The organism is Gordonia sp. IEGM753 (genome assembly GCF_050321825.1).
Taxonomy (GTDB): domain Bacteria; phylum Pseudomonadota; class Gammaproteobacteria; order Pseudomonadales; family Pseudomonadaceae; genus Aquipseudomonas.
The window spans coordinates 915,556-971,604 of sequence record NZ_JBNQGB010000001.1; the positions used below are offsets into that span (position 1 = coordinate 915,556).

General features: G+C 58.9%; 54 protein-coding genes (1 of these 54 only partly in view). 14 read left to right on the top strand and 40 right to left on the bottom strand.

Annotated features, from left to right (window positions below; translation table 11 throughout):
• Nucleotides 1-167: 167 nt before the first annotated feature.
• The 6 genes from ACQR3R_RS04195 to ACQR3R_RS04220 form a co-directional block, all read right to left on the bottom strand.
• The gene (locus tag ACQR3R_RS04195; protein WP_428270749.1) at nt 168-1,253 is read right to left on the bottom strand and encodes an LLM class flavin-dependent oxidoreductase; all 1,086 of its coding nucleotides are present in this window, start codon (nt 1,251-1,253) and stop codon (nt 168-170) included.
• Between the two features lie 40 nt (nt 1,254-1,293).
• Nucleotides 1,294-3,876 carry a TonB-dependent receptor plug domain-containing protein gene (locus tag ACQR3R_RS04200; RefSeq protein WP_428270750.1) on the bottom strand — a complete coding sequence of 861 codons (2,583 nt, stop codon included), beginning with the start codon at nt 3,874-3,876 and terminating at the stop codon, nt 1,294-1,296.
• 83 nt (nt 3,877-3,959) lie between these two features.
• On the bottom strand, nt 3,960-5,549 hold the full coding sequence (locus tag ACQR3R_RS04205; RefSeq protein ID WP_428270751.1) for an ABC transporter substrate-binding protein: 1,590 nt from the start codon (nt 5,547-5,549) through the stop codon (nt 3,960-3,962).
• Between the two features lie 4 nt (nt 5,550-5,553).
• On the bottom strand, nt 5,554-6,762 hold the full coding sequence (locus ACQR3R_RS04210) for an LLM class flavin-dependent oxidoreductase (RefSeq protein WP_428270752.1): 1,209 nt from the start codon (nt 6,760-6,762) through the stop codon (nt 5,554-5,556).
• 15 nt (nt 6,763-6,777) lie between these two features.
• Entirely contained in the window at nt 6,778-8,001 is a 1,224-nt protein-coding gene (locus tag ACQR3R_RS04215; RefSeq protein ID WP_428270753.1) for a lipase family protein, read from the bottom strand.
• Between the two features lie 14 nt (nt 8,002-8,015).
• Nucleotides 8,016-9,089: an ABC transporter substrate-binding protein gene (locus tag ACQR3R_RS04220; RefSeq protein WP_428270754.1), complete on the bottom strand. Its 1,074-nt coding sequence runs from the start codon at nt 9,087-9,089 to the stop codon at nt 8,016-8,018.
• Nucleotides 9,090-9,404: 315 nt separating this feature from the next.
• Here ACQR3R_RS04220 and ACQR3R_RS04225 point away from each other — a divergent pair, with 315 nt between their 5' ends.
• The gene (locus ACQR3R_RS04225; protein ID WP_428270755.1) at nt 9,405-10,484 is read left to right on the top strand and encodes a sigma 54-interacting transcriptional regulator; all 1,080 of its coding nucleotides are present in this window, start codon (nt 9,405-9,407) and stop codon (nt 10,482-10,484) included.
• An 18-nt stretch (nt 10,485-10,502) separates the two neighbouring features.
• On the opposite strand, the gene ACQR3R_RS04230 is transcribed toward ACQR3R_RS04225, so the two are convergent.
• The 10 genes from ACQR3R_RS04230 to ACQR3R_RS04275 all read right to left on the bottom strand — a co-directional run bounded on the left by ACQR3R_RS04230 (nt 10,503) and on the right by ACQR3R_RS04275 (nt 20,898).
• Nucleotides 10,503-11,075, bottom strand: a complete 573-nt coding sequence (locus tag ACQR3R_RS04230) for a sarcosine oxidase subunit gamma (protein ID WP_428270756.1) — start codon at nt 11,073-11,075, stop codon at nt 10,503-10,505.
• A gap of 3 nt (nt 11,076-11,078) precedes the next feature.
• On the bottom strand, nt 11,079-13,976 hold the full coding sequence (locus tag ACQR3R_RS04235; RefSeq protein WP_428270757.1) for a 2Fe-2S iron-sulfur cluster-binding protein: 2,898 nt from the start codon (nt 13,974-13,976) through the stop codon (nt 11,079-11,081).
• Nucleotides 13,973-14,272 (bottom strand): sarcosine oxidase subunit delta, encoded by a 300-nt coding sequence (locus ACQR3R_RS04240; RefSeq protein ID WP_428270758.1) that lies wholly within the window; start codon nt 14,270-14,272, stop codon nt 13,973-13,975. Before ACQR3R_RS04240 ends, ACQR3R_RS04235 begins: the two co-directional genes overlap by 4 nt.
• A 13-nt stretch (nt 14,273-14,285) precedes the next feature.
• Nucleotides 14,286-15,527, bottom strand: coding sequence for an FAD-dependent oxidoreductase (locus ACQR3R_RS04245; RefSeq protein ID WP_428270759.1), 1,242 nt, complete (start codon nt 15,525-15,527; stop codon nt 14,286-14,288).
• Nucleotides 15,509-16,414 carry a bifunctional methylenetetrahydrofolate dehydrogenase/methenyltetrahydrofolate cyclohydrolase FolD gene (gene folD, locus ACQR3R_RS04250; RefSeq protein ID WP_428270760.1) on the bottom strand — a complete coding sequence of 302 codons (906 nt, stop codon included), beginning with the start codon at nt 16,412-16,414 and terminating at the stop codon, nt 15,509-15,511. The genes ACQR3R_RS04245 and folD overlap by 19 nt, the downstream gene beginning before the upstream one ends.
• Nucleotides 16,411-17,277, bottom strand: a complete 867-nt coding sequence (gene purU, locus ACQR3R_RS04255; protein ID WP_428270761.1) for a formyltetrahydrofolate deformylase — start codon at nt 17,275-17,277, stop codon at nt 16,411-16,413. The genes folD and purU overlap by 4 nt, the downstream gene beginning before the upstream one ends.
• A gap of 355 nt (nt 17,278-17,632) precedes the next feature.
• Entirely contained in the window at nt 17,633-19,036 is a 1,404-nt protein-coding gene (locus ACQR3R_RS04260; RefSeq protein WP_428270762.1) for a heavy metal sensor histidine kinase, read from the bottom strand.
• Nucleotides 19,033-19,704: a heavy metal response regulator transcription factor gene (locus ACQR3R_RS04265; protein WP_428270763.1), complete on the bottom strand. Its 672-nt coding sequence runs from the start codon at nt 19,702-19,704 to the stop codon at nt 19,033-19,035. Before ACQR3R_RS04265 ends, ACQR3R_RS04260 begins: the two co-directional genes overlap by 4 nt.
• Nucleotides 19,705-19,742: 38 nt before the next feature.
• Nucleotides 19,743-20,000 (bottom strand): DUF2790 domain-containing protein, encoded by a 258-nt coding sequence (locus ACQR3R_RS04270; RefSeq protein WP_428270764.1) that lies wholly within the window; start codon nt 19,998-20,000, stop codon nt 19,743-19,745.
• A gap of 127 nt (nt 20,001-20,127) precedes the next feature.
• Entirely contained in the window at nt 20,128-20,898 is a 771-nt protein-coding gene (locus ACQR3R_RS04275) for an alpha/beta fold hydrolase (protein WP_428270765.1), read from the bottom strand.
• A 240-nt stretch (nt 20,899-21,138) separates the two neighbouring features.
• Between ACQR3R_RS04275 and ACQR3R_RS04280 the strand changes: the two genes are divergently transcribed.
• Nucleotides 21,139-21,360: a hypothetical protein gene (locus ACQR3R_RS04280; protein ID WP_428270766.1), complete on the top strand. Its 222-nt coding sequence runs from the start codon at nt 21,139-21,141 to the stop codon at nt 21,358-21,360.
• Between the two features lie 8 nt (nt 21,361-21,368).
• Here ACQR3R_RS04280 and ACQR3R_RS04285 read toward each other — a convergent pair whose 3' ends face one another.
• Nucleotides 21,369-22,259 carry a LysR family transcriptional regulator gene (locus tag ACQR3R_RS04285; RefSeq protein WP_428270767.1) on the bottom strand — a complete coding sequence of 297 codons (891 nt, stop codon included), beginning with the start codon at nt 22,257-22,259 and terminating at the stop codon, nt 21,369-21,371.
• A gap of 204 nt (nt 22,260-22,463) precedes the next feature.
• On the opposite strand from ACQR3R_RS04285, the gene ACQR3R_RS04290 reads away from it, so the two are divergent.
• The 3 genes from ACQR3R_RS04290 to ACQR3R_RS04300 all read left to right on the top strand — a co-directional run bounded on the left by ACQR3R_RS04290 (nt 22,464) and on the right by ACQR3R_RS04300 (nt 25,379).
• Nucleotides 22,464-23,720, top strand: coding sequence for an FAD-dependent oxidoreductase (locus tag ACQR3R_RS04290; protein WP_428270768.1), 1,257 nt, complete (start codon nt 22,464-22,466; stop codon nt 23,718-23,720).
• Between the two features lie 48 nt (nt 23,721-23,768).
• Nucleotides 23,769-24,857, top strand: a complete 1,089-nt coding sequence (locus ACQR3R_RS04295) for an extracellular solute-binding protein (protein WP_428270769.1) — start codon at nt 23,769-23,771, stop codon at nt 24,855-24,857.
• Between the two features lie 108 nt (nt 24,858-24,965).
• Nucleotides 24,966-25,379, top strand: a complete 414-nt coding sequence (locus ACQR3R_RS04300; RefSeq protein ID WP_428270770.1) for a DUF1801 domain-containing protein — start codon at nt 24,966-24,968, stop codon at nt 25,377-25,379.
• 4 nt (nt 25,380-25,383) lie between these two features.
• Here ACQR3R_RS04300 and ACQR3R_RS04305 read toward each other — a convergent pair whose 3' ends face one another.
• The 3 genes from ACQR3R_RS04305 to ACQR3R_RS04315 form a co-directional block, all read right to left on the bottom strand.
• Complete coding sequence (locus tag ACQR3R_RS04305; protein ID WP_428270771.1) at nt 25,384-25,884, bottom strand: PaaI family thioesterase; 501 nt, start codon at nt 25,882-25,884, stop codon at nt 25,384-25,386.
• 109 nt (nt 25,885-25,993) lie between these two features.
• A complete protein-coding gene (msrA, locus tag ACQR3R_RS04310) occupies nt 25,994-26,500 on the bottom strand; it encodes a peptide-methionine (S)-S-oxide reductase MsrA (protein WP_428270772.1) in 507 nt (168 codons plus the stop codon).
• A 150-nt stretch (nt 26,501-26,650) separates the two neighbouring features.
• Nucleotides 26,651-27,022, bottom strand: a complete 372-nt coding sequence (locus ACQR3R_RS04315; protein ID WP_428270773.1) for a GFA family protein — start codon at nt 27,020-27,022, stop codon at nt 26,651-26,653.
• Nucleotides 27,023-27,157: 135 nt separating this feature from the next.
• Between ACQR3R_RS04315 and ACQR3R_RS04320 the strand changes: the two genes are divergently transcribed.
• From ACQR3R_RS04320 to mqo, 4 genes are all read left to right on the top strand, one after another.
• Nucleotides 27,158-27,754, top strand: a complete 597-nt coding sequence (locus tag ACQR3R_RS04320; RefSeq protein ID WP_428270774.1) for a nucleotidyltransferase family protein — start codon at nt 27,158-27,160, stop codon at nt 27,752-27,754.
• A gap of 63 nt (nt 27,755-27,817) precedes the next feature.
• Nucleotides 27,818-28,099, top strand: coding sequence for a hypothetical protein (locus ACQR3R_RS04325; protein ID WP_428270775.1), 282 nt, complete (start codon nt 27,818-27,820; stop codon nt 28,097-28,099).
• Entirely contained in the window at nt 28,086-28,802 is a 717-nt protein-coding gene (locus ACQR3R_RS04330) for a DUF72 domain-containing protein (RefSeq protein ID WP_428270776.1), read from the top strand. Before ACQR3R_RS04325 ends, ACQR3R_RS04330 begins: the two co-directional genes overlap by 14 nt.
• A 292-nt stretch (nt 28,803-29,094) precedes the next feature.
• On the top strand, nt 29,095-30,729 hold the full coding sequence (gene mqo, locus ACQR3R_RS04335; protein WP_428270777.1) for a malate dehydrogenase (quinone): 1,635 nt from the start codon (nt 29,095-29,097) through the stop codon (nt 30,727-30,729).
• A 97-nt stretch (nt 30,730-30,826) separates the two neighbouring features.
• Here mqo and ACQR3R_RS04340 read toward each other — a convergent pair whose 3' ends face one another.
• Nucleotides 30,827-31,309: an OsmC family protein gene (locus ACQR3R_RS04340; protein WP_428270778.1), complete on the bottom strand. Its 483-nt coding sequence runs from the start codon at nt 31,307-31,309 to the stop codon at nt 30,827-30,829.
• A gap of 286 nt (nt 31,310-31,595) precedes the next feature.
• Nucleotides 31,596-32,576 (bottom strand): hypothetical protein, encoded by a 981-nt coding sequence (locus ACQR3R_RS04345; RefSeq protein ID WP_428270779.1) that lies wholly within the window; start codon nt 32,574-32,576, stop codon nt 31,596-31,598.
• A 353-nt stretch (nt 32,577-32,929) separates the two neighbouring features.
• On the opposite strand from ACQR3R_RS04345, the gene ACQR3R_RS04350 reads away from it, so the two are divergent.
• Nucleotides 32,930-33,997, top strand: coding sequence for a zinc-binding dehydrogenase (locus ACQR3R_RS04350; protein ID WP_428270780.1), 1,068 nt, complete (start codon nt 32,930-32,932; stop codon nt 33,995-33,997).
• Nucleotides 33,998-34,246: 249 nt separating this feature from the next.
• Here the strand turns inward: ACQR3R_RS04350 and ACQR3R_RS04355 are convergent, their stop codons facing one another.
• From ACQR3R_RS04355 to ribBA, 5 genes are all read right to left on the bottom strand, one after another.
• Entirely contained in the window at nt 34,247-35,401 is a 1,155-nt protein-coding gene (locus ACQR3R_RS04355; RefSeq protein ID WP_428270781.1) for an ATP-binding cassette domain-containing protein, read from the bottom strand.
• A 14-nt stretch (nt 35,402-35,415) separates the two neighbouring features.
• Complete coding sequence (locus tag ACQR3R_RS04360) at nt 35,416-36,225, bottom strand: ABC transporter permease subunit (RefSeq protein ID WP_428270782.1); 810 nt, start codon at nt 36,223-36,225, stop codon at nt 35,416-35,418.
• Nucleotides 36,226-36,231: 6 nt separating this feature from the next.
• Nucleotides 36,232-37,086, bottom strand: coding sequence for an ABC transporter permease subunit (locus tag ACQR3R_RS04365; RefSeq protein WP_428270783.1), 855 nt, complete (start codon nt 37,084-37,086; stop codon nt 36,232-36,234).
• A gap of 86 nt (nt 37,087-37,172) precedes the next feature.
• Complete coding sequence (locus tag ACQR3R_RS04370; protein WP_428270784.1) at nt 37,173-38,198, bottom strand: extracellular solute-binding protein; 1,026 nt, start codon at nt 38,196-38,198, stop codon at nt 37,173-37,175.
• Between the two features lie 282 nt (nt 38,199-38,480).
• Entirely contained in the window at nt 38,481-39,590 is a 1,110-nt protein-coding gene (gene ribBA, locus ACQR3R_RS04375; RefSeq protein WP_428270785.1) for a bifunctional 3,4-dihydroxy-2-butanone-4-phosphate synthase/GTP cyclohydrolase II, read from the bottom strand.
• Between the two features lie 70 nt (nt 39,591-39,660).
• Here ribBA and ACQR3R_RS04380 point away from each other — a divergent pair, with 70 nt between their 5' ends.
• Nucleotides 39,661-39,957: a DUF1330 domain-containing protein gene (locus tag ACQR3R_RS04380; protein WP_428270786.1), complete on the top strand. Its 297-nt coding sequence runs from the start codon at nt 39,661-39,663 to the stop codon at nt 39,955-39,957.
• 557 nt (nt 39,958-40,514) lie between these two features.
• On the opposite strand, the gene ACQR3R_RS04385 is transcribed toward ACQR3R_RS04380, so the two are convergent.
• From ACQR3R_RS04385 to ACQR3R_RS04420, 8 genes are all read right to left on the bottom strand, one after another.
• Nucleotides 40,515-41,078 (bottom strand): NUDIX domain-containing protein, encoded by a 564-nt coding sequence (locus tag ACQR3R_RS04385; RefSeq protein ID WP_428270787.1) that lies wholly within the window; start codon nt 41,076-41,078, stop codon nt 40,515-40,517.
• A 2-nt stretch (nt 41,079-41,080) separates the two neighbouring features.
• Nucleotides 41,081-41,833, bottom strand: coding sequence for an FCD domain-containing protein (locus tag ACQR3R_RS04390; RefSeq protein WP_428270788.1), 753 nt, complete (start codon nt 41,831-41,833; stop codon nt 41,081-41,083).
• Between the two features lie 89 nt (nt 41,834-41,922).
• A complete protein-coding gene (locus tag ACQR3R_RS04395) occupies nt 41,923-42,312 on the bottom strand; it encodes a carboxymuconolactone decarboxylase family protein (protein ID WP_428270789.1) in 390 nt (129 codons plus the stop codon).
• Nucleotides 42,309-43,784 (bottom strand): succinate-semialdehyde dehydrogenase, encoded by a 1,476-nt coding sequence (locus ACQR3R_RS04400; RefSeq protein ID WP_428270790.1) that lies wholly within the window; start codon nt 43,782-43,784, stop codon nt 42,309-42,311. The genes ACQR3R_RS04395 and ACQR3R_RS04400 overlap by 4 nt, the downstream gene beginning before the upstream one ends.
• Before the next feature lie 140 nt (nt 43,785-43,924).
• Nucleotides 43,925-44,410, bottom strand: coding sequence for a flavin reductase (locus tag ACQR3R_RS04405; protein ID WP_428270791.1), 486 nt, complete (start codon nt 44,408-44,410; stop codon nt 43,925-43,927).
• Nucleotides 44,411-44,422: 12 nt separating this feature from the next.
• Nucleotides 44,423-45,904 (bottom strand): aldehyde dehydrogenase family protein, encoded by a 1,482-nt coding sequence (locus ACQR3R_RS04410; RefSeq protein ID WP_428270792.1) that lies wholly within the window; start codon nt 45,902-45,904, stop codon nt 44,423-44,425.
• A complete protein-coding gene (locus tag ACQR3R_RS04415; protein ID WP_428270793.1) occupies nt 45,901-46,734 on the bottom strand; it encodes an alpha/beta fold hydrolase in 834 nt (277 codons plus the stop codon). The genes ACQR3R_RS04410 and ACQR3R_RS04415 overlap by 4 nt, the downstream gene beginning before the upstream one ends.
• A 45-nt stretch (nt 46,735-46,779) precedes the next feature.
• Nucleotides 46,780-47,370, bottom strand: coding sequence for an amino acid synthesis family protein (locus ACQR3R_RS04420; protein ID WP_428270794.1), 591 nt, complete (start codon nt 47,368-47,370; stop codon nt 46,780-46,782).
• 198 nt (nt 47,371-47,568) lie between these two features.
• Here ACQR3R_RS04420 and ACQR3R_RS04425 point away from each other — a divergent pair, with 198 nt between their 5' ends.
• Entirely contained in the window at nt 47,569-48,465 is an 897-nt protein-coding gene (locus ACQR3R_RS04425; protein ID WP_428270795.1) for a LysR substrate-binding domain-containing protein, read from the top strand.
• A 5-nt stretch (nt 48,466-48,470) separates the two neighbouring features.
• Here the strand turns inward: ACQR3R_RS04425 and ACQR3R_RS04430 are convergent, their stop codons facing one another.
• The 5 genes from ACQR3R_RS04430 to kdgR all read right to left on the bottom strand — a co-directional run bounded on the left by ACQR3R_RS04430 (nt 48,471) and on the right by kdgR (nt 54,095).
• On the bottom strand, nt 48,471-49,898 hold the full coding sequence (locus ACQR3R_RS04430) for an aldehyde dehydrogenase family protein (RefSeq protein ID WP_428270796.1): 1,428 nt from the start codon (nt 49,896-49,898) through the stop codon (nt 48,471-48,473).
• Complete coding sequence (locus tag ACQR3R_RS04435; RefSeq protein ID WP_428270797.1) at nt 49,895-51,088, bottom strand: iron-containing alcohol dehydrogenase; 1,194 nt, start codon at nt 51,086-51,088, stop codon at nt 49,895-49,897. Before ACQR3R_RS04435 ends, ACQR3R_RS04430 begins: the two co-directional genes overlap by 4 nt.
• Nucleotides 51,089-51,148: 60 nt before the next feature.
• On the bottom strand, nt 51,149-52,630 hold the full coding sequence (locus ACQR3R_RS04440) for an amino acid permease (protein ID WP_428270798.1): 1,482 nt from the start codon (nt 52,628-52,630) through the stop codon (nt 51,149-51,151).
• Between the two features lie 314 nt (nt 52,631-52,944).
• A complete protein-coding gene (locus ACQR3R_RS04445; protein WP_428270799.1) occupies nt 52,945-53,145 on the bottom strand; it encodes a hypothetical protein in 201 nt (66 codons plus the stop codon).
• A 170-nt stretch (nt 53,146-53,315) separates the two neighbouring features.
• Complete coding sequence (gene kdgR, locus ACQR3R_RS04450) at nt 53,316-54,095, bottom strand: DNA-binding transcriptional regulator KdgR (RefSeq protein ID WP_428270800.1); 780 nt, start codon at nt 54,093-54,095, stop codon at nt 53,316-53,318.
• A gap of 152 nt (nt 54,096-54,247) precedes the next feature.
• On the opposite strand from kdgR, the gene ACQR3R_RS04455 reads away from it, so the two are divergent.
• The gene (locus ACQR3R_RS04455; RefSeq protein ID WP_428270801.1) at nt 54,248-55,246 is read left to right on the top strand and encodes a PfkB family carbohydrate kinase; all 999 of its coding nucleotides are present in this window, start codon (nt 54,248-54,250) and stop codon (nt 55,244-55,246) included.
• Between the two features lie 4 nt (nt 55,247-55,250).
• Nucleotides 55,251-56,049, top strand: partial view of a D-mannonate dehydratase ManD gene (manD, locus tag ACQR3R_RS04460; protein ID WP_428270802.1) — the 5' portion only. 413 nt of this gene lie beyond the right edge of the window; the window shows 799 of its 1,212 coding nt (coding positions 1-799); its start codon is at nt 55,251-55,253; the stop codon falls past the right edge of the window.

Sequence of the window (56,049 nt, forward strand, 5' to 3'; positions counted from 1 at the left end):
CGGGATTTGTATTCGGGGCATCAACCCCGGGATCACCACGGACCGTAGGAGTCTGGCTTGCCAGCGATGGCGTCCTCGGAGTCGCCATCACCGGCAATCCGGTTTCCCACAGGGCTGTGTTAACGCCATAAATGACGGCATGCCAGGAAGGGCGTCTGCGGATGTTGTTACGCCACGCGTGCTTTGCGCCGTCGGGCTTCTTCGCGCACGGCGGGAATGATCCAGCGGCCGTAATCGACGGTGTCGTATAGCGGGTCGTAGCCGCGATTGAGGAAGGTGGTGACGCCCAAATCGACGTAATCCAGCAAGGCCTGGGCGACGGTTTCCGGGGTGCCGACCAGCGCGGTGGTGTCGCCGTAGGCACCGACAGCGGTAGCGGTAGGCATCCACAGCGCACGGTCGTGACGATCACCGCGTGCGGCAGCAGCCAGCAGGCGTTCGGAACCTGTGCCCTTGATACGCTTTTGCCAAGGGCTGCCAGCGGCGAACTGCGGATTGGCTTTGATCTGCGCCAGAATCTCCTCCGCACGCTGCCAGGCAAGTTCCTCGGTAGCGCCCAAAATCAAACGCACCGACAGGCTCACCCGTGGCGCATCCACGCCCGCAGCACTGGCCGCCGCCCGCAGTTTGCCAATCTGTTCGGCAACCCCGTTCAAGGGTTCGCCCCACAAGGCGTACAGGTCCGCATGCTTGACCGCGATCTGATAAGCGATGTCGGAGGACCCGCCAAAGGAAATCGGAATGTGTGGTTGTTGCAACGGCTTGACCGGTGAAAACGCACCTTTGATATTGAAATACTGCCCCGCAAAATCGAAAGGCTCTTGCGCTGTCCAGGTGCGGCGCACGATCTCCAGGTATTCATCGGTGCGCTTGTAGCGCTCGGTCTTGTCCAGCAGAAAGTCACCTTCCTGCGGTTCGGCGGTGATACCGGTGATGGCGTGCAGGCGAATGCGCCCGCCGCCCGTGATGTGGTCCAACGTGGCGAACGCTCGCGCGGCGACGGTAGGCGCGGTGAGACCCGGCCGGTGGGCAATCATGAACCCCAACCGCTCGGTATGCGCGGCGGCGTAAGCGGCGATCTGCAAGCTGTCGGCGCTGCCGGGACCGCTGGCGATCAGCACTCGATCAAAGCCTGCATGCTCATGCGCGCGGGCGTGGTGGCGAATAAAATCCAGATCAAAATCCGGGCTGCGCACGCCATGGGTCTCGGACCACTGGCGGGGGAAAATCATGCCGACAAATTCGATAGACATCGAAACACTCCTGATAGCGTTAAGCGGACGTGCCGCAGGCTTAAAACTGGTAATCCACCTGGGCCAATAACGTGCGGCCAGGCATGGGTTGCAGGAAGGTATTGGTGGAACCGGCAAGACCGCTGACGAAATTCAGTTCGTTGGTCAGGTTGAGTACCCGCAACGTCGTGCTCCACTGCGGTTGGCGGTAATACAGCGCCAGGTCGAGGTTGTATTCGTCGGGGATTTTTACTGTCTTGCTCAGGTTCAGGTACCAGCTACTGGTCCACCAACCTGACAACTCGGCACCGAAGCCTGAATCGAAGCGGTAGTCGACGTAGCCACTGGCGGTGTACTCGGGAATCTGCACCGCATCGAAGCGTCCGGACGGCCGTTGGTTAAGGCTGTTGTTGTCGCCGAACACCGTGCCATTGTCGGCAATGAAACCGGCCGAAGCGAAGCCCGCCTGCGAGGTGAACTCGTTATAGGCGCTGAGTTTCGAGAGGTTCAGGCCGCTGCGCAAATGATCATCCGGTTGGTAGCGAATGGTCGATTCCACGCCTTTGATCACCAGTCGCGCGATGTTGTTATTGCTGTCGGGGGACTGATCCCGCGCCTGCTTGAAAGCCGCCAGTGTCATGAACAGTTCATTGGGAACGGCTTCGACTTTCAAACCGACCTCGTGCAGTACGCTCAGGCTCTGGAACGCCAGCGGGTTGAGCTGGTTGGCACCCGCGCCGCTGCCCCAACCCAGGCCATTGGAGAAGAACCCGGTATTGACCGCCAGCGAGCGATCGAAGGTGTAATACAGCGTGCTGTTTTCGGTGGGTTTTACATACGGGCTGACCTGAAACGCAAACAGCCGATAGTTGTCGCTGTCTTTGCGCGGATTGCCGCCGGCCAAAACAAACGGGTTATCAATTTCCGCTTCGATCCAGCTGCGACTGGCGCCAATATTCAGGCCCACGCGGTCGCCAAAACGCAAGTTGTGCTGGCTGAATAAAGTCTGGGTAGTCCACGTGCTTTCGGCGGTGTAGGGCGCAACCGATTCGGCGTACAAACCGTGACCTGCGGGGTACATCGCTGGCAAATTCAGCCAACCGTAATAGTTGGAGAATTGCGCCACACCCGGTTGACCGATCCATGCAGCGTTACCCCCCGCTGGATTGGAACCGGTCAGCCCCAACAGCGTGCCGGGATTTTTACCGGAGGGATCCTGAGTCAAATCGTAGGCATTGATGGTCGACCCGAAGTTGTTGTTGGCCGCGATCGACTGGTTGAACTCACGGCGGTAGATCAGCCCGGTATTGCTGTCATCACGCAGCGTCAGGCCACCCAGTTGTGTTTCATTGCGCGAGCGGAATTCGAAGCGGTTATCGAAGATGTTGTCCTTGGACTGCACCTGGAAAGAGCCGACGGCATCGGTCATGTCTTTCGAGCGTTGGTAGAAAGTGTTGTTGGCCAGGGTGATGCTGGGTGTCAGGTCTGCCTCCACGCGCAGCTGCGTTGTAAAACGCCGCGAGCTGTTTTCGTCCTCGGCGCGCTGGCCGGTTTGTGACGACAGCGAGGTCAAGCCGTTGCCGGCCAGCGTTGGGTCATACACCCAGCCGCGCAAGCTGCCGGGGTTGCTTTGGGTGTTGGGTGAGGCCGTCTGAAAACTGCCGTCGACCACGCCATATTGCCCTTGGGCATTGCGCTGGCGTTTAACCCAGCCCAGCGTCGGCGCATCGGCAGCGCCGGAGGCCAGCACCGGTGACCATAACGTGTTGCCATTCTGGATGATCGGCGTTGCACGCCCGGCGTAGTACTTGCCGCTGTCGACCAGTTCCTGGCTGGCGCGGTTCCACCCGTGGGTGATGTTGTAGTCGTAGTAGTTGTCGTAACTGGCGTTCCAGTCGACCCGCACGTTGTCGTTGCGCCAGGCCAGGGCGCCGTAGAACGCGTCGAAGTTATTGTCGACGTTGTCGTAGAAGTCCTCCTGGCGCTGTTTGGTGATGCTGACCCGATAGGCGAGGTTGTCCGTCAGCGGCCCGGTATTGTCGACACTGAATTTGCTTGAATCGCGCGATTCACCGTCCGGGACCCAACTGCCAAGTTCGCCGCTGAGCTTGGTTTTGAACTCGGTAAAGTTCGGTTTTTTACTCAGATAATTGACGTAACCGCCACTGCCCGACACCGAACCGTAAGTCACCGAAGATGGGCCGGCGACGATGTCGGCCCCTTCATAGGCGTTGAAGTTTGCCGGGTGGCGCACGCCATAAGCACGCTGCCCGTCCTGGAATACTTCAGAGCCCTGGGCGCGAAACTGCGGAGCGATCCCGGCGTTCTGACCGCCACCACGGGTAATGCCTGGCGCGTATTTGACCAAGTCATCGGCGCTGCGGATTGAGTCGTTGGCCAGTTGTTCGGCGTTGACTTGTGTGACCGACCGCGGCGTATCGATCACCTTGGTTTCAGTACCGCCATAGACAGAGCCGGATGGCCGCGTGGGTAGCGCGTTGTCGTCAGGCTCGCTGGCACTGGCCTGAACCGTGACGGTTTGCAATTGCGTGTCTGCAGCGAACGCCGGCAACGCGAAGGTCGACATCACCGCCACGGCCAGGGCGGAGCGTTTTACAGGCAAACGAAAGGCGATAGAGGGCATGGCAAATGAGCCTCGAAAAATGATTTTTTGTGCACTGCAGTGGAACTGGGGGAGCCAGCAGGCTGGCTTCCACAGGGCTGACGTCAGGCGGTGTCTTTCAGCCAGAGTTTTTCAAAGCGCCAGGTACTGAACAGCGACTCTTCTGCCGCTGCGCCGCCCACCCGGTTGGCCACGCTGTCGAGCAAGTCGGCGTAACCCCAGATCAACATGCCGCCGCGCTCGTACTGGATTTGCTGGACCTGATGCACCAGAGCCTTGCGCTTTTCCAGGTCTGGCTGGGCCATGGCGGCAAGAAACAGCTCGCTGAATTGCGGGTCATTGAAGTGGGTCTTGTTGGACACTGCGAAGGGCGCGTCGGTATGAATCGCACTGGCCAGAAACGGTGCGCCGATGCTGCCCCCGGTACTGAGTGTCCAGTCGTTGCGCAGCGGTCCCTGGAACGTGGCCAGGTCCACTTGCTTGACCTTGAGCGTCACGCCGATGCGCTTGGCCTGTTCAGCCAGTACCAGTGCCGAGGTCAGCCCCGGGCCCGGTGTGGTCACCAGTTCCAGCTCAAGGTTTTCATAGCCCGCATCCTTGAGCAGTTGCGCCGCGCGTTGCGGGTCATGTGGACGTGGCCCCAGCGCGTGGTTGAAGGTTGGATCGCTCGGTGCATAGAGGTCGTTAGCCACGCGACCCTGGCCATTGAGCGCCCGGCGCACCAACTCTTCACGATCTGCCAACAGGCGAAATGCCTCGCGAACCCGTGGGTCGTTGAACGGTGGCTTGTCGAGGTTCATGTCAAACGACAGCCAGTTACCACTCACCGATTTGAGCACCTTGAGTCGCGGGTCGCGCTGCAGCACTTCCAGTTGTTCGGTGGGCATGACGTTCGCCATGTCGATCTGCCCGGAACGCAAGGCGGCCAGGCGTGACACCTGATCCTTGAAGTCGATGATTTCCAGTTCGTCGGCGTAGGGTTTGCCTTCTTTGTAGTAATTCTCGAAGCGGGTGAACAACGAGCGCTGGCCCGGGGTGAAGCTTTTCAGTTTGTACGGGCCCGCGCCGACCGGGTTGGTGACCGGGTGATAGTCGACCGGCACGATGCCGCCAAAATTGACCCAGGTTTCTGCCAGCGGCATGTAGCTGCGGCCATCACGGAAGTTCAGGCGCACGGTGCGCGAATCAAGTTTGACCAGGTTGTCGCGGTCCACCCAATGCAGCAGCGCAGCATATGGCGAGGCCAGTTGTGGATCGGTGAGGCGGCGGATGGAGAAGATCAGGTCATCGGCATCGATGGTTTTGCCATGGTGGAACTCAAGACCCGGACGCAAGCGCAGGGTCCAGCTGCTGGCGTCGGCGTTTGGTTCGGCAAACTCGGCCAGCGCCAGGCGCGGTTGCATCTGCTCGTCCCATTCCCACAGCTTGCTGTAGAGCGCGAAGCCGCGAACGATGCCGCTGCCAATTGGTTTGTGGGCGTCAAGATTGCCGCTCTGATTGCCGTCGAGAATGCCCAGGCGCAAGCGTCCGCCATACCGTGGCTGGTTATCGTCGGCAGCAATTGCCGTCGCCGGTTTGTCGCTGCCCTGGCCACACCCGGCCAGCAGGCCACCGCCGAGCAACAAGCCACCGCCAAGCAGTGCGCTGTGGCCGAGAAAATCCCGGCGACTGAACAGTGAATGATCTTCGCTCATGGCATCAGGCTCCGGCCGGACCGTTGGCGGAGCGCAGTTCCAACGGCGCCAGGTGGGTGCGACTCAGCTCGGCGCGCTCGCTGCGAAAGTGCGGCAGGATGTGCTCGCCCAAACGGTAGGCTTCTTCCAGGTGCGGGTAGCCCGCGAGGAAGAACAGGTCGATGCCCAAATCGTTGTATTCACGAATCCGCGCCACGACGTTTTCGTAGCTGCCGACCAACGCGCAACCTGGCGGAATACCGATGTAGCCGAACCCGGTCCAGACGTTGGGGTGGATGAAGAAATCGTCGAAACTCTGGGTTTCGGTTTTCTGCGCGAATTCGCTTTCATAGCTGAGCTTGCGTGCGGTGCGCAGCCCGGCGTGCGCTGCCACGGCTTTGACTGCACCTTTGGCAATGCCCTCATCGAAGAAACGCTTGGCTTCAGTGCGCGCCAGTTCTTCGGTTTCGCGGGTGATCACGTCGATTGACAGGCCGAAACGAATGTCGCTGCGCCCGTGCTTCAGTGCGCGTTCGCGGATGTCGGCGATCAGCGCTGCAATCTCGTCCGGATGCTCGGCGCGCATCAGGTAGAAATCCGCGTGTTTGGCGGCGAACTCACGGGCGGGAATCGACGAACCTGCGGTGCAGATCAGCGGCAGCTCGGCTTTCTTCAACGGACCGCGCAAACCGCCTCCTTCGGCTTTGTAGAAAGTACCGTCGTAATGGAAGTTCTCGTTGTGCCAATAGCCCTTGACCACGTCCATGAATTCGATGGCGCGCTCGTAGCGTTCATCATGATCGCTGAAGTCACCGACCTGGCGCTGTATGGCGTCCGAGCCGCCATTGATGATGTTCCAGACCAGCCGATTGCCAGTGGCGCGCTGATAGGTCGCCGCCTGCTGCACCGCCACCCACGGCGTGTAGTGATAAGGCTGGAATGCGGTGACGAATTTCAGCGTGCGGGTTTCCCGGGCCAGCAGCGAGCAAACGGTCCACGGTTCTTCACCGGACGGCGCGTTGACCATCAGCGCTCCACCGAAGCCGTTGATTTCCGCGGCCTTGGCGATCTGCCCGAGGTAGTCGATGTAGGTGAAATGATCGCCCACGCTGAAGGCCGAGACCGCGCCAGTGCTCGGCCCGCCACGGTGCCAGTCACCCCGATTGCGCGGGTCGCCGGGCAGGAACTGGGTTTCGCCATGCAGCGGCAGGCGGGTGAAAAACTCAATGCTCATATCGAGTGCTCCGGCTTACTGCACGCTAGGGCTGCAGATCGGGATGATGGGTTGGTCATTGATGACTTTGTGCGCAAACGGCACCGAGTCCTTGAGTGACGCGTTGACCGTCTCGCTGTGGCCGAGGCCTTTGTACAGATGGCCTTCAACCACCGACCCGGTTTTGCAGGCGTCCTGCATCAACGCAACTTGGGTCGAGGCCGCCGGGGTTTTATCTTCAGCACCGGTGCCGATGAAAATCGGCTGGGCGAGTTTCAAGGTCGGGTACGACACTTGTTTTTGCCACGCCGCCAGTTGATTGCCCTTGTAGTCTTTTTTGGCGTTGGCCGGCGTCAGGCCGACGCCGATCACATCGCTGACCAACGAGGCGAGGCAACTGGTGCGGGCCTGTTCGAACAGGGGCAGTGCCTTGTCGGTGTAGAAGTCCTTGGGGTTGATGCTCGGGTCATACTGTTGTGCCGCCAGCAGGGTGTAAAAACCGTAGGCGAGCGAGGCGTCGACTTTATTTTCGTCCTGTTCACCGACATTTTTCGCGCCGACGGTGTAGATCACACCGGTCCCGATGCTGCCTTTGACACCCAGGCCCGGTGCATACGTCGGGGCATAAGCTGCCGAGGCGAAAGCGCCCGCGCCACCTTGCGACTGGCCGATAATCAGCACTTTGTTGGCCAGCCCCGGAACGCCGGCGATCACGGCTTTGGCGGCATCGAGAATGCCGTAGGCAGCCATTCGATTATTCAGCAGTGGATGACCGCCCGGAACACCGAGGCCCTGATAGTCGGTGGCCACGATGGCATAACCTTCATCCAGCCAGCGGCTGAGGTATTGCACGTCTCGGTATGAGCGCCCCTGCCAGGATGGCGCGCACACATCGGCGATACCGACAGTGCCATGGCCCCAACTTGCAACCGGCCAGCCACCGGCAGGTGCTGTGCCTTTTGGCAAAAACAACGTGCCTGACACCACGATCGGCGTCTTGTTGTCGATACCGTCGGTGGACGTGTAGAGAATCCGTTTCGCACTGGCGGCGTTCGGCAAGCTCAGGGTTTTTTCCAGTGGCTCGCTGCGCAGCAGTTTGCCCGGCGTAGCTGGGATCACCTCTTGCCAGGTATAGAACGCCGAGACGCGGCCGTCACCTTGCTGTGGGTCGGGTTTTGGCGCATGCACACCGGCGGCCAAGGCACTCATCGACAACGCCAGTACGCTTAAGCCAAACACACATTTTTGCGGCAGTTTCATCAGGATGTCCCTATTCATGGATTGTTGCTGACCTGGCCACGCAGGGCAGGCCAGTAATCGGTAAGTTTCAAATCGATCAGCGCCTGGTTGGTGAAACCGGTGGCCAACGATGGGGAGATGTCGTAGTTATCGCGAATCAAATGGTTGGCCAGGGCATACGCGGTCAGTGCCTGGTAATGGGCCTTGAGTTGTTGATCGCTTTTTGGCGCCCAGCGGTCTTTCCAGGCCACGGGATCGTTCTGGTCGTCGCGACGCAAAACGCTTTCGGCCGTGCCGGCGCGCGAAGAGAGTTGGTAGTAGGCATCCTTGTTCTGTTCCTGGGAGATCCACCACGCAGCCTTGATCCAGGCCGTGGCCAGCAACTGGGTGATGTCCGGGTGCTGCTGCACAAAACTGTCGGTGCCCCACAAGTCGGAGATCAGTCGCCAGTCATTGGCACCTTGTTTGGTTGACCAGATGATTTTGCCGACGCCTTTGTCTTCCAGTGCGTAGGCCTCACTGAGCAACACCGCCGCGTCGACTTTGCCGGCAGAAACTGCGGCCGCACCGACTTGCGGGTTGAGGTTGGCGATCTTGAAATCGTCGAGGGTCAAGCCTTTGCTGGCGAGGAAGTTGCTGAAAGCGAACTCCCACGGACGCCCGCGATGCAGGGCCAGGCGTTTACCCTTGAGGTCTTCGATGCTGTTGGCGCTGGAGCTTGCCGGCACTACCAGGTAGATATTGTTGCCGCTGCCACCGGGCACGATCAGTTTGCCCGGCACGCCACCGGCCCCGGCGATCACCGAGGGCAGGTCACCGCGTACGGCGAAGTCGATGCTGTTGTTGCTGAAGCCTTCGTTGATCTGCGGACCGGCGCCGGCATGCGGCAGGGCGATCCACTCCAGTTTGACCCCGCGCTGGCTCAGCTGTTGTTCGAGCCAGCCGTCCTCGATGACCCTCCCGGCGATCCCGCCGAATACCGGTTTGCCACCTTGCGTAAAGGCGACGATGGCGATTTTTACCGACGTCGGTGCCTGTTCGGCCAGCGCGGTGGCGCTGAGCAGGAGGCCGGTCAATGCGACCAGGCTGTTGCGCCAGAAACGATTCATTGAAATCTCCCTAAAAATTCCATTGCGGGTAAACGCGGTGATGCAAGGGAGAGAGCAGATTGCATGCCACAGCACTGAAAACAGGCTGCAGGGCTTGTGGGGCGGGGCTTTCAGGTTTCAGGTCGAAGACCTTGAAGCGGATAGGGTGTTGATGGGCAAGCAGGCAGGTGCGTGGTCATTGCTGCTCCAGCAGCAAGGCAGGCGCAATTGCAACGCATATTCAATGTAGGAATATGTACATACTAATTTAGACTTTTTTAGTCTAAATAACTTCATGCACTATTGAGCACGCGCTTTTATTGCCAGGAATGCACCATGTCGCTGATCACTCATCCACACGCTCGCGAATTGACCAAATCGGTGCGAGCCACCGTACTGGTGTTCAAGGACCCGCGTTCCCAGGAACTGCTTAGCCGCATCGAGCGCCTGGCGCCCAGTGAAGCCAACACTTTGATCATTGGTGAAACCGGCACCGGCAAGGAACTAGTGGCGCGACACATTCACAAACTCAGCCGCCGCGGACACGAACCCTTTGTGGCGGTGAACTGCGGTGCCTTCGCTGAAACGTTGGTGGAAAGCGAATTGTTCGGCCACGAAAAAGGCGCTTTCACCGGCGCGACCACGAATAAGGCCGGGTGGTTTGAAGCCGCCAATGGCGGCACGCTGTTTCTGGATGAGATCGGTGATCTGCCGCTGAACATGCAGGTCAAATTACTGCGCGTATTGCAGGAACGCGAAGTGGTGCGTCTGGGGTCACGCACACCGATCCCGATCAACGTGCGGCTGGTGGCCGCAACCAACGTCAATCTGGCGGATGCGGTGGTCGCCGGGCATTTTCGTGAGGATTTGTTCTACCGCTTGCACGTCGCCACCATTCGCCTGCCACCGCTGCGTGAGCGGCCAGGCGACATCCTGCCGCTGGCGGAGTTTTTTCTCGAAGAACACTGCCAACGCCTGGGCTATAACCGCGCGACACTCAGCATCGAAGCCGAGCGCAAGTTGCTGGAGCACAGTTGGCCGGGCAACATCCGCGAACTGGAAAACTCCATTCACCATGCCTTGCTGGTGTGCCGTAATCAGCGCGTTGCGCCGGGGGATTTGCACCTGGTGGACATGCGCTCATCCGGCATTCGTCAGGAGCAGGCCGCCCACCCACAGTCTGTGGTGGCCGGCCCGGTGGACCTGGAATCGGCGCTCAATGCGCTGTTCGAGCAGAACATTCCGGACCTCTACGAACACATCGAAGAGACCATTTTCCGGGCTGCGTACCGTTATTGCCACGGCAATCAGCTACAGACCGGTCGCTTGCTGAACATCAGCCGCAACATCGTGCGGGCCCGACTGGAAAAGATTGGCGAATTGAACAAGCCGCTGACTGCCGCGCCCTCCCTTTGACCGGAGGACGCGGAGCGTTCAACCGTTGAACTCCTGCAGGGCGTCGAGCAACGCGCCCCGAAAATAAGCTTTCGATGCCAAGTCGCAAAGGATGTGCAAACGGGCCTGTTGCGCGGTGCCGGAGTTGATCACAATCACGTTGATCCGTGCCGCCGAGGTTTGTGCCACGGCGCCCGTACCGAATGCCGAAGGGCTCAGGTCGACACCGCACAACTTGGCCATCACCTCGCTCAGGTGCTCGCCCGTCAGTTGAAAACAGGCGTGGCTGTCCTGACGCGGCAGCAGGTAATTGGCCTGGTGATCAAGCTCCCAGCGCGCTTCTTCATCGGCTATTCGTTGGCCCTGATCGTCGACACTGCCGAGCAACAAATACTCGGTTTGTGACAGCCTTGCCACGCAGCTGCCATCCACTTGAGCGACGGCGCGGTTGGGCGCATCCGGCAGTGCAAAGTGGCGGCCACGCAGGTAGTCGGCGCTGTGCGCGCCGCGAAACCCAACCCGTGGCAGGTCAGTCAAATCAGTCAGGCTGCAGCGTGGCAACGAGGCCAAGGCATGCGGTTGAGTCAGGTGTTGTTCGTTGAGGCTGGTCATGGCTTAAAGCTCCTGACGCTGATTGTCGGGATCGAAGAACGGCAACTTGACCACTTCGGCGTGGACCACGATGCCGCCTTCGACGCGGATCGGAATCCGTTGCCCCGGCGTACTTTGGTCGATGCCGGCATAGGCCAGACCGATTATTTTGTTCAGCGACGCGGAGTACTCGCAGGAAGTGACGTTGCCGCTGATGTCTGCACCGTTCAGCACGAGGTGGCCTTCCAGGGGTTGCACGCTGCCCTTGGGCAGGCTGAAACCCACGAGTTTGCGTTTCAGCGGTTGCGCTTCGAGGATATCCACTGAGCGCCGGCCGACGAAAAACGGCTTGGTGCGGCTGACCGCCCAACCCATGTCGATTTCTGCCGGATGGGTCATGCCGTCGGTGTCCTGGCTGATAATCACGTGGCCTTTTTCCAGCCTTAGCAAGCGCTGGGTTTCGACCCCGAACGGGCGGATGTCAAACGCCTTGCCGGCTTCGACCAATGCGTCCCACAGTGTGACGCCGTGGCGTGCCGGGACGTGGATTTCATACCCCAGTTCACCGACAAAACCAACACGCAGCAAACGAGCCTTGATCCCGGCCACGGTGCCTTGGCGAACGCCCAGATAAGGGAACGCGGCGGCGCTCAAGTCGAGGTCGGTGCAGAGCTGTTCCAGTACCTTGCGCGAATCCGGCCCGGCCACGTTTACTGCGCAGATCGCGGCGGTGACGTTGGCGACATCGACGTCCAGGCGCCACTGTGCGTTCCACTTGAGCATTTGCTGGTAGATGCGATCAACGCCGCTGGTGGTGGCGGTGACGTAGAAGTGATGCTCGGCAAACCGCGCGCAAACCCCGTCGTCGATCACCACGCCATGTTCGTCGGTCATCAACGCATAACGCGAGCGGCCGATCGGTTGTTTCATGAAGGCAAAGGTGTACATGCGGTTCAGCAGTTCGGCGGCGTCCGGGCCGCGCACGTCCAGACCCCCCAATGTCGAGACATCGATGAGGCCGACCTTGTTGCGCACGTGCAGCGCTTCGGCCTGCATGCACGCTTCACGTTGGTGGGCATTGCCGTAATACGCCGGGCGCTGCCAGATACCGGCGGGCATCATTTTGGCGCCCGCTTGCACGTGGCGAGCGTGCATCGGCGTTTGCCGGTACGGGTCGAACGCACGCCCCGCCACATGCGCCAGTTTTTCCGCCACAAACGGCGGTCGTGCCGTGGTCACCCCGGTTTCGCTGATGTTGCGCTGGGTTGCCCAAGCGACCAGTCGCGCAGTGGGCAGCGCCGAGTGACGGCCCTGAGACGGGCCCATGCCCACCGTCGAATAGCGCTTTACCAGTTGTACATCGCGATAGCCGATTCTGGTCGCGTTGACGATGTCGGCCACTTGCAGATCCTCGTCGAAGTCGACGAAGTCCTTGCCTTTAGGGTGCGGGAAAATCGGCCAGTTGAAGTTGACCCGCGCCTCGCCGTGGAAGGCAACCCGTTGCGCGCCAACCGTCAGCCCCAGTGCAAGCGCGGCCTCAGTACCAGCGTTCACGCCGTCGGCGATTACGTTGTCGAGCTGGTGCCGACCATTGACCGAGCCGGCGACACTCAGATTCTGCGGCAGGCCGCTGAGGGTGAACTCTGCACGCTGATCGTCGTACGCCAGTTTGCCGCCGGCCTGGCACAGCAGTTGATAAACCGGCATGTAGCCGGCAGACATGCACAGCAAATCGCAGTCGAAGTGCAGGGCATTCTCGGCCACCTGGCCTTGTGCGGTGATCTTGCGCACCTCGACACCGCTGACATGGCGCATGCCTTTTTCGTGCAGGGCCTCAAACACAGTGCTGTTGCTCAATGAACGAATGCTGCGTTGTGCCAGTGCGCCTGACAGGGCGGTATCGGCCGGCCCGTTGCGCAGGTCGACAACGGCCGCCACCTCGACACCCTGATCATGCAGATCGAGCGCCGCGAGGTAACCGTCATCGTTACCCGTCAGCACCACGGCGCGCTTGCCGGGCTTGACCGCATACAGTTTCATCAGCCGTTGTGCGGCGCTGGTGAGCATGACGCCGGGCAAATCGTTGTTGCGGAAAATAACCGGTTGATCGAACGAACCGCTGCACACCAGGCATTGCCGGGCGCGAACCTTGTACAGGCGCTTGCCCTGAATAACCGGCAGGTAGTTATCGGTAAACCAGGCGTTACAGGTTGCCTCGGTGAGGATCCGGATATTGGCGTGTTGCGTGACAGCCGTCAGCAGTTCGCGGCGCAAGGTTTCGGCGCGCTGGCCTTCAATGTCGAACCGGCCATAAGTCAATGACCCCCCCAGCACCGATTGCTGTTCGATCAGCAACACCTTGGCCCCGGCATTCGCGGCGGTCAGCGCCGCGTGCAAACCAGCGGGACCGGCGCCAATCACCGCCAGGTCGGTGAACAGGTAGGCCTTGTCGTAGTACTCGGGTTTGAACGTCAGGTCGAGCACACCCAGGCCGGCCTTCTTGCGAATGATCGGCTCCCAGATTTTCCACATGCCTTTGGGCTTGTAAAACGAACGGTAGTAGAAGCCTACCGGCATGAATTTGGAGAACTTGCCCAGATAAGCATCACGGTCGTGGTCCAGCGAGCCGTTGACGTTTTGAGCGCTGACCCGCAAGCCCTGGGACAACGCGTGCGCGTCAGCCAAAACGTTCGGTTCTTCGGGCAGTTGCACCAGGCTGTTGGCATCCTGGCCAGCCATGGTCAACGGACCGCGTGGGCGGTGGTATTTGAACGAGCGCGAGATCAGGAAGCGACCGTTGGCCAACAAGGCGCTGGCGATACTGTCGCCTTGCAGGCCCTGATAGCGGTCACCATCGAAACTGAAATCCAGTGGCTGATCCCGGTTGATCAGCAGGCCCATCGGTGCGGGTAGGCGGTTCATCCTGCGATCTCCTTGGCGGCACTGAATTGGACACGGGTGGTGAACAGTTCTTTGGGGTCGAACGTGCGCAGAACTTCATCGGTAACGGTGTGACGCTCGGCCAGAAACCAATAGCTGGAGGGCGTGTGCATCCACCATTCACGAACCACGCCGGCCCGGTTTTCGGTGTTGAACACGTAGTCGGCCCATTCGGCGTCGCTGCAATTGAGGGGGTCAGGCATGGTCTTGAACTCGCCGCCGTAGGTGAATTCGCTGATGTTGCGCGGCCCGTTGAGCGGGCAAATCATGATTTTCATTGTTCGCTCTCCGTCAGTGGCTGGCCGCTGTGGCGCCCATTTCGTTGACTTGCTGGAAGGTCGAGAATCGCTCAAGCGCAAATGGCTTGATCAGGTCCGGCACCTTGCCGCCGCTGGCGACCAACTCGGCCATGGTCTTGCCGCAGATTGGCGTGGCTTTGAACCCCCAGGTTCCCCAACCGGCGTCGAGGTAGTAATTCTTGACCGGCGACAGGCCCATGATCGGGCTGTAGTCCGGTGTCATGTCGGTGATACCGGCCCATTGCCGCATCAGTTTGGCGTTGGCCAGGAACGGGAACATTTCGATGGCGTGGGCCAGTAGGCTTTCCTTCAACTCCATGGTCGAGCGGGTATTGAACAAGGGATACGGATCGGACCCGCCGCCAAACACCACTTCGCCACGGCTGGTTTGCTGCACGTAGCAGTGCAGGGCGGAGGAGCTGACCAACGGGTCCAGGAACGGTTTGAACGGCTGGGTGACCATCGCTTGCAAAGGGAAGGTCTGGATCGGCGAACGAATGCCGGCCTTCGCCATCATCAATGAGCTATGACCGGCAATCGCCTGCACCGCGCACCCGCATTGGATGGTGCCGCGATTGGTTTTTACCGCCGTGATGGCGCCGTTTTCGATCACCAGGTCTTGCACTTCGGTGAGTTGATGAATTTCCACGCCGCGTTTGGCAGCCTGCTTGGCATAACCCCAGGCCACGGCATCGTGGCGCGCGGTGGCGCCGTCGATGTGCCAGAGCCCCGCGATCACCGGTAAATGGCCGGGGTCGAGGTTGAGGCTGGGCACCAGTTCACGAATTTGCTGGCGGTCGATCATCTCGGTGCGCCCGCCAAAGTGCTTGTTGACTTCCGCTCGCTGGCGGAACGAACGCACGGTGGCGTCGGTATGCGCCAGCGTCAATTGGCCGCGCTGCGAGTACATGATGTTGAAATCGAATTCGTTGGACAGCGACTCGAACATCCGCACCGACTCGGCGTAAAAACGCACGCCTTCACTGGTCAGGTAGTTGGAGCGAATCACTGCCGTGTTGCGTGCAGTATTACCGCCGCCCAGGTACGACTTTTCGAGCACGGCGATGTTAGTGATGCCGTGGTACTTGGCCAGGTAATAGGCGGTGGCCAGTCCATGGCCCCCGGCACCGATGATCACCACGTCATAGCTTGGCTTGAGTTCCTTGGGCGGTGGTAAATCGACCTCGACCGGGTACTCCGAACTCAGCCCGTACTTCAGTAGATTGAATGGCATACGGCCTCCGATTGGCTGCGTTGGGCCAGGTGTTGGTTAAGGGCGGCGGTCACGGTGTTTTTCATCAGGAAGGCAATGGTCATCGGCCCGACACCGCCGGGCACCGGGGTAATCGCACTGACCTGGGTCAGCGCACTGTCGAAGTCGACATCGCCCACCAGGCGACTGCGGCCATCGTCGTCAATGCGATTGATCCCGACGTCGATTACCACCGCGCCGGGTTTGAGCCAGTTGGCATCGATCAGGCGTGGCTGGCCGACAGCAACAATCACGATGTCGGCCTGCCGGCACAGCGCCTGTGGGTTCGGGCTGCGCGAGTGCAGCACGGTGACCGAGCAATCGGCCTGCAGCAGCAGCGCAGCCATCGGTTTGCCGACAATGTTTGATCGACCGATGACCACCGCATGCTTGCCGCGCAAATCGCCGCAGGTTTGCTTAAGCAAGTACAGGCAACCGCTGGGCGTACACGGCGCGAGTACTGCGCGGCCCTGGCTCAGGCCGCCGACGTTTTCACTGTGGAAACCGTCAACGTCCTTCTGCGGGTTGATCGCTTGCAGTGCACGTAATTCGTCGACATGGGCCGGTAAAGGCAATTGCAGCAGAATGCCGTGGATCGAGCGATCGGCATTCAGGCTATTGATCAGGATCAGCAATTGCTCGGTGCTGATATCCGCCGACAGCCGATGTTCAATGGAGCGAATACCCACTTCTTCGGCGCGCAGAATCTTATTGCGCACGTAGACCTGGCTGGCCGGGTCACTGCCCACCAGAATCACCGCAAGGGACGGTTGAATGTCGCGCTCGCGCAGGCTGTCCACGTCTTCGCGAACCCGCTTCAACAACTGAGAGGCGCATGCTTTGCCATCGATCAATGTGGGCGCGTTCACCGGAAAATCACCGTTCTGTCCTGATTGAGGAAAACCCGGTGTTCGAGGTGAAATTTGACCGCTTTCGACAGGGCGACGGTCTCTGTGTCACGCCCGGTGGCGACCAGGTCGTCGGGCAGGTAGACGTGATCCACGCGCTGCACTTCCTGTTCGATGATCGGGCCTTCGTCGAGGTCGCTGGTCACGTAATGCGCGGTGGCACCAATCAACTTCACACCGCGCTGGTACGCCTGGTGATAGGGCTTCGCGCCCTTGAACCCCGGCAAAAACGAGTGGTGAATGTTGATCGCGCGACCTGATAGTTGCTTGCAAAGGTCGTCGGAGAGGATTTGCATGTAGCGCGCCAACACCACCAGTTCGGTGCCGGTGTCGTCGACGATTTTCATCAGTTCGGCTTCCTGGCGGGCCTTGGTGTCTTTGGTTACCGGCAAATAGATGAAGCGAATACCTTCACGCTCGGCCATGGGCCGCAAGTCGAGGTGGTTGGAGACAATGGCGGTGATCGTCATGTCGATCTCGCCCTTGTGGTGGCGATACAGCAGGTCGCTGAGGCAGTGGTCGTACTTGCTGACCATCAGCATTACGCGCATTGGCTCGCGGGTGTCATGCAGCTCCCAGGTCATGTCAAACGCTTTGGCGACATCGCTGAAACCGTCCTTGAGGTGCTGGATGTCACCTGGGTAATCGTCATTGAAGCGAAATACCGCACGCATGAAGAACCGGCCACTGAAGTCGTCATCGAACTGCGCCATCTCCCCGATGTAGCAACCGTTGTCCGCCAGATAAGTGGTGACCGCTGCGACAATGCCGGACACCGCCGGGCAGGTGACTTTGATGATGAAATGGTTTTTTTCGTGTTGCATGACACGTCCTCGGGAAGATAGCGGCAGCTCATCGCAGGGCGAAAAAAACGCAGTAAACGGCACGCCTCATCCTTGGGCGTATTTCTTATGGGGAATAAAATATTCCTGTTGGTGGCTTTATAAGGGGAATGACGCCAGCGCGTCTAGAGGTTTGTGAAAGTTTTTTAACTGCTGGGAAACTATTGTGGCGGGCGAGGGTGTGTCAGAGCCGGCGATGTTGACTGTGAAGTCGCCATCACCGGCAAGCCGGTTTCCTACGGATTTGCGTTAGCGCTATCAATCTCGGCATTCACCGCCGACCTGTAGGAGTCTGGCTTGCCAGCGATGGCGATTCCGGAGTCGCCATGGGCAACGGTTAGTCACCACGCTGGCGGGCCGGGAAAAACAGTTCGAAGCAGGTCACGCCGTCGCTGCTGCGGGCGCTGTAGGCACCGTTATGCAGTTGCATGATGGTTGCCACGATAGACAGGCCCAGGCCATTTGAGCTGGCTGAGCGTTCGCGTGAAGGATCAACGCGATAAAACCGCTCGAACAATTTGGGCAAGTGTTCGGCGGCAATGGTCTGGCCATGGTTGTGCACTTGCAGGCGGATTCCGTCGGCAGTGGGTGTGGCGCGAATCAGCAGTTCGGAATGCGGCGCGCCGTATTTGATGGCGTTGGCGCAGAGGTTGGCCAAGGCGCGGCGCAGCAGCATGGGCTCGGCCCAGATCAATCCGCTGCCGCGCGCATCGATGCGGATCCCGACGTCGGCCGCCGGGCCTTCGAAGTAATCTGCAATGCGCTCCATTTCATCGGCGGCATCCAGTTCCTGGCGCTGACTCATGGCGCTGGACGGGTCGGTGCGGGCCAAAAACAACATGTTGTCGAGCATGCGGGCCAAGCGCTCCAGCTCCTCGACGTTTGACGCCAGCAACTGCTGATACGCTTCTACGCTGCGGTTTTGCTGGAGCGCGACCTGGGTTTCACCCAGCAGGTTGTTGATGGGTGTACGCAATTCATGAGCCATGTCAGTCGACACCTGACCCAACTGCACAAAGCCTTTGCCCAAGCGGTCGAGCATCGAATTGAACGCCTCGATCATCGGCAGGACTTCCCTTGGCGCGTCGCGGCTGTCGAGGCGCTCGGTCAGGTTGCCGACGCCGATGCCGTGAGCGTGCCGGGCCAGGCGACGCAGTGGCAGCAAGCCACGGTGCACCAGCAGATAACCAGACAGCGCCAACAGAATCGCTGCCACGCTGGCGAACAGATAAACGTTGAGACGGTAGTCGGCGAGCACGGCGGTGCGCTCGGTCATCAAGCGGCCAGTGACCACTTGCAAGCTGCCCAGATCGCCAGAATCGATGGTTGCCGCCAGCGCCGCGAAGGGCACGCCGTTTACGCTGGGAAAGTGCTGCACGTCGGCGAGCGTCAGCGGATGGTCCATCGAAACAGGCGCCAGTGACGGCATGGCCAGGTTGCCGGGGTTCACCTCCAGCAACGGCTTTTGCCCCGCAGCGCCGATGGCGAGCAGGGCCTCGCGATTACCCAGCATGTTCTGGAACAGCGCCGGTTTGGTTTTGATCAGCTCCAGGGTATTGCTGTCGTTGAGGAACGTGCGCAATTGGTCGATGCGATTGATGAGCGCGGCGTCGTCACGGCGGATCAGTTCACGTTCCAGGTCGTGGTACAGCGCCACGCCCAGCAAGGCCAGCGAGACAAAGGCGAGCAGGGCAAATACCAGCGCCAGGCGCAGGGTCAAGGAATGACGAAGGCGGGTCATGGCTGGGTATCGAAGCGGTAGCCAATCCCACGCACGCTGTGGATCAACTTCAGCTGGTACGGGTCATCGATTTTCAACCGCAACCGGCGGATCGCAACATCGACGACATTGGTGTCGCTGTCGAAATTCATGTCCCAGACCCGGGAGGCGATCATCGAGCGCGACAACACTTCGCCTTGGTGAGTGGCGAACAAGTGCAGCAGGGCGAATTCCTTGTTGGTCAGCGTGATGCGCACCCCGGCTCGTGTAATGCGGCGCTTGAGCACGTCGATCTGCAAGTCGTCGATGTGCAGTTGTTCTTCTTCGCGGGTGGGGCCGCGGCGGGTCAGCGTGCGCAGACGTGCGACCAGTTCGGCAAAAGAGAAGGGTTTGATCAAGTAATCGTCGGCGCCCAGTTCCAGGCCCTTGATCCGGTCGGCGATGTCATCGCGCGCGGTCAGGAACAACACCGGTGTATCGGCTTCCTTGCGCAAGCGGCGCAGCACTTCCCAGCCGTCCATTTTTGGCATCATGACGTCCAGCACGATCACGTCGAACGAATGTTCCAGTGCCAGGTGCAAACCATCGACGCCGTCCCGCGCCAGGCTGACGGTGTACCCCAATTCCTGCAGGCCGTTCAGCAGGTAGTTGCCTGCCTTGGGTTCGTCTTCGACTACCAGGATATTCATAAGGTGTGCCTCAGCCAGTTGGCGCCAGTGTAGCTGGATCAATGATCATTGGTGCAGCCGGTGCCGTCGACCCGGTAATCCAGTACGTGCTCGCGGCCCTGATGATCGAGGTAATCCAGCCGCGCCGGAATCAGCCCGCACTTGTCCGAAATATTGGTGCTGGACAGGACCTGGTCGACGTCCATGTGCACGAAGAAACCGGTCTTGTCGTGGATCAACGGGGCGGTGGGCTGGACGTCGGCAAACGCCGAGCCAGTGACGAGGAGGGCAGCTATACCAAGGATTAACATTTTCATGACCGTTCTCTCTATTCAGGTTTGGGTGGCTGCCGGTGCTTTGCCTGGCAGTGAGTTCAGGTTAAACAGGCGAAGCCAACAGCCGACCAACAGTTCAATGACAAAGCTGTCATTAATGAAACGGGCGTTATGGCTGACGGCCCGACGCTTCGAGGATCAAGTCAGCGATTTGCTTGGGATGGGACACCAACGACAAATGGCTCGACGGCAGCTCGATGGTGGTCGCGCCCATGCGCTTGGCGAGGAAGCGTTCGAGGTCCGGGTTGATGGTCTGGTCGAGACTGGAAACGGCGTACCAGGAAGGTTTGGTGTGCCAGGCAGCGACAGTGGTGCGGTCGGTGAACAGGGTTTTGGCGATGGGTTGCTGCACGGCGTAGAGTTCCATGGCTCTGGCATGCGGCACGTCACTGGCAAAGTAGTTAAGGAAAGCGTCCTGCTTCAGGCTGATGAAACCGTCATGCTCCTCGGTACCGGAACGAACGGGCATCGTCGGGTACTTTGCAGACAGCGCGACGAAGTCTTCACCCGCATCGGGTGCGCGGGCTGCAACGTAGACCAATGAGCTGACCTTGGGGTTGACTCCGGCCTCGCTGACCACCGTGCCGGCGTAAGAGTGGCCCACCAGCACTGTCGGGCCATCTTGCTGGTTCAGTACGCGTTGGGTGGCAGCGACATCGTCGGCGACCGACGTCAGCGGGTTCTGTACCGCGGTGACGTGCAGGCCGGCCGCTTGCAAGCGAGTGATCACGTCCGACCAGCTGGAGCCATCAGCCCAAGACCCGTGCACCAGCACGACGTTATTCGCCTTGACTGCCGCAATGGGGCCGGCCATGGCAGAGCCTGTGCCCAGCAACATCACGCTGGCAGCAATAAGGCAGAGTTTATTGAGTGGTTTCATGGTTTCGATCCTCATCATCTTCAGTGCAAAACGCGTCACCTGCTTGGGGTGACTGACGACTCCACTGTATGAAGCGAGGCTGCTGGTTACGCTGACAACTCGATGACAAATGTGTAATGCAGCGCTGGATTCTTGTATCGGCATTACCCGCGTGATGGTTGGTTGACGCCGTATGTCGGCCACGAGGAACGGTCAGCCCTGGTGAAAATTCCAAGTACCAACAAACTTCGGAGTGTGGCCATGAATGATGAGCGAAAGCGGCAAGCCTTGGCGGCGTGGTATCAGTTGCTGAAAGAGCCGGAAATCCGCATGGATTGCGAGGAGCAGTACGACGAATTACTAAAAGCCGCCGATGAAATGGAGCAGCAAGGGCTGATCAACGGCGCTGAATGGAGAAAATTGGTGCGCGAGGCCGGTGCCGCTTTTTCAAGCGCTGTCGAGGGTGTCGGTCGCGGCACGTAAGCCAAGGTTCACGCCTGTTCGGCCTGCTGGGCAAACCACTGCATGATCACTGCGCAGGCCGGATGCGAAGCGGCCGAAGCTTGCAGGTTCAACGCGTAGATGCCGCGCGTTTTCAAGGGCTGGCCGAACGGTACGGTCAGCACCCCGCGCTCAATCGATTCCCCCGCCAATGTCATGTCTGTCATGGCAACCCCTAAACCGCGCGCTGCCGCGTCCAGTGCTAACTCGTCAAGGTTGAAGGGTATGTGCCGGTAATCTTCCAGCCGTTTGCCGCCATTCGCCGCGAGCCATTTGACCCAGTCGTTCTTATCCGTCGAACGGTGCAGCAGCGCAAAACGAACCAGATCGTGCACCGACTCCAGAGGTTGGGTGGGGCCGCGGAGCCCGGGGGCACACACTGGAACCAGCGCTTCGTTAAACAAAGTCAGGCAATCGGGGTCGTCCGATGGCTGTGGCAAATAGAGGATGTAGGCATCGCTATCGACACCGGGCTCTACTAACTCCGTGGCCACGGTTTCTATCGACAGCGAAATCTGTGGGTGACACCGATAAAACTCGCTCAGTTTCGGCAGCAACCATCGAACCGCCAGCGACACATGCATGCGTATGCGAAAGGGGCGTTCGTGTGGGGCCAGCCGCTCTTCAAGATCGGCCAACTGCGCCAACATCCCGCGCGCAGTGGCCAACACCTGTTCGCCTTGCGGTGTGAGCCGAACGTTACGGCTGTTGCGCACCAGCAGCGGCACGTCGAAGTGACTCTCCAACTGCTGGATCTTTCGGCTGACAGCGCTTTGCGTCAGGCACAGTTTTTGCGCCGCGTGCGTGAAACTGCCGCTGTCGCAGACTTCGACCAGCGCCTGTAAGGCCTGTAGAGAAGGAACGTGGCGAGTCTTATCCATGCGTTTTCCGAATGGTTGAATGAAATTATAACGTTGGTTGTATTGCTGAAGGCCTTATAGATTCTAGCGCTAGGCCGCCATCAAAAGAAAATGTTCATGCGGTAAAGACATTTGGTTGCGGTGCGGTGCTCGCGAAATGACAGGCGTATGAGGTGATGCATGACCAATGTGTGTGGCTGGATCGCGCAGGCGGGGAATTCTCCCGTGCGCTCGCCTTTAAAGGGGCCCGAAAAAGCCGACTGGCTGATTATCGGTGCGGGTATCACCGGGCTGAGTGCCGCGCATGCGCTGGCGCAGATGCACCCTTCGGCAAAAATTGTGATTGTCGACCGGCAACGCGCGGCGCAAGGCGCTTCGGCACGTAATTCGGGTTTCGTGGTAGGTCACGAATACCCTGCCGATAGCGAGTTGCTCGGCAACAAGGGCTTTGCTGATTTTGAGCTCGACACGCAGATTTCCCGGGTGGCCAGCGATGAAGTGCGTCAGCAGATAGCGCGTCACGGTATTCAGTGCGATTGGCGCGACGACGGTTACTTCTTCGCCGTGAGCGATCCCTCGAAGTTGCCCCACGTCGCGTCCCGCCTCGAAACGCTGAAGGCTGTCGGTGCCGATGCGCAGTTTCTGCAAGGCGAACAGCTGTTTCACACACTCGGTGCCCGACATTACCAAGCAGCCATCTGGTGTGGTAACGGCAATGCATTGCTCCAGCCAGCGAAGTACGTCAAAGGCTTGCTGGATGCACTGCCGGGGAGCGTAAAGCTGTTTGAACATACCGAAATCAGTGCCATGGAACGCCTGAATGACGGGCGCATCAGGGCGTTGGGCCTGCACGGCAATATCGAAGCGAAGCAGGTGCTGGTGTGCTTGAACGCCTTCATCCCTCGCGCCGGGATACAGGACAGTGCCACGTTTCCCATGGAACTCAGTGCCAGCCTTACACGACCGCTGAGCGACCAGGAGTTTGCCGCCATAGGTGAACCACAACCGTGGGGCGTGCTGTCGACGCGGCCACTGGGCGCCACTGTGCGCCTGACGCCAGATCGACGCGTGATGATCCGCAATACGGCGGAATATCGTTCGCGGGACCTGTGCGACAGCGAACTGTTGCGTCGCCGCCAACACCATGTGCTCGGCCTGCAACGACGCTTTCCGTTTCTGGGCGAGCACGACATCGAGCACACCTGGACCGGACATTTGAGCGCCTCGCGCAGCGGTCAACCTTACTTCGCCAAGGTCGATGACCGGGTATTTGCGGTGGCTGGGTGCAATGGTTCAGGCGTTGCGCGCGGCACGCTGTGGGGGCGCTTGCTGGCTGAAATGTCGTCAGGTCAAAGCTCGCAGCTTTTGCAGTCAGTGATCAACCGGGCACAGCCAGGCTGGCTTCCGCCGCGACCGCTACTCGACATCGGTGCCATGCTGCGCATGCGTGTGGAAGCGGTCAGGGCCAGAACAGAAATCTGAACAACTCGCTGACAAAAACAAAACTCATCAAAACGAAGGTGATTGAACATGCGCGTCAATAATATTTCCCTGATGGTGCTACTGGCGACGTTTTCTGCAGCGACTTATGCCGACGAAGTGGTGAATATTTCCAACTGGAACGGCTACATCGCCGACGACACTTTGCCTGCATTCACCAAAGAAACCGGGATCAAGGCGACTTACGATATTCACGACAGCAATGAAGTGCTGGAATCGAAACTGATGACCGGCAACACCGGGTATGACGTGGTGAGCCCATCGAACCACTTCCTGTCCCGATTGATAAAGGCAGGCGCTATCCAGAAGCTCGACAAGAGCCAGTTACCCAACTGGAAAAACCTTGATCCGGCGCTGATGAAAAAACTTGAAGTGAACGACCCGGGCAACCAATACGGTTATCCGTACATGTGGGGCACTGCAGGTATTGGCTACAACGTGGAGAAGATCAAGGCGATATTCGGCAACACCGATGTCACGCATTCCTGGAAGCTGTTTTTTGATGAAGACAACATCAAGAAGTTAAGCCAGTGCGGCGTTGCGATCATCGATAATCCGACCCAGATTTTACCCATCACCCTGAATTACCTGGGGTTGCCGCCGCATAGCCATGAGCCGGATGACTACAAGAAAGCGGAGCAGGCGCTGCTGAAAATCAGGCCTTATATCCAGTATTTCCATGCGTCCAAGTACATCAGCGACCTGGCAAACGGTAACGTTTGCGCGGTGATCGGTTTCAACGGTGACGTGGTCCAGGCAGCCGCCAGCGCCAAGGAAGCCAAAAACGGTATCGACATCGCCTATTCGATTCCTGACGAAGGCTCTACGTTGTGGTTCGACATGGTGGTCATGCCCAAGAATGCGCCGCATCAGAAAAATGGATACACCTACATGAATTACCTGCTGACGCCGCAGGTCATTGCCAACATCAGTAACAGCATTCACTACGCCAATCCCAACCTGGCGGCGGACCCGTATGTGACCCCGGCCGTGAAGGATGACCTGGCGATTTACCCGCCGAAAAACGTGTTGGAAAAATTGTTCACCGTCGAGGAACTGCCCGCCGCCATTGCACGGTTGAGCACTCGCCTGTGGACCAAGCTGAAAACCAATACCTGATAGGTGCCAGCCACGGGTTTCAACCATCGGTCAGCGCTGCACAAGTGTTTGGCCGATGGCCGCTAATCTGAACACTTGATTAGCGTTTTCAAGGAGGCCGCGACCACGATGAACCAGACAAACACCGCCGCGCCAGACGCGGGCTCTGCCGCTCAACTGATCGATGCGCGCATCCAGGAGTTGGGCGATTGGCGAGGGCAGACACTGGCGCAGGTTCGGGCGTTGATCACGCGAGCAGACCCTGAAGTGGTTGAGGAATGGAAGTGGAGAGGGGTGCCAGTGTGGTCCCACGCAGGGATTATCTGCACCGGCGAAACGTACAAAAACGCCGTGAAGCTGACCTTTGCCAAAGGCGCTTCACTGCAAGACCCTTCAGGGCTGTTCAATGCCAGCCTGGAAGGTAATACCCGGCGCGCCATAGACATTCATCACGGTGAAAGCATTGACGAGGCTGCCCTCAAGGACCTGATTCTGCAAGCCGTTGCACTCAACATGTCAGCCCGCAAGGGGCGTGCCGGCTAACCGCTTAAGCTTCGCGGCCATGTGCGTTGGCAGCCAGTTGCCCCGTGTCGACGCGCACAAATACAGAATCGCCGATGGCGGTCAGCACATCCCCGGCATACACCTCGCAAATCACCCGCGTCTTGCGCCCGACCTCACCTTCAACCTTGGCCCGCAACGTCAGCGGAACGCCCATTGGCGTGGGTTTGATGAACTTGATGCCCAGGTTGCCCGTTACGCAGTCGATACGCGGCAGGCTTCCCGCAGCGCGCTGTTCCTCCCGGTAGTGATACGCCATCGCCGTCCAGTTGGAATGGCAATCGACCAGCATCGCCAGCAACCCGCCGTACACCAGATCTGGCCAGCCGCAGTATTTTGCATCCGGCAGGTGCTCGGCCACGACATGCACGCCATCCTCGTCCCAAACGCTCTTGATGTGCAGCCCATGCGGGTTGCTACTGCCGCAGCCGTAACAAACGCCTTCTGGCGCAGCCGTGTCTTGCAGAGAGGTATAGAGGGTGGACATGCCGGGTCATCCTTAAGAAATGGAGACCCAGCCTAGCGGATTTTGGCGCATTTGAAAGGTGTTGGCTGAACGGGCGGCCCATGGGTGGCCGCCCTTTTCCAGCACGACTTCAGTTGCGCTTTGGCAGTGTCCAGTTCGGCCGGATGAAGTGACACGTGTAGCCATTGGGAAGTCGTTCGAGGTAATCCTGATGCTCCGGCTCCGCTTCCCAGAACGGTCCTGCCGGTGCGATTTCGGTGACCACTTTTCCCGGCCACAGGTCGGATGCATCGACGTCAGCCACAGTGTCCAACGCGATTTGCTTTTGCTTATCATCGAGATAGAAGAGGGCAGAGCGATAACTGGTGCCGATATCGTTACCCTGGCGATTGTGTGTTGTAGGGTCGTGAATCTGGAAGAAGAACTCGAGGATCTGCCGATAGCTGATCTGTTGTGGATCGAACACGATTTCGATCGCTTCGGCATGCGTGCCGTGGTTGCGATACGTCGCATTCGGTACATCGCCGCCCGAGTAGCCCACCCGCGTCGAGACAACGCCGGGATAACGCCTTAACAAATCCTGCATACCCCAGAAGCAGCCACCGGCCAAAATGGCGGTTTCGGTTTGCGTGGTCATAGTGCGATCCCTTCCATTAATCAATTAACTTACTGTTGAATGCGCCATTCGCGGTGCATTTGGAAGCGGTGTCCGACGGGCGATCGTTTTTTGCTGCCCGCGGCGTTTGATCAAGCGTGAATCAATCTAAAAAACACCGACGCCCGTTGCTCAGAACCACGGCACCTTTGACTCAATGCAGGCGTGCCGCTGTTTGAGACTCACAACAGGCGTATCCAACGTGCCCATGGCGATCGATACCCAGTCTGCAAACTCTCCCTTGCTGTCAGACCAGAACAGGCAGGATCCGCAGTCGCCACAAAACTGTCGTGCGACGTTTTCCGACGAGTAATACGTTTTCAATTGTGCGCCACCGGCCGTGACTGAAACCGCTGAGCGTGGCGCGCTCGCATACGTCGCGAAGGCCGCACCGTGGCCTTTCCTGCACTTGCTGCAATGGCAATGGGTGACCGCTTTCAACTCGCAGGCAACGTGATACTGCACTGCGCCGCACAAGCAGCTTCCCTGATGAACCTGTTCCATAGGCACCCTGTCCGAAGTGTGGATGTTTCACTTTAGCGGCCCGGCGAGCCAAGTGGAACACTCGACCCCGGTCTCGGGTCCCGGGATTTTGCTGTATCTTGCGCCGCCAGGAAGTTGAACCAATAAGGAAATTACATGACGTTGACCCCCGAACGTTTGATTGAAATTGCAATGACCAATCCGGCAAATGCCGAGATTGCGCGACGTTTGCCTGCGCTTGGCCTGGACCAGTGCATGCTGACGGCCGGGTGCCTGTTTCAAGCGGTTTGGAATCATCAGGCGGGACACAACGTCGCCTCGGGCATCAAAGACTACGATATTTTTTACTTTGATGAAGACCTGTCGTGGGAAGCCGAAAACGACGTCATCAACACGGCACGCGCGCTCTTCGAGGACCTGGGTGTGAACATCGAATTCAAGAACCAGGCGCGGGTTCACCTTTGGTACGGCCAACGGTTTGGCGGTGCTTATCCCAGGCTTGAGTCAGCGAAGGATGGCGTCGACCGGTACCTGGTCAGCGGCACGTGCGTGGGCCTTGATGTGGTCACCGGCGAGGTCTACGCGCCTTATGGTTTTAGCGACATTGAGCACGGCTTGTTGCGGATGAACCCGGTCAATCGCCAGCCCGACCGGTTCTATCAAAAGGCCAGGAGTTACCAGGAGCGCTGGCCTTGGCTGACGATCGTGGCCCCCGATATGTGCGCCGATGAGGAAAAAACGAACTTGCGCTGAAGGCTTTCCTCGAAGTTAAAAGTCGGTCGCAGGTGGCGTTTCGACGAGGGAAGGAGCTGGCAGGTGAACAAGACAATCCACGCCGCTGATCTGGGTTTGCATTTGAAAACGGGTGAAGCGCATTACGTGCGCTACGACGAAACCACTGCAGCGCGCTTACTGAACCGGGTAAAAAACTCGGTAGCGAATACGCCGGCAAGATTGGCGATATTCAACAACTCGGCACGGATCGTCAGGCTTTTGAAAAACGTGTCGAAGCATTTGACGGGGGAGGGCCCAAGACTATTGAGATTTTCATGCGTGATGCTGCTGTGGTGCTCTATTGAACGCCTTGCCACCCGTTAATATCGGCTGTGCCGGCTGGAGTCTGCCGCGTGATTCCTGGCACCGGTTTGCCGAGCACGGTACGCATTTGCAGCGCTATGCTTCGCGACTGACGGCGGTTGAAATCAACAGTTCTTTTTATCGCCCGCATCAGCCCAAAACGTATGCGCGTTGGGCGCAGTCGGTACCAGCGGCATTCCATTTCTCCGTCAAAATGTCCAAGCAAATTACGCATGTTCAGCGGTTACAGAATTGCGATTCTTTGCTGGAGCAGTTTTTGGCCGAATGCACCGCGCTCGGCCCATCATTGGGTTGCCTTCTGGTGCAGCTACCCCCTTCACTGGTTTACAACGAAGGCATCGCCGCAGGATTTTTCGAGGCTTTACGTCATCGTTATGCAGGGCCGCTGGTACTTGAGCCTCGTCACGAGAGCTGGCTTGACGCCGAGGCATTGTTGGTCGAGCAGAAAATCGGCCGAGTCGGCGCAGACCCGTCGCCCATCACCGGTGGCAGCACGCCGGGAGGCTGGCCCGGAATCCGTTACTGGCGCCTGCACGGTTCGCCGCGCATTTATCACAGCGACTACGACGACGGTCGCTTGAAGTTGCTGGCGCAGCATCTGCAAGGAACTGTGCCGTGCTGGTGCATTTTTGATAACACCGCCAGCGGTTTTGCCGTGCGCAATGCCCTTGCGCTGCAGGCACTGCTGAACCCTGCGGCTTAGAACATTTCTTTCGGTAGCGGCTTGCGTGTCTCGACCGACAGGTCTGGAACAGACGCGCCAACAGAATCACTGTCGCTCAAGTAGCTGAAGCCAATAATGATAAAAAGTCAGTTCAGTAGGGACATATAAACTGAGGTCGATGCAGTTAAATCGGCCTTGTGTGCCCTCCCTCCAATCATCATGTGCGAGCCCTCACGACATCCTGCCTGAATGCCGTGAAATCAGGGTTTGGCGGCGTGGTAATGGCAGGGCGGATGGCGTTTTATCATAGGTGCTACAGATGTTTAAAAAAATGAACACAGCCCTGCTGGGGCTGGCTTTGTCGATGGGGATCACGTCCGTTCACGCGGAAGAGGCAAAGAAGGTCGATGTACTGCTGATTGGCGGCGGCATCATGAGCGCGACCCTCGGCGTGTGGCTCAATGAGCTGCAGCCGGACCTGTCGATGGAAATGGTCGAGCGCCTCGACGGCGTCGCCCTCGAAAGCTCCAACGGCTGGAACAACGCCGGTACCGGCCACTCCGCATTGGCTGAGCTGAATTACACGCCAGAAGACGAGAACGGCAAGGTTCAGATCCCGAAAGCCGTTGAAATCAACGAAGCGTTCCAGATCTCCCGTCAGTTCTGGGCTTGGCAAGTACAGCAAGGCGTGCTGAAGAACCCGCGTTCGTTCATCAACTCCACACCGCACATGAGCTTTGTGTGGGGCGATGACAACATCAAGTTCCTGAAAAAACGCTACGAAGCGCTGCAAGCGAGCCCTCTGTTCGCCGGCATGCAGTACTCCGAAGACCCGGCGGTGATCAAGAAGTGGGTTCCGCTGATGATGGAGGGGCGTGACCCGAACCAGAAAATCGCAGCCACCTGGACCCCGATCGGCACCGACGTCAATTTTGGTGAAATCACCCGTCAGTTCGTTGCGCACCTGCAAACCACGCCGAAGTTCGACCTGAAGCTGTCCAGCGAAGTGCAAGACATCGTCAAGAACGAAGACGGCACCTGGCGCGTCAGCTACAAAAATCTGAAAGACGGCAGCAAAAGCGAAACCGACGCCAAGTTCGTGTTCATTGGCGCGGGCGGCGGTGCGCTGCACCTGCTGCAGAAGTCCGGCATCCCTGAAGCCAAGGAATACGCAGGCTTCCCGGTAGGCGGCTCGTTCCTGGTCACCGATAACGCGACCATCGCCGAACAACATCTGGCCAAGGCCTACGGCAAAGCCTCAGTGGGTGCGCCACCGATGTCGGTACCGCATTTGGACACCCGTGTCCTGGACGGCAAGCGCGTCATCCTGTTTGGCCCATTCGCGACCTTCAGCACCAAGTTCCTGAAAGAAGGTTCGTACCTGGACCTGCTGACCACCACGACCACGCACAACGTGTGGCCGATGACCAAGGTCGGCATCAAGGAATACCCGTTGGTGGAGTACCTCGCAGGCCAACTGATGCTGTCTGACGAAGACCGCATGAACGCCTTGAAAGAATACTTCCCGAATGCCAAAGCCGAAGACTGGCGCCTGTGGCAAGCAGGCCAGCGTGTGCAAATCATCAAGCGTGATGAAGCGGCCGGTGGCGTGCTGAAACTGGGTACCGAAATCGTCGCCTCCGCTGACGGCACCATCGCCGGTCTGCTGGGCGCATCGCCAGGCGCATCGACCGCTGCGCCGATCATGCTGAGCGTGCTGCAAAAGGTCTTCAAGGATCAGGTTGCGTCGCCTGCCTGGCAAGAAAAGCTGCATCAAATTGTGCCGAGCTACGGCACTCAGCTGAACGGCAGTCCTGAGAAAGTGGCTGAAGAGTGGGCGTACACCGCCAAGGTGCTGCAGCTGACTCCACCGCCAGCGATCCCGCAACTGGGTGCTCCGGCGGCTGCTCCGGCTGACGCCGGTCAGGCTCCAAAGCCCAATGCGGCCAGTGACATGGCTTTGTAAGTAGAGGCCTGTTGCAAGAAAACCCGCTGAACCGGTAACGGTCAGCGGGTTTTTTTGTGGCTGCAGCAGCGTTGGCAGACGGATGGGTTCAGGCTACTCAGCTGTCCGGGCTTATCGAAATGTCGGGCGCATGACTGACTGGAAAGTTTACCGAGCGGGCAATGAAGCATTTTTCGTGAGCCGTCTGAATCAAAGCCTTGGCCTTTTCGATATCAGATCCCGACGCCAGAGAGATCTTCGGCCGCAAAACAACCGAGGTGAATTGTCCCGAGCCGTTACTCTCCTCAAGCATGGTTCCCTGCGCATTGTCTTCATAGGCCACCACGACAATTGCGGTTTCAGCACAAAGGCCCAGGTACCACAGCTTGAAGCACGCCGATAAGGACGCGATAAGCAATTGCTCTGGGTTCCAGCGCGTTGAGTCCCCTAGAAAACTGGGGTCGGATGATCCCTCAATAGGTTTCTTGCCGTTTACCTGAATCACGTGGGACCGGCTGTAGGCGCGATAAGATGACGTCCCTGTACCCTCATTGCCAATCCAGGCTACTTGAACTTCATAGTTGTGTATTTTTTCTGCCATTTGATCGCTCCTGGTGCTCTTGCTGGTTAGATCGTCAAGGAGCAGAAGCTATACCCTAATGTTTCGCACCCACATTACAAATTGGTAATGCCGTAGGCGCGAGTGAAGGCGTTTCCGAAATAGGGGAGGTTACGCAGATCCCTTAGGAAACCGGCTTGCCGGTGATGGCGATGCCAAAAACGCCATCGCTGGCAAGCCAGTCTCCTACGGTTCGGTGGTGCATGCCAACAGGCATCATGTGATTTCCGAAAGAATACGTGGCCCCTTTGTTGTCTTTTTACTCTGTTTACATGGACTGTCCCGGACGTGTTAAGTGCGCAACGATTTCGCACTCTATATCGACCTTGGTCTTCAGCTTGGATAAATGCGGTTTAAATTCGATCCAGTTGCTTTTTGATAGATTGTTTACGAGTTCGGACTCTCCCAAGGCGAGTGAGATACCACTAAACAACGGTCCGACTAACGGCACAAAACCAAGCGCAGAACATATTTTTCCACTGATACTGCAGAATGTGTTGATTTGCTCATTCTTGCTGTTTAGCAGGTTGCTTTCGAGGGCTAGCCTATGGAGTGAAGTCCTGTCGCTTGACGCCTTCGAGTGAAGTATCGACGTGACGCTGCGTCCATATTTGCGAGTTTCTTTGTCGTTTTTTATACGATGAAGAAGTTCTATTGACGTTATCTCAAAATCTGGAACCAGTAACTCTGCGCTGTTTTCGACCATGTCCGATATATCAACAATGCGCTTTTGTACATTGTGGTATTGAGGGTCGATCACACTCAAACGCCTCATAATCATGCGGCGACCATTCGAGGAAATGATTTCAGCCGCAAATCTGAGAGACAACTCAACGTCGCAGATGACTTGAAGAAGGATTTGCCGTTGCGCAGACGGTGGAGCCCTGGACAATATCCGACTTATCACAGGGTCGGACAAAACCCAGTCGATGTAATTTTCTTGCTCATAATAATCCATGCCGATTGAGGAGGGGCGTGCCGGCATCCTCAAGCCAAAATCCGGGTGATAATACTCTTCCTCTCCCCAGTAAGTTTGGGAGTCGGGCATCGCGTTGTCGACAGGGGAGAAGATAACTTCGTCATAGAGTGAAAAAAGCGTCAGGGACAAACCTGTTATGTGTTGGCTACTGCTGCCCCATAATGTTTTGTAGTAGCCATGATTGCTGCCGAAACTAGAGCCCACTAGTTCTTTAGCGAAAAAAGCTTGTACAGCGCCCGAGTAGGGGAAGCTTAATATGACTTTGCTCACAGTTCCTCCTGGAAATAACAACAGTATGGCATGCCATATCGAGTGGGGTTTCAGCATATCAAAGTCGGGATTGATGTGTCTTTACCGCAAATCCTGTAGGAAACCGGCTTGCCGGTGATGGCGATTTCACGGGTGTTTTCCCCCGATTCCGGCGGGAATGGGCAATAAATCAGCAGGATTCGTCCATCGGTTGTTCCCGACCAGGTCTTATCCTGTGTGCAAAGCAATGCATTGAGCCGCCCGGGCTTATCGACAGATGGCCACCCAATTGACAGCAACTGTCATCCACTTGAACGATTCAGCAACTACGCTACTCCTCTTGTATTCAGTATCCGACTTAGAAGGTGATCGCAATGACCAAGACTTACAGCTATGCCGCCCATAACGCCAAGGACTCGCTCAAGCCTTTCACCTTTGAACGTCGCGCTCCGGGCGCCGACGATGTGCAGATCGAGATTCTTTATTGCGGCGTTTGCCATTCCGACCTGCACACGGTGCGTAACGAATGGCAAAACACTCTGTACCCGTCGGTGCCGGGCCATGAAATTGTCGGTCGGGTGACGGCCGTCGGCGGCAATGTCAGCAAGTTCAAAGTGGGTGATCTTGCGGGTGTGGGCTGCATGGTCGACAGCTGCCAGCACTGCGCGTCTTGTGCGGAAGGTGAAGAGCAGTATTGCGAAAACGGCTTCACCGGTACCTACAACGGCCCGGTATTCGGTGGCGAAAACACTTTTGGTGGTTACTCGGACAGCATCGTGGTCAAGGAGAAATTCGTCCTGCGTATTTCCCATGATGACGCCAATCTGGCGGCGGTCGCACCGTTGCTGTGTGCCGGCATCACCACGTATTCGCCGCTGCACCATTGGAAAGTCGGGCCTGGCAAAAAAGTCGGTGTGGTCGGCCTGGGTGGTCTCGGGCACATGGCCGTGAAAATTGCGCACGCCATGGGCGCGCATGTGGTGCTGTTTACGACTTCACCGAACAAACGTGAAGACGGCCTGCGCCTGGGCGCGGATGAAGTGGTGGTGTCGAAGAACCCGGATGAAATGGCCAAGTTCACCAACACCCTCGACTTCATTCTCAACACCGTGGCCGCGCCGCATAACCTCGACGCGTTCCTGTCGCTGCTCAAGCGCGACGGCACCATGACGCTGGTCGGCGCACCGGACAGCCCGCATCCATCGCCAACCGTGTTTAACTTGATTTTCAAGCGCCGCAGCCTCGCCGGGTCATTGATCGGCGGCATTCAGGAAACCCAGGAGATGCTGGATTTCTGCGCCAAACACGGGATTGTCTCGGACATCGAAATGATCGATATCCAGAACATCAACGAGGCGTATGAACGCATGCTCAAAGGCGATGTGAAGTATCGCTTCGTGATTGACATGAACAGCCTGGCGAAGGAAGAGAACGCTGCTTGAATCAATGGGCGAGTCATGTTCCGGGTAGAGACCGGAGGAGCACCACCGCAACAATGTGGGAGCGGGCTTGCTCGCGAAGGGGGCTGGTCAGGCGATGGAGTTGTCGGCCGGGATTAAGTCTTCGCGACCAGGCCCGTTTCCTTAGGAACTGCGTGCTCGACCCGTAAAAAAGGTCGCCACAACCCGACGTTGTGGCGACCCGAGGGTGATGCTGATGTCACCGGCCACCGAAATGGAACCGGTGCAAAATCAATGTGCGCCAGCGGCCTTGTTCAAGTCGCTTTCGGCCCATTCGGTGTACACGCAAGCGTCTGCCGTGGCCCAACGCACGCGCACCGGGTCTCCGGTCTTGAGCGGCATGCCGGCAGCGGACAACGCCTTGACGGTCATTGACGTGCCACCCAAGGTTTTCACGGCGCAAGTCTGGCTTTCACCGAGAAACAACACCTCGCCAACGATGGCCGATACTTCATTCCAGCCAGCTGCCAACGGTTCCTGCGCAGCTTGCTCAACACTCAAGGCCAAGGCTTTTTCCGGGCGCACCATCAGCAGTACATCCTGCTCGGTTTGCAGGCCGGATGTGAGGCGAATCGACAGCGACTGGCCTTCAAAAGATGCCACCGCGTTGCCCTGAGCCTTAAGCTTGAGGAAGTTCGAGTTGCCAAGGAAAGACGCTACAAATGCATTTGGCGGGTTCTGGTACAAATCGTATCCGCTGCCCAGGCCGACGATTTTGCCATGGCTGAAAATCGCGATGCGCTGTGACAGGCGCATGGCTTCTTCCTGATCGTGCGTCACATAGACAATGGTGATGCCCAGGCGTCGATGCAATTGGCGCAGCTCGTCCTGCAAGTCTTCACGCAGTTTCTTGTCCAGTGCACCCAATGGTTCATCCATCAGCAGAATGCGTGGCTCATACACCAGAGCCCGTGCGATGGCCACACGCTGTTGCTGGCCACCGGACAGTTGCGAGGGGCGGCGATGAGCGAACTGTTCTAGCTGCACCAGTTTCAGCATTGCGTCGACCCGGCGCTCGCGCTCGGCGGTGGCGAGTTTGCGGATAGCCAAAGGGAAGGCAATGTTGTCGCGCACCGACAAGTGCGGGAACAGCGAGTAACGCTGGAACACCATGCCGATATCGCGTTTGTGCGGCGGCACGTTCACCAGCGACTGGCCGTTGACCAGAATCTCGCCGCTGCTTGGGGTTTCAAACCCTGCGAGCATCGACAGCGTCGTACTTTTGCCCGACCCACTGGAGCCAAGAAAGGTCAGGAACTCGCCATCCTTGATGTCCAGCGAGATGTTATCGACGGCGGCAAATTCGCCGTAGTACTTGTTCAGGTTGCGCAGGCTTACCAAGGGCTGGTCATTGGGTTGCGCAAAATCTTTGATCACTGCACTCATGTCGTACTCCTGGCTCAGGCGCGAATTTCATTACGGCGGCGAAGGGTGGCGGCAATCAGCATGACCACCACCGAGAGGCCGATCAGCAGCGTCGATGCGACGGCAATCACGGGTGTCAGGTCCTGGCGCAAAGTGGTCCACATCTTCACCGGAAGGGTCTGCAGGGTCGGGCTGGCCATCATCACGCTCAGCACCACTTCATCCCAAGACACCAGGAACGCAAACAGGGCGCCGGCAACCATGCCAGGGCGAATTGCCGGGAAGGTCACCTTGAACACTGCTTGCAAGCGCGAAGCACCACAGATCACTGCAGCGTCTTCGATCGATTGATCAAACAGCTTCAACGAGTTGATGATCGAGATGATGGTGAACGGCAAGGCGACAATGACGTGGCTGACGACAAACGCAAACATCGTCCCGGTGTAACCCAGTTTCAGGAACAACGCGTAAACCGCCACGGCGATGATCACCAGCGGCACGATCATTGGCAGGGTAAACAGACCGTAGAGCATTTCGCGCCCCGGGAAACGTCCGCGAACCAGCGCAAAAGCGGTCGGCAAACCCAAGGCTACCGAGAAAATGGTCGTCAGTATTGCAACCTTGAGGCTGGCCAGTGCGGCGTTCATCCAGTCGGCGTTGGAGAAAAACTGGCTGTACCACTTCAGCGTCCAGCCCGGTGGCGGAAACACCAGCCACTGCGAAGAGCCGAATGACAGCAACACGATGAACACGATCGGCAACAGCAAAAACAGCGCGATCAAACCCGTGGTGGTGTAGAGGCCGAAGCGCATGCGCCGGCTCATGGCATTGGGGGTCAGGAGCATGACGGCTTACCTCGCGTTGCTGGCGCCAACCGGGGATTCCGGCTGAAGCTTCAGGTAGAAGTAGAACAACACCAGCGTGATGACGATCAGCAACGCGGCACCGGCGCTCGCCAGGCCCCAGTTAAGGAACGATTGCACCTGCTGAATGATGAACTCGGGCAACATCATGTTCTGCGCGCCGCCGAGCAACGCCGGGGTCACGTAGTACCCAAGCGACATCACGAATACCATCAAGCCGCCCGAAAACAGACCCGGCCGGCACAACGGCAGGAACACCCGGAAGAAGTTGGTCCAGGGGCTGGCGCCGCAGATCGAGCCCGCTTGCAGGATCATCGGGTCAATGGCTTGCATGGTCGCCTGCAACGGCAGGACGATGAACGGGATCATGATGTAACTCATGCCGATCACCACGCCGGTGAGGTTGTGCACCATCTCCAGCGGCTGGTCGATGATGCCCATTGCCATCAACGCTTTGTTGATCACTCCGGAGGCTTGTAACAACACCAGCCAGGAGTAGGTCCGCGCCAAGAGGCTGGTCCACATCGACAGCAGCACGATGTTAAGAATCCAGCGGCCCCAGCCCCGAGGCACCAAGGTGATCGCCCATGCCAGTGGGAAGCCCAGCAACAGGCTGAACAAGGTCACCAGCCCGGCCACCGAGAAGGTGTTGAACAACACGCGGGCGTACGCCGAGTTGGCGAAAAGTTGTTCGTAGTTCTCCAGGCCCGGTGTCGGTTCCAGCACACCGCGCAGCAACAGCCCGATCAACGGTGCCAGAAAAAACAGGCCAAGAAACAGCAGCGCGGGCAGCAGATTACCGGCGCCACGCCAGCGTTGAGCGAGTGAAGGGGATTGCGTCATCACAGCCGCCTTGCCGCTAGTCGTACCGGCAGCGCCAGTGGCGCTCCCGGTCGGAGTGGGTTGACGGGACGCGGCTACCGTCATTTTCATTTGACCAGCCATTCGTTCCACCGTGTCGCGATAGCCGAGCCGTTTTTGGCCCAGTACGCGAAATCAAGAGTGATCTGATCCTTAGCGTAGGCAGTCGGCAGGTTAGGGGCCAATACCGAATCCAGGCGCTGCACGCTGTCGACGTTGACTGGCGCATAAGCGGTCAGGTTGGAGAAATCCGCCTGGCCTTTAGCGCTGCTGGCATTGGCCAGGAACTTCATGGCTGCCGCTTTGTTTTTCGAACCTTTGGGGATGACCAGAATGTCGGCCATGACCAGGTTTTGCTTCCAGCTCACGCCAACCGGTGCGCCATCTTCCTGCAGTGCGTGAATCCGGCCGTTCCAGAACTGGCCCATGCTGACTTCACCAGAGGCCAGCAACTGCTGCGACTGCGCGCCGCCGCCCCACCACACGATGTCTTTCTTGATGGTGTCGAGTTTCTTGAAGGCGCGATCCAGGTCCAGCGGGTAGAGCTTGTCAGCCGGTACACCATCGGCCAGCAAGGCCAGTTCGAGTACGCCTGGGCTTGGCCATTTGTAGAGGGCGCGTTTGCCGGGATAGGTCTTGGTGTCGAACAGGGCGGTCCAGTCTTGCGGTTTGCCGGCGCCGAGTTTGCCTTCGTTGTAGCCCAGCACGAAGGAGAAGAAGAACGAACCAACGCCGTAGTCGGAGACAAATCGAGGGTCGATTTTGTCACGCTGGATGACCGTGAAATCGAGCGGTTCCAATAAACCTTCGGACGCTGCACGCAGGGCGAAGTCGGCTTCGACGTCAACCACATCCCACTGCACATTGCCGCTTTCGACCATGGCTTTGAGTTTGCCGTAGTCGGTTGGGCCATCCTGAACCACTGTGATGCCGCTGGCTTTGCTGAACGGATCGGCCCAGGCCTGCTTTTGCGCATCCTGAGTGCTACCGCCCCAGCTGACGAAGTTGACGCTTTCAGCCGCCATGGCCGCATGACTGGCCGTGGCCAGTAAACCTGCGAACAGCACTGCGGTTGCACGTTTGTTCAACACCATTTTCACGCCCTCATTTGTTGTGTTTTTGAGCGGGCTTTGTAGTGCCCGCTTATCGGGAGCAGTAGGTCCATCTGGCCTCTAAAGGCGACCGAGCCAAGGACTGTTATGGGTGCTTTCCCTGGCGGGTGCACTTGGCTGGAACGTCCGGTCTATGGAATATCATATTATGGTATTCCAAACTTTGTGCAAGCACTTTGCCTTACCGGCTATCAGCCAAAAGCGGGTTTTCTTGTAAGGCAGGCCGCGAGGCAGCGGCCTGCTTGGGGTAGCGTCAGCTGGCGATCAATCGGTGAACGCGATGCTCTCGACCACTTCAAGGTCATAACCGGTCAAACCTGCATATTTCAGCGGTGGGCCGAGATGACGCAGCTTGCCGACACCCAGGTCTTGCAGTATCTGTGCCCCGGTACCCACTTCAGAATAGATGCGTGATTGCGACCGGTTGAATTGCCGAGGCGCTTGCGTCAGTTGTGGTACTCGCTCAAGCAACGCCTGCGAAGACTCGTGATTGGCCAGTACCACCACCACGCCGCAACCTTCCTGTGCCACGCGCTGCAGCGCCGCCCATAACGTCCAGTTGGAAGGGCCGCTGTACTCGGCGCCCACCAGGTCGCGCAACGGGTCAATCACGTGCACGCGCACCAACGTGGGTTCGTCGCGTTGCAACTTGCCCATGACCATTGCCATGTGCACGCCGCCTTCGATGCGGTCTTCAAAGGTGATCAGGCGGAACGTGCCATGCACCGTTGGCAGTTCTCGCTCGCCGATACGCACCACAGTGTGCTCGGTGCTGAGCCGATAGTGGATCAGGTCGGCAATGGTGCCGATCTTGATCCCGTGCTTTCGCGCGAACACTTCCAGGTCCGGGCGGCGGGCCATGGTGCCGTCATCGTTCATCACTTCGACGATCACCGAGGCCGGGGTGAAGCCGGCCAGGCGTGCGAGGTCGCAACCGGCCTCGGTATGGCCGGCGCGGGTCAGCACCCCACCTTCTTTTGCGCGCAGTGGAAAGATGTGGCCTGGTTGCACCAGATCGGCAGGGCCTGCGTTGGCGGCGACGGCTGCTGCCACCGTGCGCGCCCGGTCAGCGGCAGAAATACCGGTGGTCACGCCGACGGCGGCTTCGATGGACACGGTAAACGCAGTGCTGAATACACTGCCATTGCTCGGTACCATTTGTTCCAGGCCGAGGCGTTGGCAATGGTCGTCCGTCAGGGTCAGGCAGATCAGGCCGCGGGCTTCGCGCGCCATGAAACTGATCGCTTCGGCGGTGCAACAATCAGCAGCCAGCAGCAGGTCGCCTTCGTTTTCCCGGTCTTCGTCGTCGACCAGGAGCACCATCTTGCCAAGTCGATAGTCTTCGATGATTTCTTCGATGCTGTTGAAGGCCATGCTGGATTCTCAGTGTTTGATGGAAATGTATTGTGGTATACCATAATACAAAACAACCCGAGAGGTCACTATGAAGGCGTACTGGATTGCTCATGTGGATATCACCGACCCGGACCAATACAGCCAATACACCCAGCGGGCGCCGGCGGCGTTTGCGTTGTATGGCGGTCGGATATTGGCGCGAGGAGGACGTAGCGAAGCGATGGAAGGACGGCCGACGCCGCAGCGCAGCGTGGTGATCGAGTTTGACTCCTATGACCAGGCAGTGGCGTGTTACCAGTCCGAGCAGTATCAGGAGGCCAGAGGGCACCGCGAAGGCGTGGCGAAGGCAGAGGTGATCATTGTCGAGGGCGTGGCGCCGGCATAGCTCTGGTTATCGATCCCGGCCTTCACCACCGATCCGTAGGAGACTGGCTCGCCAGCGATGGCGCCCGTGAAATCGCCATCACCGGCAAGCCGGTTTCCTACGGGATTTGCGTTAGCGGCATAAATCCGGGGCTCGCCACCGATCCGTAGGAGACTGGCTTGCCAGCGATGGCGCCCGTGAGATCGCGATCACCGGCAAGCCGGTTTCCTACGGGATTTGCGTTAGCGGCATAAATCCGGGGCTCGCCACCGATCCGTGGGAGACTGGCTTGCCAGCGATGGCGCCCGTGAAATCGCCATCACCGGCAAGCCGGTTTCCTACGGGATTTGCGTTAGCGGCATAAATCCGGGAATCACCACCGACCTGTAGGAGACTGGCTCGCCAGCGATGGCGCCCGTGAGATCGCCATCACCGGCAAGCCGGTTTCCTACGGGATTTGCGTTAGCGGCATAAATCCGGGGCTCGCCACCGATCCGTGGGAGTCTGGCTTGCCAGCGATGGCGCCCGTGAGATCGCCATCACCGGCAAGCCGGTTTCCTACGGGGTTGGGGGCGGGTTCAACGGATGAAGTGGATCTTGCCGGTGTCGTCGTTGCCGATGTAGATACCGTAGACGCCTGCCTGACGCTCCTCGATATACCGTTCGAGAATCTGCCGGATCGCCGGGTAATAGATGCTTTCCCAAGGAATATCCTCAGGCGCAAAGAATTTGTAGTCGAGCGTTTCAGAACCGAATTGCCCGGTGATCTCCAACGCGATAGCGCGGAAGATGATGTACACCTCACTGATGGTCGGCACGCTGAAAATCGAGTAGGGCGAGACAATTTCCGCTCGCACGCCGCTCTCTTCCCAGACCTCGCGCAGCGCGGCTTGCTCGGTGGTTTCGCCACCTTCCATGAAGCCTGCTGGCAGCGTCCAGGTGCCAGGGCGCGGCGGTATCGCGCGCTGGCACAGTAAATATTTGCCGTCCTGCTCGATGATGCAACCGGCAATTATTTTCGGATTGATGTAATGGATATAGCCGCAACCGCAGCACATCAGGCGCTCGTGCGTATCGCCCGGCGGTAGCTGCGACCTGAGGTCGTTGCCACCACACTTTGGGCAAAAGCTCGGGCTGAACATGTTCAGCGACCTATGCGCGGTTCTTTAAGCGCGATGGGCAGGGTAATCAGCGGGATTTCGCCGGTTTCTTCCTGCTTGCGCTTGAGGTAATCGAGGGCAACGGTTGCCGCTGCGCGTACGTGGTCGACGCACGCCTGGTGAGCGGCCAGCGGATCACCGCTCTTGATGGCTTCGACCATGCGTTCCATCTCCTGATTGCTGGCGCCGCGACGGTTTTCCTGGGACACCGACGTCGCCCGCAAATAGCTGATGCGTGCTTGCAACTGACGCAACTGGGTCGCCGCAACATGGTTGCCCGAACCTTCAAGCAGTACGTCGTAGAAGCCCTGAACCGAATCGATAACCTGCTGCAGTTCGCCATCCTTGAGCGCCTTGCGGTTTTCCTCGAGGGCTTTTTCCAGGGCCTTGATGTCCTTGGCCTTGGCGCGCAGGGTAAACAACTGAACGATCAGGCCTTCGAGCACGCAACGCAGCTCGTAGATATCACCGGCATCGGACAGCGTAATGATGGCAACGCGAGGCCCCTTGGCGTCGGCGAATTCCACCAGGCCCTCGGATTCGAGGTGGCGCAAGGCTTCGCGGACAGAGGTGCGGCTGACGCCCAGGCGATCGCACAAATCACGCTCGACCAGACGGTCTCCCGGCAGAAGCTGGAAGTTCATGATGGCGCTTCGCAGTTTATCCAGCACGATTTCGCGCAGGGTAACGGGGTTGCGATTGACCTTGAAGCTGTCGTCGAGTGGCAGGCGTTTCATGGGGTCCGCTCTGAGTGTGGCTGTCCATGCAAAAAGAGCACCTCGATCATGAAATCGTCCGTGCTCCGGTCAGATCAAACAGCCAAGGGTTAACTGGAGGCCTCGGCATCGGCTTCGGCGAAAGCTTCACGGGCAAGCCGGAAGCTGTCTACGGCAGCGGGGACACCGCAATAAATACCGACCTGAAGCAGAATTTCGCGTATTTGTTCACGACTCAGCCCGTTACGCAAGGCACCACGCACATGCAGCTTGAGTTCGTGCGGCCGATTGAGGGCCGAAATCATCGCCAAGTTTATCATGCTGCGTTCTTTAAGCGACAAGCCCTCACGCCCCCAAACGTGGCCCCAGCAGTACTCAGTGACCATTTCCTGCAGCGGGCGAGTGAAGTCGTCGGCATTTTCGATGGAGCGCTGGACGTACGCTTCGCCCAACACTTGTGTGCGGATTTTCAGCCCTTGCTGGTATTTTTCGTTGCTCATTGCTGTGTGCTCCCGAAGTCGTCGAGTCCGCCCATCAGGGTGTATTTGAGTTCCAGGTAATCTTCGATGCCGTATTTCGAGCCTTCGCGACCCAGCCCCGAGGATTTGATGCCGCCGAAGGGCGCAACCTCTGTGGAAATCAGGCCTTCGTTGATACCGACCATGCCGTATTCCAGTGCCTCGCTCATGCGCCAGGCGCGGCCCAGGTCACGGGTGTAGCAATAGGCGGCGAGCCCAAACTCAGTGTCGTTGGCCATTTGCACCGCTTCGGCTTCCGTTTCAAAGCGGAACACGGCGGCCAGCGGACCAAAGGTTTCCTCGCGCGCGACTTTCATCGAGGTGGTGATGCCGGCCAGTACCGTTGGCTGGAAAAAACCGTGTCCCAATGCATGACGTTCACCGCCGCACAGCAGTTGCGCGCCATGGGCGAGTGCGTCTTGCACATGGTCTTCGACCTTGGCCACGGCGCGCTCGTTGATCAGCGGGCCCTGATAGCTGCCGTCGGCGAAACCATTGCCAACTTTCAGTTGAGCCACGCGCTCTGCCAGGCGCGCAACAAAAGCATCGTGAATGCCGGCCTGCACCAGGAAGCGATTGACGCAAACACAGGTTTGCCCGGCATTGCGGAACTTGGCGATCAGCGCACCTTCTACTGCGCGCTCCAGGTTAGCGTCGTCGAACACGATGAAGGGTGCGTTGCCGCCCAGTTCCAGCGAGACTTTTTTCAGCGTTGGCGCGCATTGCGCCATTAGCAATTTGCCGATCGCGGTGGAACCGGTGAACGACAGTTTGCGCACCAGCGGGCTGGCAGTCAGCTCGGCGCCGATGGCCACGGCGTCGCCGGTGATCACGTTGAAAATGCCCGCAGGAATCCCGGCCTGTTCGGCGAGGGCGGCCATGGCCAGTGCTGAAAACGGCGTTTCCGGTGCCGGTTTGACGATGCACGGGCAACCGGCAGCCAGCGCCGGGCCGGCCTTGCGGGTGATCATCGCCGCCGGGAAGTTCCACGGGGTGATGGCTGCAACGACGCCAATCGGCTCTTTGCTGACGACGATTCGTGCATCACCTTTATGGCTGGGGATGGTGTCGCCGTAGATGCGTTTGGCTTCTTCGGCAAACCATTCGATGAAGCTGGCGGCGTAGAGAATTTCACCCTTGGCTTCAGCCAGTGGCTTGCCTTGTTCGAGGGTGAGGATGTGCGCCAATGCGTCAGCATGCTCAATCATCAACGCGTGCCAGCGCTTGAGGATGTTGCTGCGCTCCTTGGCGGTCAGACCGCGCCAGGCCGGCCACGCCTTGTTGGCGGCGGCGATGGTTTCACGGGCTGCGGCGGCGCCAAGGTTCGGCACGCGGCCAATCAGCTCACCGGTGGCCGGGTTGAAAATGTCCTGGGTGGCGCCATCTGGCGCATCCAGCCATTGACCATTGATATAGGCCTGCTGGCGGAACAGTTGCGAGGCTGCTGGGCTCATGCCGGCTCCTGAAAGTAAAAAGGATCAATATGAAAACGGAACCTGCGAATCGCTTTTTGTAGGCGTCCGGCTTGCCGGCGATAGCGCCATTGAACGCGCCATCGCCGGCAAGCCGTATCCCTACAGGTTCATTTTCAACATCAGGTCAGGGCGGGCAGGGGGCCCAGCTTGCCTTTGTGGTAGATCATCGGTGTCACCGGCTGCGCTGGCAGAATCAGGTTTTTCACTGCGCCGACGATGATGGCGTGATCGCCACCGTCGTATTCGCGCCACAGTTCGCACTCGATGATGGCGGTTGCTTTGCCCAGCAACGGGTTACCCAACTCGCTCAAATGCCATTCGATGCCCTTGGCTTTTTCTTTGCCTTTACTGGCAAACGCATAGGCTTCGGCCGTCTGGTCGGCGGACAGCAGGTGAATCGCAAACTGCTTGCTGTCGCGCAGGATCGGGTAAGTGTCCGAAGCATAGTTGGGGCAGAACAGCACCAGTGCCGGGTCAATCGACAGCGCACTGAATGCGCTGGCGGTGATGCCGACGATGCCGCCGTCCGGGTCCAGGGTGGTGACCACCGTGACCCCGGATGGGAACGAGCTCATGACGTCTTTGTAAATGCCGGGTTCGATCATTTTGCAAATCTCCTAGCGCATCACAAACGGATCAGGCATTGGCGCCTGGGAGAGGTTGATCCACACCGTTTTCAGCTCGGTGTAAGCCAGCACTGAATCGATGCCGCTCTCGCGTCCATAACCGCTGTTCTTGAAGCCGCCGATAGGCGCCATCGCCGATACCGCGCGGTAGGTGTTGACCCAGATGATCCCTGAACGCACGTCGCGGGCCAGTCGGTGGGCACGGCCCAGGTCGCGGGTCCAGATGCCGGCGGCAAGTCCGAACTGCGAGTCGTTGGCGATTGCCAGCGCTTCGGCCTCGGTTTTGAAGCGAATGACCGACGCCACGGGCCCGAACACTTCTTCCTGCATGATCTTCATCGAATTGCTGTCGCATTCGAACAAGGTCGGCTCGTAAAACCAGCCTTCGCCCAGGTTCTCGGGCCGCTTGCCACCCAGGCGCAAGTGCGCGCCTTCGGCGATGGCATCGGCCACCAGGCCTTCAACCACTGCCAGTTGCTGCGCGGTGGCCATCGGTCCCATCTCGCTGGCGTCATCCTGCGGGTTGCCGATGCGGATGCGCTTGGCGCGTTCCACCAGACGTTCAACGAACTCGTCGTAGATTTCGTCCTGCACCAGCAAGCGTGAGCCAGACACGCAGCTCTGGCCAGAGGCCGCATAAATTCCGGCAATGGCGCCGTTGATTGCGCTGTCGAGGTCGGCGTCGGCAAAAATGATGTTCGGCGATTTACCGCCCAGTTCCAGGGACAACTTGGCAAAGTTTTCGGCGCTGCTGCGCACCACGTGCCGTGCCGTTGCGGCGCCGCCCGTAAAAGCGATTTTGCGCACCAGCGGATGGCGAGTGAGCGCCGCGCCCGTGCTTGGGCCGTAACCGGTGACGACGTTGACCACACCCGGTGGAATCCCGGCTTCCAGCGCCAGGCGTGCCAGTTCCAGAATCGTCGCCGAGGCATGCTCCGACGGCTTGATGACGATGGTGTTGCCCGCCGCCAGCGCTGGCGCCAGTTTGATCGCGGTCAGGTACAGCGGACTGTTCCACGGAATAATCGCGGCGACCACGCCCATGGCTTCGTGCACGGTGTAGGCAAACAGGTCGGGTTTGTCGAGGGGCAAGGTGCCGCCTTCGAGTTTGTCGGCCAGGCCTGCGGTGTAGTGGAAAAACTCGGGCAGGTAGCTGACCTGACCGCGTGTTTCGCGAATCAGTTTGCCGTTGTCGCGGCTTTCCAGCTGCGCCAGTTGCTCTTTGTTTTCGGCAATCAAATCACCCAGGCGTCGCAGCAATTTGCCGCGAGCGGTCGCGGTCAAGCCGCGCCATGCCGGACTGTCGAAGGCTGTCTGCGCCGCTTGCACGGCACGTTCGACATCAGCTTCATCGGCATCGGGCAATTCGGCCCAGGCTTCGGCCAGCGCCGGGTTCAGGCTTTCAAAGGTCTTGCCGGACAGGGCATCGACCCATTCACCGCCGATGCACATCTGGAAGCGTGCGAGTGTCATGCAACGATCCCCTTAATTTGGTTTTTTCGGGAGTGCACCGTGTCGAGAAACTCCAGCAACAGCTGGTTGACCAGACGCGGCGATTCTACGGGCATCATATGCCGCTGCTCGGCGAGCACGGCAACTGTCGCGCCAGGAATTCGCTCGGCCATTTGCGTGGCCATTTCCGGTGTCGAACCAGGGTCCAGTTCACCCGTAGCGATCAGTGTCGGCACCTGGATGCTGCCCAGGTCGTCTGCGCGGTACATGTCCTGGGTCGCGAACAGCTCATAGGTGGTCAAGTAACCCTGTGGGTCATTGTCGGCCAATGTCTGACGCAAGGCTGCGATCTGTGCCGGATTGGCGGCCTGGTACTCACGGCTGAACCAACGCGACAGTGCTGCCTCGGCGTTGGCATCCGGCCCGTGCTCCGCGGCCTGGCTGGTGCGGGCGATGACGCCGGCACGCTGTTCGGCGCTGCGATTGAACACGCTGTTAAGCACTACCAGGCCTTGCAGGCGCTGCGGATAGTGCAGGGCAAACGCCCGGGCAACGAGCCCGCCCATCGAGAAACCGATCACCGTTGCCTGAGGCAGTTGCAGGTGATCAAGCAGCTCCAGCAACTGGTCGGCATAACCCAGCAGCGGGGTACCACTTTCCGGGCGTGGACTCGCCCCATGCCCGAGCATGTCGTAGGCAATGACCCGATATTGGGTGGCCAGCCCAACAACCTGGCCGCCCCACATTTCTTTGTTCAGGCCCACGCCGTGGATCAATACCACGGGCTGGCCTTGGCCGGTCGCCAGGTAACTGGTGCCAGCCTTGGTGCGTTCAGCGGTGAGCCGAATCATGGAACGCTCCTGCATGCCTTTTTGTTGTAGGTGCTTTGCGTGGAATCACTGGGCCTTTTCGGCTGCCAGCTCTTCCAGATCGATGTAGCGATTGCCAATGCGTGGGTGCAGACGGCCGCCATCGGCGCAACCCAGTACCACGACAATTTCGTCGGCACGTGGCGCGTCTTCAATCTTCATTTCCAGGGTGATGTAATGCGAGCGCAGGCCTTCGTCATCCTTGTGCATCATCGGAATCTGGATCGAAGTGCCCGGGCAGCCGCGCTTGTTGGTGAAGCTGAGGTAGCTTTTGGCTTTGACGGCTTCGCGATAGTGGTTGCCGAAGCGCAGGGTGTGAATAACCGCAGAAGCGTGTTCGATCTCTCCGTCAGCGCCGACCACGGCAGCTTTGCCGTAGGCTTCGATCTTGTCGGCGCCGCCGATAATGCCCACCAGGCGTTCAACCATCAGCGCGCCGAGGTCTGAACAATTTTCGCGAATTTGCGGCTTCAGGTCTTCGACAAAGCCGTTGCCCAGCCAAGGGTTCTTCATCACGACCGCCAGGCCCACCATGGTCACCGGTTTTTCAGTGGCCTTGCCGCCTTCGATGAAGGTTTCTTCGACATAGCTGACGATCTTGCGGATTTCGAAACTCATGAGCTGCTCCGTATCAGGTAAAAAGTGTCTGTGCGTCTGATGGTATACCATAATACCGGAAGCACAAGTCCCCCAAACCGGTTTCTGGTCGGACGGCAGAAAAAAGCGCTTGCGGCGACGGATGGATTGGCTTGTCCGGCGCAGCCTTAACTGGTCCAATGACGCGCACTACTGACCCCCGTTCGACTGAGGAATCCCGTGCTTAGAAACGTTGCGGACATGGATTTGCGCTTGCTGCGTATTTTTTCCGTGGTGGTGAAATGTGGCGGGTTCACTGCGGCGCAGGCCGAGTTGAACATGAGCCAGTCCAATATCAGTACGCACATTTCTGGGCTGGAAAAACGCTTGGGGTACAGGATTTGCGAGCGCGGCAAGGGCGGCTTTCGCTTGACCGAAAAGGGCCAGATGATACTCACGGCGGCGCAGACCCTGTTTGGTGCCGTGGATGCCTTTCGTGACCAGGCGCAGAATCTTTCAGGACGACTGGTGGGGGATTTGTACCTGGGCCTGGCCGACAATATTGCAACCTTGCCCACGGCGCGCATCGACGCTGCTATCGCACGCTTCTACCAGCGTGAACACGACATGCACCTGCACATCTTCGTCAATTCGCCTACGGAGCTGGAGCTGGCAGTGATAGACGGCCAGTTGGACATGGCCATTTCCTACTTCAGCCGGCCACTGCCGACGCTGGCCTACCAACCGCTTTACACCGAAGAGATCGGGATTTTTTGCGGTGCTAAACACCCGTTGTTCGCAGTGGATTCGCCGAGCGTCGAACAACTCAAGGCGAGTGACTGGATAAAACACGGTTTTTTGCCGGTCGATCAGGTGCTACCCATTGCACCGGACCGGGCTTCGGCTACTGCGCATCACATGGAAGCCGTGGTACACGGCGTGTTGGCCGGCACGCACCTGGGTTACCTGCCTGCCCATTACGCGCGGCCATGGCTGGTGAGTGGACTGATGCGTGCGTTGCACCCCGAGACACTGCGCTATGAGGTGCAACACAGCATGATCACGCACATGGGCCACCCGCAAAGCGAAGCGGTGCGTGCTTTCATCGATGACTTACTGGCCGAACACAACCTGTAGCCGAATCAGCCCAAGCAGCGCGTTACATGCTTGACCGACTTATAGGCCGACAAGCCCCATGGCCCGAGTTCGCGGCCAATGCCGCTACCTTTGGTGCCGCCCCAAGAGGTTTCGACGAACACGGCCTGAACCGAGTTGATCCACACGTGGCCGACCTCAAGGGCATTGGCCACGCGCTCGGCACGTGCCAAGTCAGCGCTGATGACCGTCGCAACCAGGCCAAAGCGACTGTCGTTCGCCAAGGTCACGGCTTGGTCTTCCGAGCGGAAGCGATGAGTGCACAACACCGGGCCAAATATCTCTTCAGTCCAGAGCCTGCTGGTGACGGGGACGTCGGCATAAAGTGTCGGGCTGACGAACCAGCCGGGCTCGCACAGTGCGTCGCCGCCTGCGATGCATTGCAAGCCTTCGGCGCGGGCGATGGCGAAATACTCGCGCACTTTGGACCACTGCGCCTGACTGGTCAGCGGTCCCATCTCGACTTCTTCGGTCAACGGATTGCCGACGCGCAATTTTTCGAACGCGGCCTTCAAACGCAGTATCAAGGGATCGGCGATGGTGTCTTGGACCAGCAGGCGCGAGGTCGCCGAGCACATCTGCCCGGCGTTCCAGCAGATGCCCGCGATGATCCACTCAACGGCTTGGTCGAGATCACAATCGTCGAACACCACGATGGCTGACTTGCCGCCCAACTCCAGGGTAACGGGTCGACAATGCGCTGCGGCGCTGTGCATCACCTGGCGTCCGACGGCATTGCTGCCGGTGAAGGACAATTTGTCCAGGCCCTTGTGGTTGCTCAGTGCGGCCCCGGTCTCAGCCTTGCCGACGACGAGGTTCAGGACGCCCGCCGGCAACCCGATAGCGTCTGCGATCTGGCCGTAGGTTTGTTCGATCAACGGAGTGATTTCCGAAGGCTTGAGCACCACGGTGCACCCGGCGGCGAGTGCCGGTGCCAGCTTCCAGGCACTGGTGACCAACGGGAAATTCCACGGCACGATCAAACCGACCACGCCCACCGGTTCCAGGCGCGTCTGTGAGCTGAACCCGGGCACCGCCAACGGCACCTCGCGGCCCTGCTGTGGGTCAAGTTGTTCGGCGAGGCCTGCGTAATAATTGAAGGTAGCGACCGCATCGTCGATGTCGACGATGGCCTCATGCCTGGGTTTGCCGTTGTTCTGCATCTGCAGTGCAATCAGCGCTTCACGCCGTTGCTCGATCTGCCCGGCGAACCCTCTCAAGTAAACTGCGCGCTGCGCACCGCTGACGTTGCGCCACGCGGGCAATGCGCTGCGTGCGGCAGCGACCGCGTGTTCCACTTGTGCGGCGCTCGCCGCGGTCAACTCGGCGAAGGGTTGCCCCAGCGATGGATCGTAAACAGTGATGGAGTCGGCACCCGCGCCCTCCACCCAAACGCCTTCGATGTAGTGCGTCATTGCTGTGCTCCCTGCAGAACGCCGTGCACGGCGTTACGGAAAATCTGGCTGTAATCGGTGGCGTCGAGTACGCAGGCATTGGTGTCGGAAGAGGAAATATCCGCCAGCGCTTGCGTTCCGACCCACTCGGCGTCCTCGTCGTTCAGGCCGATGTCGGCCAGTGAATGCGGGATGCCGAGCCGCTGGCGCAGGTTCAGAACCCAGTCCAGGAAACCGGCGAAGTCAGGTTGTTCCAGCTCCAGATAGCGAGCGAGTCGGGCGATGTCTTTGCTGATGGTCTGTCGGTTGGCAATCAACACGTAGGGCAGCAGGATCGCGTTCAGTAATCCGTGATGTTTGTGGTAACGCGCGCCCAGTGGATGGGCGAGGGCGTGCACACCCCCCAAGCCTTTCTGAAAGGCCACGGCTGCCATGGCGGAGGCGACCAGCATGCCTTCGCGCGCAACCATGTTTTGGCCGTCGGTGTGGGCGTCAATCAAGTGCTGCTGAATCAAGCGCACACCTTCCACCGCGACGCCTGCCGACATCGGGTGATACAGCGGCGAACAAAAGGCTTCGATGTGATGCGTCAGTGCATCCATGCCCGTCGCGGCCGTCAGCGCCGGTGGCAGGCCACGGGTCAGCACCGGGTCCAGAATCACAGTGGCCGGGAGCATCTCCGGATGGCTGATCACGCGTTTGATGTTTTGCTCGCTAAGGGTCAACACGGCTTCGCGACCCAGTTCCGAACCGGTACCGGCAGTGGTGGGCAGCGCGATCAGTTTCGGCAGGCCCAATCGTGGGAAATCCGCCAGGCTGGGATAGTGCGTGATGACCTGCGACCACTCGAACCGGTCCAGCCCATTCGGCTCAATGACTGCCAGGCTGATGCCTTTGGCGGCGTCCATTGCACTGCCGCCACCCAGCGCGATCAGTGAATCGTGCTGGCCAGTCTTGAATGCGGCGACACCTGCGGCCACATCGTCCAGGCTCGGGTTACTGGCGACATTGCTGAACACTGCGAACGGGATATCTGCCTGCTGCAGATGAGCCTGCAACAGGGCTAACGGTTCCAGCGCCAGCATGCCAGGATCGGTGACCAGCAACGGATTGCGCATGCCCAACAATGTGCAGCGCTCAGCCAATAGCGCAAGAGCGCCCGGCCCACAGAAAATTTCGGTGGGGTAATTCCAGTAATGAAGGGAAGACATCGGTTACTCCGGATCAGCGAGGCGCATGACAGTTGCGCCTCGCGTTGCAAGACAAGGGCGTTATTGAGTACGCAAATGAGGCTTGGCGGTGCGCTGATACGGCTTGGCCCAGAACATGTAGATCAGGCCCAGCACGGCGAGAATCGAGAACACCAGAATCACAGCCCACACCTGAAACCAAGGGGCGCCGGGTGGCGCGAGCGATTCGCGGGGCCAGGCGACGTTGATGCTTTCGAACACCAGCCAGCAAAACGCCGCCAGGTTGATCGGCACGCCGAAGCGGCCGAGGGTGAAGGTGCCGGGTTCAGCCTTCCATTTGCCGCTCAGGCGAGCGAGCAGGGCGCAGGACACGACGATCAGGAACACCACGAAAAAGCCGCCGCTGCCGAACGCGATCAAGGTGCCGACGGCTGTCGCGTTCAACCCCAGGGCCAAGCCGAAACTGGCAAACAGGGTGCTGAACACCATGGCGGCAAACGGCACTTTGCGTTTATCAACTTTGCGCAACAGGGCCGAGGCCGGCAGGATCGAGTCCCGTGCCATGCCGAACACGGCGCGGCCAATGTAGGTTTGTACCGACACCACGCACGCAATGAACGCCACCAGCACAATGCCCACGAACGGACGTTCCGCCCAGGCACCAAACGCGTCGACGACGGCCGGCGTGACCGGGTCGATGACCTGGCCGGCGACCATGGCGGCGGTGTCGGTGTAGGACAAGGTGACGGCGAATGCGGTGAGCATCACCGTCAGGCCTACCAGGATCATCGAGCGCAAAATGGCGCGCGGCGTTGAAGTCCGGGCATCTGATGTTTCTTCAGAGACTTGCGAGCACGCATCGAACCCCAGGAACGCCCAGCCGCCGACCGCCATTGCCGTCAGGAATCCAGACAGGTAGGAACCGTCGGCGCTTTGGGTCGATGTCAGGCCTTCGAACAACAATGAGAACGAGTGGTTTCGAAAAAACAGCAGCAACAACACGCCGATGCCGATCGATGCAATGGCTTCGGCGATGATGCCGGCGTTAACGAAATACTTGAGCGGGTTGATCCCGAAAAGATTCACCCCAAGCCCCAGCAACAACAGCACGGCACCGCTGAACACCTGAGCGTTGGCGGAGGGCGCTTCGCCGGTGATAAACAGCCATAACCAGAAGCCGCCGAGGTAGGCAACGGTGGTTAAAGAGGCCAGCGCAGACGCCAGGTACATAAACCCGGTGAACCAGGCCCAGCGATCTCCGGCCAGTCGTTTTACCCATTGGTAACAGCCGCCGGCGAGCGGGTATTGCGATGCCAGTTCGGCGTACACCAACGCCACCAGCAATTGCAGGGTCAGGCACAACGGCACGATCCACACCCAGGATGGCCCGACACTCATCGCGCCCAGCGACATCACCGAGTAAATCCCGACAACGGGTGACACTGTCGCAAAGCCAACTGAAAAAGATGACCAGAGTGACAAACCCCGGTGCAGCTCCTGTTTGTAGCCCTGAGTGTGCAGCAGCTGTTCATCGGCGTTATGGGAGGTGGGCGACGGGTTCATTGCGCACCTCCAGCAAAGGCGTGTGCGCAAATCACTGCGCAGCGGCCGAAGAGGCTGCGTTCAAACGTATGTGACATAGAGTTTTCCCGAGTCGGCAGACACATTATTTTTAGGATCGCCTGATGATTGGGTCCCAGGCGTACCGACAACACATGCTCCTGCGTGAGGAGTGGAGGAAAGCTTAAAGCGGTCAAACATCAATATGAATTCATATGTTGTGAGGCTGACATCTGAATTTATTGATGTTTGAAGGGGCGGGATGGTCTATCTGGCAAGAACGATGAAGCGATGGTGCACAACGTGGCGGTGACTGTTCAGTAGCCGGCCACCTGCGCCATGGTGTTGTCCGACGCCGCTGCGATCAGGTGCAGCGGTATTGGCTGAAGTTCATCGCTCCCTGCAATCTCGAAACTGCCCACGATGTTCAGGTGCCGCTCACTCAGCCCGGTCGACTCTTCTTCCTTTGCCTTTGCCATTCTCGCGTGGTTCGCTGCGATTTCATTGAGAGTTGACACGTTACATCTCCGGGTGACTGACCAAGCGAACGCTTGTGTCCTAAGGCGTTAATGAGAGTGGCCACCGCGCCAGAAATACGTCGTTGCGCGAAGGTTCTCCGGCCTGTGCAAAGCCTGAGCCAGACGCATCGCGCATTCGCCGCCAAAAATCTGCAGGCGACGAATGGCGATCAGCCTCGCCAGCCCAATTGACTTGAGATCTGCTGCGACGCTGCCATCAGCTGTTTAACGTAGTCCTGCTTCAGTTCCTCGCGAAAACGAAAGCAGGGGAAGGACACGCTCATGCCGCCGATCACATGACCAAACCGGTCGCGGATAGGCGCCGCGAGGCAACGCATGTTGTCTTCGAACTCTTCATGGTCTTCGGCATAACCCTGGGCGCGAACCACCTCAAGTTCCTGCAGATAAGCCTCCACAGTGGTCAGGGTATTGGCGGTGCGGCGCTCGAAGCTTTCTTCCTGCAAGTGGGCGAGTAGCTCCGCCGTTTCCAGCCACGCCATCAGCACTTTGCCGATCCCGGTGCAGTAGAGCGGTGCACGTCGACCGATTCGCGAGTACATGCGCAAGTTGTACTTGGAGTCGATCTTGTGCACGTAAACGATGCTGCCCTCGTCGAGGATCCCCAGGTGCACGGTTTCGCCGGTCAACTCGTTGATGCGCCGCATGCCGGGTTCCGACTCGCGCACGATGTCCAGATGGGGCAGAGCCTGCGCGCCCAGTTCGAACAGGCGAACGCTGAGCCGATAGCGATCTTCCGCATCTTGCACCACGTAGCCCAAGGCCTTGAGAGACTGCAGGAAGCGATAAACAGTGCTTTTGGACATGTCCAGTTTCTGCGCGATTTCCGAGACGCCACTTTCCTCGGGATGCTCGGCCAAGGCTTCAAGTACGGCCATGGTCCGGGCGACGGCGGAGACCAGTTCATTGGTCTGCAGGGTGCTGTTGTCCATGAAGGCTCCAACGGGAACGGAAAACCCAAGGATATACGCTGGCGAATCAAAACGCTGTTTCATTTTTCTTGACGGTGTGAGAAATCTGTTTAAAACTCGGCCCCAAGCAAAAAAATGAAACGCCGTTTTAAAAATAACAAAGGCGCACATGGATGACGATTTCAAGGCAAGAGCCGCAATCTGTTTCGCCACGCCCGCTCAAAATAGCGTTGGTCGGCGAGTGCATGATCGAGATGCGCAGTGAGCAAGCGGCAAGCTTCAGCCAGACTTTTGGCGGCGACACGCTGAATGCAGCGGTCTACCTCTCCCGATTGAATCCAGCGGCGCGATTAGTGGTGGATTACATCACCGCCCTCGGCGCCGATAGCTTAAGCAACGCCATGCGTCAGTCATGGCGCGACGAAGGCGTTGGCGATGAACACGTACGTGTGATCGATGACGCCTTGCCGGGTTTGTACTTCATCCAGACCGACGTCCATGGCGAAAGACGCTTTTTGTATTGGCGTGGCGAAGCGGCCGCGCGGCGCATGTTCGACGGGCCGCAGGCAAACACTGCCTTGCACGCCTTGGGTGATTACGACTACGTCTATTTAAGCGGCATCAGCTTGGCGATTCTCACAGCCCAGGGCCGCGAACGCCTGATGCATGCCTTGCACCTGGCCCGTGAGTCCGGCACCCGTATCGTCTTCGACAACAATTACCGCCCCCATCTGTGGCCCGATGTACACGCCGCACGCCAAGCCTATGGCGACGTGCTACGGCTGACTGACCTGGCTTTGATTACGTGGGAGGACGACGCGGCGTTGTTCGGTTACGCCGATGTCGATGCGCTGTTTCGCAGCTATGCAGAGTTTGGCGTGCGCGAAGTCGCGCTCAAGCGCGGTGCTGCCTCATGTCTGGTGGAGTCTGCTGCCGGCCGCTTCGAGATCCCAGCCGAACAGGTGCCCCAGATCGTCGATACCACGGCGGCAGGCGACTCCTTCAGCGCGGCTTACCTTGCCTGTCGGCTGCAAGGCGGCGAGCCACAACTGGCGGCGCGTTGGGGCCATCGGCTGGCGGGTCAAGTGGTGCAGCACCGTGGGGCATTGATCCCGCGAGCGGCGATGCCGCGCCTCAACATGCATTCATTTTCTTCTGCCGCAGAGGCCTGAACTCATGAAAATCATTGAAGCCCGCGTCATTGTGACCTGTCCAGGCCGCAACTTGATCACCCTTAAAATCGTCACCGATGCCGGCATTTACGGCATCGGTGATGCAACGCTGAACGGCCGCGAGCTGGCGGTGGTCGCTTACCTGGAAGAGCACGTGCTGCCAGCGTTGATCGGTCGCGATGCACAGCGTATCGAGGACATCTGGCAGTACCTGTATCGCGGTGCCTACTGGCGCCGTGGCCCGGTGACCATGACCGCGATTGCCGCCGTTGACATTGCGTTGTGGGACATCAAGGCCAAAGCCGCCAACATGCCGTTGTACCAGTTACTCGGTGGCAAGAGCCGCGAGCGGGTGATGGTTTACGGTCATGCCACCGGCAAGGACATCGAAGGCTGTCTGGACGAGGTCGCCCGTCATGTCGAGATCGGCTACAAAGCGGTGCGGGTGCAGTGTGGTATTCCGGGCATCGCCACCACTTATGGTGTCGCCAAGCGCAGCGGTGAGCGTTATGAACCGGCAGACAGCGACCTGCCCGCCGAGCACGTGTGGGACACCGCGAAATACCTGAACCATGTGCCAAAATTGTTTGCCGCCGTGCGCGAGCGTTTCGGCGATGACCTGCACATTCTTCACGACGTGCACCATCGCCTGACCCCGATCGAGGCCGGGCGTCTGGGCAAGTCGGTGGAGCCGTTCAACCTGTTCTGGCTTGAAGACTGCACCCCGGCGGAAAATCAGCAAGCCTTCCGCCTGATCCGCCAACACACCACCACGCCATTGGCCGTGGGCGAAGTGTTCAACT

Excerpts from the sequence above, each read along its gene's own strand:
- ACQR3R_RS04355 (WP_428270781.1), bottom strand. The coding sequence starts at position 35,401 with ATGAGTGCAGTGATCAAAGATTTTGCGCAACCCAATGACCAGCCCTTG.
- ACQR3R_RS04315 (WP_428270773.1), bottom strand. The coding sequence starts at position 27,022 with ATGGAACAGGTTCATCAGGGAAGCTGCTTGTGCGGCGCAGTGCAGTAT.
- ACQR3R_RS04235 (WP_428270757.1), bottom strand. The coding sequence starts at position 13,976 with ATGAACCGCCTACCCGCACCGATGGGCCTGCTGATCAACCGGGATCAG.
- ACQR3R_RS04200 (WP_428270750.1), bottom strand. The coding sequence starts at position 3,876 with ATGCCCTCTATCGCCTTTCGTTTGCCTGTAAAACGCTCCGCCCTGGCC.
- ACQR3R_RS04430 (WP_428270796.1), bottom strand. The coding sequence starts at position 49,898 with ATGACGCACTACATCGAAGGCGTTTGGGTGGAGGGCGCGGGTGCCGAC.
- ACQR3R_RS04365 (WP_428270783.1), bottom strand. The coding sequence starts at position 37,086 with ATGACGCAATCCCCTTCACTCGCTCAACGCTGGCGTGGCGCCGGTAAT.
- ACQR3R_RS04205 (WP_428270751.1), bottom strand. The coding sequence starts at position 5,549 with ATGAGCGAAGATCATTCACTGTTCAGTCGCCGGGATTTTCTCGGCCAC.
- ACQR3R_RS04225 (WP_428270755.1), top strand. The coding sequence starts at position 9,405 with ATGTCGCTGATCACTCATCCACACGCTCGCGAATTGACCAAATCGGTG.
- ACQR3R_RS04270 (WP_428270764.1), bottom strand. The coding sequence starts at position 20,000 with ATGAAAATGTTAATCCTTGGTATAGCTGCCCTCCTCGTCACTGGCTCG.
- ACQR3R_RS04260 (WP_428270762.1), bottom strand. The coding sequence starts at position 19,036 with ATGACCCGCCTTCGTCATTCCTTGACCCTGCGCCTGGCGCTGGTATTT.
- ACQR3R_RS04240 (WP_428270758.1), bottom strand. The coding sequence starts at position 14,272 with ATGAAAATCATGATTTGCCCGCTCAACGGGCCGCGCAACATCAGCGAA.
- ACQR3R_RS04280 (WP_428270766.1), top strand. The coding sequence starts at position 21,139 with ATGAATGATGAGCGAAAGCGGCAAGCCTTGGCGGCGTGGTATCAGTTG.
- ACQR3R_RS04440 (WP_428270798.1), bottom strand. The coding sequence starts at position 52,630 with ATGAACCCGTCGCCCACCTCCCATAACGCCGATGAACAGCTGCTGCAC.
- kdgR (WP_428270800.1), bottom strand. The coding sequence starts at position 54,095 with ATGGACAACAGCACCCTGCAGACCAATGAACTGGTCTCCGCCGTCGCC.
- ACQR3R_RS04195 (WP_428270749.1), bottom strand. The coding sequence starts at position 1,253 with ATGTCTATCGAATTTGTCGGCATGATTTTCCCCCGCCAGTGGTCCGAG.
- ACQR3R_RS04415 (WP_428270793.1), bottom strand. The coding sequence starts at position 46,734 with ATGATTCGGCTCACCGCTGAACGCACCAAGGCTGGCACCAGTTACCTG.
- ribBA (WP_428270785.1), bottom strand. The coding sequence starts at position 39,590 with ATGGCCTTCAACAGCATCGAAGAAATCATCGAAGACTATCGACTTGGC.
- ACQR3R_RS04395 (WP_428270789.1), bottom strand. The coding sequence starts at position 42,312 with ATGAGCAACGAAAAATACCAGCAAGGGCTGAAAATCCGCACACAAGTG.
- ACQR3R_RS04405 (WP_428270791.1), bottom strand. The coding sequence starts at position 44,410 with ATGATCGAACCCGGCATTTACAAAGACGTCATGAGCTCGTTCCCATCC.
- ACQR3R_RS04455 (WP_428270801.1), top strand. The coding sequence starts at position 54,248 with ATGACGATTTCAAGGCAAGAGCCGCAATCTGTTTCGCCACGCCCGCTC.
- mqo (WP_428270777.1), top strand. The coding sequence starts at position 29,095 with ATGAACACAGCCCTGCTGGGGCTGGCTTTGTCGATGGGGATCACGTCC.
- ACQR3R_RS04295 (WP_428270769.1), top strand. The coding sequence starts at position 23,769 with ATGCGCGTCAATAATATTTCCCTGATGGTGCTACTGGCGACGTTTTCT.
- ACQR3R_RS04275 (WP_428270765.1), bottom strand. The coding sequence starts at position 20,898 with ATGAAACCACTCAATAAACTCTGCCTTATTGCTGCCAGCGTGATGTTG.
- ACQR3R_RS04300 (WP_428270770.1), top strand. The coding sequence starts at position 24,966 with ATGAACCAGACAAACACCGCCGCGCCAGACGCGGGCTCTGCCGCTCAA.
- ACQR3R_RS04390 (WP_428270788.1), bottom strand. The coding sequence starts at position 41,833 with ATGAAACGCCTGCCACTCGACGACAGCTTCAAGGTCAATCGCAACCCC.
- ACQR3R_RS04350 (WP_428270780.1), top strand. The coding sequence starts at position 32,930 with ATGACCAAGACTTACAGCTATGCCGCCCATAACGCCAAGGACTCGCTC.
- ACQR3R_RS04245 (WP_428270759.1), bottom strand. The coding sequence starts at position 15,527 with ATGCCATTCAATCTACTGAAGTACGGGCTGAGTTCGGAGTACCCGGTC.
- purU (WP_428270761.1), bottom strand. The coding sequence starts at position 17,277 with ATGCAACACGAAAAAAACCATTTCATCATCAAAGTCACCTGCCCGGCG.
- ACQR3R_RS04265 (WP_428270763.1), bottom strand. The coding sequence starts at position 19,704 with ATGAATATCCTGGTAGTCGAAGACGAACCCAAGGCAGGCAACTACCTG.
- ACQR3R_RS04360 (WP_428270782.1), bottom strand. The coding sequence starts at position 36,225 with ATGCTCCTGACCCCCAATGCCATGAGCCGGCGCATGCGCTTCGGCCTC.
- msrA (WP_428270772.1), bottom strand. The coding sequence starts at position 26,500 with ATGACCACGCAAACCGAAACCGCCATTTTGGCCGGTGGCTGCTTCTGG.
- ACQR3R_RS04370 (WP_428270784.1), bottom strand. The coding sequence starts at position 38,198 with ATGGTGTTGAACAAACGTGCAACCGCAGTGCTGTTCGCAGGTTTACTG.
- ACQR3R_RS04420 (WP_428270794.1), bottom strand. The coding sequence starts at position 47,370 with ATGAGTTTCGAAATCCGCAAGATCGTCAGCTATGTCGAAGAAACCTTC.
- ACQR3R_RS04340 (WP_428270778.1), bottom strand. The coding sequence starts at position 31,309 with ATGGCAGAAAAAATACACAACTATGAAGTTCAAGTAGCCTGGATTGGC.
- ACQR3R_RS04435 (WP_428270797.1), bottom strand. The coding sequence starts at position 51,088 with ATGTCTTCCCTTCATTACTGGAATTACCCCACCGAAATTTTCTGTGGG.
- ACQR3R_RS04210 (WP_428270752.1), bottom strand. The coding sequence starts at position 6,762 with ATGAGCATTGAGTTTTTCACCCGCCTGCCGCTGCATGGCGAAACCCAG.
- ACQR3R_RS04410 (WP_428270792.1), bottom strand. The coding sequence starts at position 45,904 with ATGACACTCGCACGCTTCCAGATGTGCATCGGCGGTGAATGGGTCGAT.
- ACQR3R_RS04320 (WP_428270774.1), top strand. The coding sequence starts at position 27,158 with ATGACGTTGACCCCCGAACGTTTGATTGAAATTGCAATGACCAATCCG.
- ACQR3R_RS04385 (WP_428270787.1), bottom strand. The coding sequence starts at position 41,078 with ATGTTCAGCCCGAGCTTTTGCCCAAAGTGTGGTGGCAACGACCTCAGG.
- ACQR3R_RS04230 (WP_428270756.1), bottom strand. The coding sequence starts at position 11,075 with ATGACCAGCCTCAACGAACAACACCTGACTCAACCGCATGCCTTGGCC.
- ACQR3R_RS04285 (WP_428270767.1), bottom strand. The coding sequence starts at position 22,259 with ATGGATAAGACTCGCCACGTTCCTTCTCTACAGGCCTTACAGGCGCTG.
- ACQR3R_RS04305 (WP_428270771.1), bottom strand. The coding sequence starts at position 25,884 with ATGTCCACCCTCTATACCTCTCTGCAAGACACGGCTGCGCCAGAAGGC.
- ACQR3R_RS04220 (WP_428270754.1), bottom strand. The coding sequence starts at position 9,089 with ATGAATCGTTTCTGGCGCAACAGCCTGGTCGCATTGACCGGCCTCCTG.
- ACQR3R_RS04400 (WP_428270790.1), bottom strand. The coding sequence starts at position 43,784 with ATGAGCCCAGCAGCCTCGCAACTGTTCCGCCAGCAGGCCTATATCAAT.
- ACQR3R_RS04215 (WP_428270753.1), bottom strand. The coding sequence starts at position 8,001 with ATGAAACTGCCGCAAAAATGTGTGTTTGGCTTAAGCGTACTGGCGTTG.
- ACQR3R_RS04380 (WP_428270786.1), top strand. The coding sequence starts at position 39,661 with ATGAAGGCGTACTGGATTGCTCATGTGGATATCACCGACCCGGACCAA.